Here is a 57,671-nt window from a genome sequence, read left to right as displayed (position 1 = left end):
GTTGGTTCTTCATAAAATCGCTGGTATAGCTTCAACTCCGGCAACCAACGTAATTCTTTCAGTTTTTATTGGTCTGCATACCGTTGCTCTTTACGCAAATTATTTACTAATCACCAACGCTTTACAGCGCCTGATTTCCAGAGTATTTGATGCCACTGTTGCGTCTATAGGTAATCTGGGGGTTGAAGAGACTCAAGAAAAGCAGCTGCGGGTTTTCAATCTAACTTTTTATGTTAATGCCTGTTTAGCAGCATTGGTATCGATTCCTCTATTAGCTATTTTCACCAACGCTATGCATATCTTTTTCGGGGAACAATATGTTTTTCCAGTATCAATCGAGCTAGCGATTGTCTGCCTCTTTTATTTGAAAGCCATACGTACCGCTGCATTAACTTTTACTAGCGCTTATGGACTATATTGGTTCACTCGCTGGAAAGCGATTATCGAGACTATCGTATTAATCGGTTTAAGTATTATAGCTGCGCAACTATTTGGGATTATTGGGATACTAATTGCGAATTGCTTTACCAGCTTCTTTGTTTCCGGAGCTATTGAAGCTTATATGCTCTATAAACATGGATTTAAAGTGTCATCTCGTGGCTACTTTTTGAAAATTACCGCATACTCAATAGCTACTATAGGTGGCGCATTGCTGGTCTGGTTCCTTTTGTATCCCATTGGCAACACCACTTTAACTTCTCTTTTATTAAGAGGGATAGCTTCCTTTGCTCTCAGTATAATAATGTTTTTTGGTGCCACCTGTTGGACATCGGAGTTTAAAGAGTTTTGGAAAATGCTCAAGGCTATTTATGTAATGCTCAAAAGAAAAGCCTGATAGAGTTTATTTTTCCCAACCCGGGAAAATCATAGCTAATCCCCAGAGCTTTTCCGAGTTAATACCTAGGATATTAATACCGCACGATTCAAGCCAGATGTTACAGTTTGTACTGAAGCCTGTCCATAATCATTCTTTTTCTAACTTTGAGACGTCGTTAAACTTTTTACACAGCCGATTTACCATCTCGCGATGGACACCTTGTGACTAATCTGCTCACTCATACATATTTACGCGCTAAACTAACCGAAGTCCCTCTCCAATGACGCACTATTCTATAAGACGGTTCATAGGGGTTTGGTTTTGCCATTTTGCCAGTTATAGATAACGCCTTCGCTGTGTCCTGTTAGGCGGGCTATGTCTGGGACTTTCCAGCATTGTTGGGTACAGTACGCACGTTTAGGGGACGAGACAAGATACTTTGGGTATATTTTACTTCTTCACCTTGGAGATTTAGTCCTCCAGAACATGCGCGAATCGCTGATTATTCGCCTGGATACGCGTCCTCCTTCGGAGCTCAGATACCATACCTAATAATCATAAATAACCAACCTGTAAGGTTACAGAGAGGACAAGGTAAATGCTGCGACTAGACTTCAATAGCAATAAAATCATCATCCCTAATACGCGATTACTTTTTGAAGAGTCAGTTAATGCCTTGAACGCTGGAGCAAAAAGAGCCGCGGTGCTATCCCTTTGGGTGGCAGTATTCTTCGACATCCTGGAAAGAATCACCTTGATGGCTGATTCAAACAATAACGCCCGTTCTTACATAAAGAGTTACGAAGAAGCAGCAACTAAGATGGGAGATAGTGGCAGCTGGAAAAAGATGTAGCAAATTGAACATGACATTCTTAAAAAAGCGCTGGAGTTCGAAATTATCGATCCTGATGAGAAAATTGCCCTAACAAGGCTCTATGAAGATCGAAATCGGTGCGCTCATCCTCATCCCAAAGGTAGCTTGAATACGCAATTCACCCCTTCACGCCCTGAGGTTTACGCTCACCTAGATTTTGCATATGTTCAATTATTCACTCGCCACCCACTAGAAAAATCAAAGAAAATGACCGCAATACTCTCAAATGAGATTTGCTCTTTGACTTGGCCACAAAAGAAAAGCGTAAAGGAATACCTTAAAACGCAATATTTTAATCGCCTTACAGAAACTGGACGAACAAGACTAACACAGCTTTTCATTAAGAGTACTCTAACTCCCCCAGATATTTCATCGATACCAGACGTTCAGGTTCAGGAAGACACTATCTTTTTCCGTTTTAGAGATGCGAGCAGGATGATTAAAGAAATTGATTATTCTCTTTTCTTCTCTGTGTTAAAGGACGCCACTGACCGGGCGGAGGACAACGGAAAAGTAAACAGCGACTATCTCTGCCGTCTCATTAGCTTAGCTGGCGATTATCCAGAAATGTGGGAGAATCTCTCAGATAGCATCCATGCGAAAATTTACTCACTCATGCACGGTACGTCAGATTCAGAGTTATCTGGACGACTCGCAGAAATGGATTTTTTCGATGGCCATCCTATTGACTCCGGAAATGAACAAATTGACACAAAATACCTTGAACTCCTAAATAGTCTCCGTGGGGAATACCTTTCAACTGCAATAAGACGTGCTTACAACAAAGCAAAATTTAAGACTGCAATATTCAATAATCTTCGTTTTGTAGACAGCTGGCTAGAGGCGACCAAAGCAGCTGCCTTATTAACGAATGTTGCTTATTCACTAACCGTTAAAGACATTGAAGAGCTCACTGAAATTATCTGTTACCACAGTGGTAACACTTACAATTACAACCAAATTGTCAATGCTGAAGGTGTAGATCAAGCTCTGGAAGAATCATTCTTATCTACTGAAACTCGAGATATAGAAATCCTTAAAGCATGGCAGAGCCTTAGTCAGAAGGTGAGAGAGGTTACTCATCCCACCTACTTCCAAGGTAAAGAGCCACCTTACGGTGAATTACAAAAGCAAATTGAGGAAGCTTTAAATTCGATTAACTAACAATGAGGAAGCGGATTGTTGTTTCATAGTTAATAGTTGAGGAGAAATAATCATGTTGTCTAAGTTGAGTTACCGGGTTCTTACCGGTGTTATCACTATCCCGGTAATGTTAGGGCTTGCTGGCTGTAATGGTCAGGATGTTAAGAAGTCTGAGCCGGTAAAACCTGCCGTATCTAGTAGCCAGACCGCTAATAGCGACCCAAAGGATACCAGCAAGACTGGGGACGCTGGCAATACCAGCAACACCAGTAATGCTAGCGATACCAGTAATGCTGGTGATACTAGCAAGGCTGGAAAGGCTGCTGATGGTGGTAAGTCCTCTAATAGTTCCAGCTCGCAAAGCGTGAAAGGCAATACCACGAGTACTGGTAAGGGAAGCGTTAAGAGCGCCACCAATCACAAGCCGGTTAAACAACAAACCAGCAAAACCGGGAAAACCAGTAAGAGTGGTAAGACCAGCTCGACCAGCTCTAAACCAAAACCCAAACCCGGCAAGACCAGTACCGGCAAGACCAACAACGGATACAAGCTCCAACCCGGGGAAGTATGGATTGATAAAAACAATATGGATAAGGACGGCTCCATTACAATAGGTGGAGATTCTGAGGGGAATGTTTGGTAAACAGCCGTTAGCCGTTAGCCCTTAGCTAGCCAGGACGCTTTTGCATCCTGGCTAGCTTTTTTATGTATTGACGGGTATTATCGCGGTGTGTGTCCTGGTTTTGGGTGTTACTTTGGGATTTTTTGGCAGTTTCCGCATTCTTTGATTAGTAGGTTGTAGGCTTCGTGTATTACTTGTTGGGGTTCGATTTCGATTATTTCGCAGATCTTGATGAGTACGCTCATGGGGAGTCTGCTTTTGCCGTTTAGCCAGTTATAGATGGCTGCTTCGGTGTGTCCTGTTAGGCGAGCTATTTCTGGGACTTTCCAGCATTGTTGGGTAATTTTTCCTTTGAGGGCACGCCCGACTCTTTCACAGAATTCGTCCTCGCTTCTTAATCCGCGAGCGCTTTCTGAGCGTTTTCTAGTTCGGTTTGTAACTTGGCGATTTCAGCGGTCACGTCCTGTTCTGGTTCAGTTTCCTGCTCGCTTTCGGCAGGGGTTTCTTCGTCAGAATCAGCTTCACCCTCTGAGGACGGGTTAGCGTCTTCGGAGGGGGTTTCCTCTTTACTGTCCTCGTCAGTTTTAGAGGTTTCCTGCTCGCCCGGTTCAGCTTGGTGTTCTTCGCTGTTTTCCGAGGGCGCGGTGTCTTTTTCTTCCTCGCTCGGTTGCAGGTCCTGTACTTCGGTTTCAGGATCTGCATTTTCATCTTCACCCTGCGCGCGGCGCTTGGGTTTACCCGGTTTATTGGGTTTGCGGGGTTTTGGTTTACAGCGGTTCTTAAACATGTTTTCTCCTTACTTTTGGGTATAAGAAAACCCGCATAACCTTTGGTCATGCGGGTTAGCTGTTGGCTATATTTTTAGGGTTGTAAGATTTCCAAGTCGATATATTTTTGATATCGTCGCGAGATTTCTTCCGGGATAGACCCAAATCTTCCCATAGTTGCAATCGCTCCTTCAAGGACTCCTATGGGGTCTCCTTGCAGATCTATTCTTATGTTCTGGATTTCTTCATAAGCTACAGGGTCGAGATCTCGCCAGCTTTGGATAATGTCTTCCATATCTTTTTCCTCTTCGGGAGTTGGTTCTACATAAACCGAACCATCAGACATGACTTCACGCCGATTCTCCATCTCGTACGCCCTCCTCCATGAGGTAAAAAATCTTCATCCTTACGAGTCATCTTTCATCCCGCCTATTCGTCAGCGACAATCAGCTTGCTCAGATTCATAGGGTCTATTTGGTCTTTATCCATAAAGCCCCGGTAATACTCGATAATGCTTCTTGAAACCGGAATTTTATTATTACTTGCCCTTACAAGGCTGGTATAAAAGACAGTTGTAGGTTCCGGAGGTAAACTCTCCAGTTTCGCTTTAACAATCCTGCCGAAAGGTGTATCTAACTCGGACTGGTGAATAAGGAAGTCCCAGATTTCATCTAGTTCTTCCTCACTGGGTAGAAAATCTTCATCATGGTAATCCATAACGGTCATCCTAGCGCCGCCCCTTGCGTTCACCACCAGGCATACGAGTTAGCTTTTGGGCTATATTTTTAGACTTCTAAGATTTCCAGGTCTATGTAGTGCTGGCATCTATCTCGTATTTCTTGCGGAACCTCGATATTATGCCAATAACAATAACCTAAGAGCGCTTCTAGGACAGTGGTTGGTTCTCCGTGCACTTCCATCCGGATGCTATCGACATCCTTTGCAAAATCGGGGGCTAACTCTTTCCAGCGGACAGCAATGTCTTCCATGTCTTTTTCCTCTTCGGGAGTTGGTTCTACATAAACCGAACCATCAGACATGACTTCACGCCGATTCTCCATCCCAGTCACCTCCTTGCAGCTTCCAACTGTTATCTATCCATTCATAATACCCTTTTCCATCAACTGGATACATAGAACGGTATTTCCATTCCCCATTTTCCATTCGAGTCCATAGCGTTTCTATCTCAATCCCGCTCTTTTGTAATCGTATTCTTGCACTCGAATGAACGTCCGAACTATAGGGTTTCCCATGCGCTAGAACCTGCCACGCGGTTCTTTCTATTGCCTCTATAGTCGGTGGCTCAGAACCGAAGAAATTAGGAGGAAAGATGGTATCCCTAATTCCTTCCCTACCTTTAGTATTGATACGGGAAGAATAAGAATGTAACCGTTGCACATGATTCAATCTTCTACGGCTAGGAATCTGTAGTTCAGAGCGAGAACCTACAAACGCGCCAAAATCTTCTGAGCCCCTATCATGCAAAATACCGTGTAAACGCTGCTTACCTTCCCAGCTAGCTACGTATTCTCTATCGTGCCCAGAGTTAAAAATCTCGTTTAACTGCTGTTTTCCATTATCGCTCTTTAGGAACTTTTGTATCAACTGGCGCTGTATCTCGCCATCCTGGGGGCGCAGCTTTCCATCACGTTTCTTCCAGGTGACATCTCTCCACATTTTCTCTAACTGGCGGTACTGCTCAACGCCCTCCCAGTTACGATGATCAAACACAGGAACTACCCTGCAATCACAGTGATCATGGTAGCTATTCCAAGGACCCTTGTTATCTCCCGCGTTCTCGGCTGAGCGGTAAACAGGACCGCGCGAAGCACACATGACGCAAAACCAGCAAGACCTAGCCCCACTAAGCACCCGCGCCCAAGCACGCGGTCTACCAGATTGAAGGCGCTTTTTGGTTTCCTTATCGTAATCAAAGCGTCGTTCCTGTTTTATCCGCTCATCATCCACCAAATCATCAATATCAGCGACCCGTTCCTTAAGCCGCTCGAACTCCTTAAGCAGCCGGGGATCATCAACCGGTAAACCAGTTTGGTCAGCTGCTTCCCTGCGCTCAGCAAGAATACTTTCCTGCATACGAGCAGCAGCCCTATCAAGCGGGGAATCCCCACCCGCGAGCCGGGCAGTCGTAGTAGAACCGGTTTCTTGGTCTAGTTTCCGGGATAGTTCTGCTTGCTCTTCGCTATCGGTTGCGCATCTGCGCACGGTTTGGCGGGCTGCGTTATGGACATGCCGCGAAAGAATATTCCCTAAGATACGGCTAATGTCATAGCGGTTGGCGCTGATTTGTTTGCGGGGTTCGCCAGTTTCCGGATTGGTGCTTTCGGTTATCCGCAATGCTCGTCTAATAGGGTCGAGAACTGCTTTCTCAGGATATAGGGCAAGACCGGGAGTGTAGTCGAGATTCACCCCGTGCTGTATGCCCTCGGAGCGCACATAGGAGATGGCTACCTGGTAGGCAAGACGGCGGAAAGCCCGCACGATAGGCGGAAGCCGGTCAGCTAAAATCCGTTGGGTAATCTCAACGTCACCATCTGCTTGCTGTATGGCTTTACTGGTTTCCCAGCTAATAGCTTTTTTCGCTAAGGCTAAAATCGCGTTCAGCAGTGCTTCATAAGGATTCACGGCACCGCCTTATAGATATAAATCGTCTGGCTCTAGCTGTCCTACTTGTTCTCTGGCTCGCTGCTCGGGAGAGAGTGGTAATAGTTCCCGCGCGGTAGGTGCTGACACCAATCCCTGGGCGTAGGCTTGCAGCACCGTTTGATTCTTCGCTGCCTGGGAGGGAGTAGCTGAATCACGCCAAATGGTTTCCAAGGTCTCAAGTCCGCTAACTGGACTCCCGCCAAGCCCTAAAACAATGCGTGCCCACTGCTCCCACACGTCACCAAACAGCGCCTGTTTACGCTCAGCTTTAGCCACCAGACGTTCCTTAGCGGCGCGCATAGCCTCAGCAGAAGAGGGATTATCTGTGGTAATCCCCAACATTGAGGGCGGGATTCCAGCCACCGCTGACACATTTTGCGCATACATCTTGATAGCCGAAATAATCGGGTTTAAATCCGCGCCCGGGAGCTGCCCCACTTTTCCGTCTGCGGGCCCGTGAATATAGCGACCTAAATACTGTTCAAGTTCTGAAACCTGGCTACCATCAGGGCGGGTAACCTTCTGCGAGTTACCACCCAAAATGTAGCGTTGCGGCATCGACAATAGTTCTTGCGCAACCTGCAGGTTAGTGAAAGAGCGAGAAGCCGCGTCAGCAAAGGGGATAACATCATCCATTTCGCTACGCCCAACCTCATCAGAAGGACGCACCCGGTTTATTAGGGTTAATACCTGAATGGGCATTAGCCCTATTAACCCGCAAATTTGGCGCGCGGGAAAATCAAAACCACCACAAGCGAGCAAGATTTCTTGACACGTGCGAGTGTGTCAAGTAAACTTGCATTATGAGGTTTAAGGCAAGCGCTTTCAAACATGGATACACGCAAGCCGAAATCACCCACGCTATACGCAACGCCTGGCGCATCCTCGACCTTGACGAGGGAGTAACCCTGTTTTTGGGTCCTGCCCCCGATGGACACATAATCGAGGTTCTTACCAACCGAGACGGAGACTGTTTTCACGCCATGACCGCTAGAACCAAATTCTTTCAGTAAGGAGCACCCATGATTACCGACACTAAACTCACTGACGAAGAATACGCCGCCAAGTTCACTCAAACCGACCCAGAAGAAACCATGAAATCTGCCAAGGGAATCTGGGACGCTGATGCCTTCCGTGATATCCAGGTCGCCAGAGACCGTAAAGAACAAGCCGAAACAGAACTCACCCAAGCAGTAGCTAAAGCCCGACAAGCCGGAATGACCTGGCAAGCAATCGGCGGACTGCTTGGAATGAGCAGACAGGGAGCTCAATCCTATTACCGGTCGAGAATCGCATAACACACTCATCACGCTACCTCGACGGCTCTTGAAACGGCATCGACCCGCGCGAGGTAGCGCAAATGCCGAATATAGCGCTACTCTTCCTCGCTAAGCATGAGCTCAGTCAAATGAGCCTGAGCTTGCAGCAACGTGTCACAAGCCGCACAGCACGCCTTATGATCCAGCACCGCCTGCCATATACCCGCCTCAGCCTCATCCGCGAGCGCTCCGGGGTCGGAGGGTTTGGGAGCCGGGCAGGGAGCGACTGCTTTGGGTGTTGGGAATGTTGCGCGCCTGGATTTTGGTCGTGGTAAGAGCAGGGTTGCCAGTGAGGATTTGGAAGAATTAGAGCCCTTTGCGTGAGGGAACTGGGTTGAGAGATTTATGTTTGGCGATAAGGAAAGTGACCACCGCGTGTCTGCCCGGAAGAAGCCGGTTGAGGTTTTAGGGCGTAGCGTTGCTGCAGTGCTGCGGGAAAAGGTTAAGGTTGCGGGGTTTTCTTATCGGGGTATCGCTGAAGCTGCGGGGATGTCTTTGAATCGAGTAGGAATTATCTTTCGCGATGAGGGACCAGCGATTAACGCTGATGAGCTTGCGCGGATAGCGGGCGCGCTCTCGCTTTGCCCCTCGCAAGTGATTACAGAGGCTCAGGCGCGGGTAGCCGGGGCTGCTTCGTCCGCGAGCGGGGCGGGGTAGGATGGTTCGGGTATCTAAGCGTCAGAATCGATTAAAAGTTTCAGGGAGGGCAGGAGCCCATGGTGAACGGGCATATGTCCTGGTGAAATAAGTCCCTATTTTCTGGGCAGAAGAACTGTTTGAAAGGTTGGTTTGTTTTCCAGCTTGGTTCCAGTGTCCTTCCGAAAACTATTATGGTTACATGTTCGGCGCCCTGCAGGGTTAGAGCTTGCGCTGTTGACATGGCGCTAGAGCCAGTAACCCAAGGATCGTCAACAACTACGATGTGTTTCCCTTTAACATTTTCCTGTATTTTTATTAATTCAGGGTGTATCTCTCCGCGCATTTTTGTTTCAAGAGAGGTAGCCTTTCCCTCGTATTTAACTTTGAGATGTGGGAGAGCATCGAAAACTCTATCAGCTAGGATGTGCAAGTAGGTATTGTCTCTTCGTCTTGAGGATGGGACTACTGCGACACTGTCCACGTATCCCCATTTACGGTAAAGGCACGCTAGATGTGACTGGGCAAAAGCCGCTAGCGTTAGAAGCCTCTTGTATGCTTGCGTATAGTACGATGCTTTGGGCTGATTTTTATAGGTTAATAGGTCTTGATAGTACTGTGAGCCTTTTACAGCCCACGCTAACGTATTAAATGACTTGTTCCCCAGTAAATCCTTGTATTTTCTGCACTGCCAGCAATACCTATATCCATTTTCTATCGGCGTGGTACAAAAACTACAAAACCTATACTCACTTAATTCAGGTATAGCGCCTGGAGTTATCTGAGCGAGCATTTCCTGACGAGGGTTGCATACTAATTTCCTAATCAACATATAACTAGAGGCGTTATAACCAGGGGTGTTCTGAAACATGATTCACCTAGGAGGCCAAAAGCTGGTGCTCGAAAAGCTGCCTGTTAATCAAGTTAGCTCCTATAGCGTCTTTAAGCAGTGGAATTACTTCTTCGACTGCATTTGCTACCCTCACCCCATTGTTTGGAGCTTCCCGAGCCAAGTGCCTACCCCATGAGGTATTACGCGCAACTTGGGCAGATAAGACCACAGCGTGACCCTGTTTAAGCGCGGTTCTTACCTGATGTCGAGTACCGGAGTTTTCCGAGGCCTGTACAACAATGGTACCGACCGAATAAGCAGACATCACTTCATTACGCATGGGAAAACTAAATCTGGTAGGAGTAGCTCCTGGAACGAACTGCGATAACAGCATACCATCAGTTTCAATGCGTTTTTGTAGCCCCGCATTCTTCCTCGGATAGCAAATGTCAACGCCAGTACCTAGCACTGCAACCGTGCGACCTCCTGCATCTAGCGCAGCCCAGTGCGCAGCAGCATCTACACCGCTAGCTAATCCAGAAGCAATCGTAAAGCCCGCTTTAACTCCATCGCGAGATATAAAGGCAGCACTTTTAAGCGCCCATCTTGCAGCATCTCTAGAACCAACGATTGCGATTGCCTGGTCAAAACCTCCAGGCGGCAAAGATCCGCGAGTGAAAACCACCGGAGGATAGTTGTAGACTTCAAAAAGCTGAGCAGGATAAGTAGGGGATTTAAAAGTATGTACCTGAGTTATCCCATCAGATTGCCAGCCCCTAACCCTCTTGGCAGCCTCTTCTAGCTTTGAGAAGTAATCAGGAGTTTTCTCTTTTAGGCAAGACAACGGAGTAGCCCCATTCGCATGCATCATTTTTCTCAGATGAGCAGGAGAGGAATCTAGACTAAGTAAAGCTAGAACTGCTAACTCTTCATCAGTTACATTTTGCAAGTCCATTTTTCGCCCCCTTATCTACTCGTATCTCTTTCTGTAAATATACATGTTCATCAGAACAGGAGGAAGGAAAACATAATTCTTGTTTTACCCATTATCTCTGTTGCAATCTAAGGCAGCTACTTTAATCTCAGAATCCATGAGAGCCGTTAACGCCCGGTCACGCTCCATAGTCGCGTGCTGATAACGCAGAGCAACCTCCACATCCACATGCCCGCCGCGCTCTAACAGTTCCGCGAGCGGGAGGGGCGGGAAGTGTTCCAGTCGTCTATGGTTTTGGGTAGCCAGCCGTGAGTAGCGTTAGTGGTGGTTCCAACGATTACATCCGGGGGTGGGAGCATATTCTTTGCGCGGTATGAGTACAGGGTTCTGCGTTTTATCCCGATTCTTTCTGCCACATATAGCGCGGATAGGTACCGTTTTGGTTGCTTAGTCACGGGCTTTGTCCTGCCTATACCCTGCGACTGCAAGGGCTAGCCATGCTGCTATGAATAGCCAGGTGTACCAGCGCAGCCCGGTTACCCGTGTTGCTAGAGCGATTATCAGCAAAGAAAGCGCCGATACGGTCATATTTCGGGTCACCATAATATTCCTTTCCAGGGGTAAGTCATGAGATGCTAGGTGGTGAGGGGTTCAAGATAGTTCGATTACTTTGAACCCCTCACCTTTATTTTGTCAGTCCTTGCGGTGCTTACCGCGTTTTCGTGGTTTGCGCTGCTGCCATAGCTGCACCCCTTGCAGGGTTAGGCTTGCAAGCATTAAGGCTGACATTACCCAATCAGCTAGTCCCATAGGCATCACCCCTTTTTTTTAGTTATCAATCAACGTGTTCTCCCTGAACACCCTTTAACTACAACATGATATCCATCTACTAGCAACACCTTATTTTTCCTATTTTCCCCATTGAATTACTTGACTTAACCTAACTACTTATGTTATTATGGTGTTGTTGGCAATGAAAGCCAACAATATTTGAAAAATAAATAGAGGTGATGCCAATGGACGAAATAAGAGAATGGGGAATATTCGCCATGACAGCAGTCATAGTGATTATCGACCTTCTCAAAAATTGGCCAAAAAAGGGAAACGGTAAACATGAAAACCTTAAAGGCAGCGGGGGTTCAAAATAATCGAAGTATCTTGAACCCCCGCAACACCTCTAAACTACCTTACAAACAAGAAGGTGACTAGATATGAAAAAAGCAATAAGCTCACTAATCCCCCTAGCCGCTATCTTCCTAGCCCTGCTCGCTTTCTCTAGCGATATGCCCTTTTGGATGGCGTGCACCTGCTGGGCTCTATGGGGAACAGCACTAGGGGCAAGCATTATCGGTACTGCATGGAGAGGACGTGGAACCAAGTGACCAAACACTACCTGTCCAGAATGCAGTTCGCCGCCCGTATCGGAGTAAAACCCGCCTCCCTATCCCGCTACAAACTACCCACCCCAGATGTGATAGTTGGCCCCGACACTCGCCCCGTGCAAGGCTGGAGCACCGAAACAATCGACAAATGGAACGCAGCCAGACCAGGACGTGGAAGCCGAACCGACCTAAAGCCCTGGATAGAGTCTTAGCGCTCTTGTGGTTTTTGATTTGAACCGAAAACCGCAGCGATAGCTACTAAATCGACCACGCCCAGCACCCCGGCAATCCAATAGGCTTGCGCCCACACAGCAAAAGCCACCACAGCTAGAGTGGCAACCGTTGCCGCTAACCCCATAGTTTGCCCTCGGTGCGCATATTTCGCAGGAATCTCATAGCGAGCATGAGTTTGAAACTCCTCTAGCTCACGGGATGCCCGCATGTTTTCTACATGCTGCTCATAAATCTCTGGTAGCTGGTCACGCAGTTTGGACAAAGTTTCTAAATCGGTCTCCCGAACCGGTACATGCAGATGAATCTCTTGCAGAACAGCATTTACCGTTTGCTGAATGATCTGCTGGCGTTCTGACTCATGTTCGCCGCCCGGTTCCACATCGACAGGGGAGATGCCACCTGGGGAGCTGGGAGAAGATTTTGAAGCCCCGCGTAAGTGTGTTTGCCGCTCAGGTCGAACACCGAGAGAATCCCCAGACGTGTCGCTTCTCTTTTCACCCGGGAATCTTGCCGAACGCAGGTTTTCTCCGTCATTGTCTGCCACTTCCTCTCCTTGCCTCGAAATGTCGCGCCCCGCGGCGCCTTGTCTGCTAATTCCTAGCATACCCACCAATCAGCGAAGGCGAAACCCAAACGATTCTAAATCTCGATACGCGAATCCATGCGGGCAGTTAGCGCCCGGTCACGCTCCATGGTCGCGTGCTGATAATGCAGAGCAACCTCCACATCCACATGCCCGCCGCGCTCTAGCAATTCCGCGAGCGTTGCGCCCTGCTGGGCAAAAATCGTAAGCCCGGTATGGCGCAGGTCGTGGAACACAAACCAACCCATGCCTAGCTGTTCGCGAGCGCGCTCAAATGCGCCGCGAATCGTGTTGTGATGTACCGGCGTAGCCGGGTCGGTGGTTCTGGGGAACACGGGAGACGTAGGGTCTTTTGCCACCCAGGTAGACAGGTGTTGTTTGACTACTGGCACGAGGGCAGGCGGAATGGATATCTCACGGCGTCCAGCCTTGGTTTTCAGGTCTGTGTAAGCCCCGCCCATTTTCGAGTTAGTCTGCCTAACGATGCGCACCGTTGCCAGAGGCGGGTTATTTAGGTTAGTGAAATCGGCTCGTTGTAAGCCGCAGACTTCCCCCATGCGCATAGAGCACCAAGCGCCTAGTAGGACTGCTAGGCGTAGATGGTCAGGCATAGCCGCGGCCAAGCCTTTAACTTCCTCGGGGGTTGCTACTTGGCGGCGCTCTGGGTCTTTTACGGGGTCGAATACTGGCCAGGTAACCCGGTTCAACTGGGAGGCGTCCATGTATCCGCGTTTTGCTGCCCATCGCAGTACCGCGCGGGTTACGTTCAAGGCGTTAGCTGCCGCGCCCGGTTTTAGATCTTTAGATGCTTGCTGGCAATAGGTTTCGATATCGCTGCAGGAAAGCTCCCCTAGATTCTTGTCTCCTAGTTTTTCCAGGGGGTAGCGCAGCTTCGAGGAATAGGTGTAGAGGGTAGAGCCTTTACGTCCAGCGGTCTTTAGACGCTGTAAATGCTCTTGGGTGGCGTAAGCGAAAGTAACCACCTCTTGACGTTCCTCTGGGGAGGGGAACTCCCCAGAGCGGATATCGCGGCGCCGCTCCCCCAGCCAAGCGTTCGCCTCCATCTTGGAGCGGAAAGAACGCGAAACTCTTTTCCCCGTATCCGGATTAATAAATGACGCTAGATACGAACGCGCACCCGATTTCAGCTCCCGAGTCTTCACCGACCCAAAGCCACGCCGCTTTGCCAAGATCATCACCACCAAAACGAGTCCCACTCGAGTCCCACTTAAGTACCACTAGATTCTACCCGTTTTAGTCCTTTTTTGTCTTTCCTTGTCCGTCCGCGCCTTTCGGTTTCCACTCTGTCAGCGGGCTATCAGTGCAGGTTAGGGAGGTTAAAATAAGAAAAAGCCCCGACCAACGCGGGGTTGGTCGGGGCTACCCGTGGAGCTAAGGGGATTCGAACCCCTGACCTTCTCATTGCGAACGAGACGCGCTACCAACTGCGCCATAGCCCCTAGGTACTCTCAAAAGCCTAAGCGCGAAATACCTCAATTTGCAAACCCGGGGGCTGTGGGATTGTGCTCAACAAACGGAACAGCTTCTTGAACCGGGAAAACCCGCAGCAACAACCAACGCCCGAAACGATTAGGTAAACCCAGCATCCAGAGGACATTTCCTCCTAAATACCTATTTCAAACACCTGCGCACCAGGGCAGTAACCATGAATCCCTCAACACCGAAACCTATGACACGATACCTGGAGCCCAAAGAAATCAGGTAACGTCCTAATGACTCGGACGATACCCCCCAGATAGAGGACGAAGTACCCCTTTTTCTGCGATAGGACGTGCTACTATCACGCCAGATAGGTGAAGTTTTACTCCCTGAAAAGAGGAATTCGCAATGGAATGGGCAACGAAGCGCTTCCGACAGCTAGATTCAGCTAAGTCGCAACGGATTATTGCCGCAGCTGTCAGCGAATTCGCAGAAAAAGGCTACGAAGCGGCGAACACCAACCGAATCGCTAACGCCGCAGACATCTCGGTCGGTTCCCTATTTCAGTATTTCAAAACTAAAGAAGATTTATTTCGATACGTAATTCACCTAGGTGCAGGGATTATAGAAACCGACATCGGCAAGATTCTAGAGAAAGAAATCAGCGGACGCGACAAGATTAAAGAACTAATGCTGCTAACTATCCACGCCTGCCAAAACTACCCGGAATACCAGCAGCTATACCACGAGATTACCGCTACCGGGAATCGAGAATTAATCAGAGATATTGCCCGCGAACTCGAGACCTATGCTTCACAAGGACTAATTGAATTAATTAGGCAAGGTCAAGAACGCGGGGAAATCCGCACGGATTTACCCGCGGAAGTTCTAGCTTTCACCCTAGATAGCACCATGGTGATGATGCAGTATTCACTGACTGTCGCCTATTTTAAGGATCGCGCTAGGCTCTACCAGCTTGTAGAACCTAACGACTTCGCCGAACAGATGACGGAAATTATTTGGTCGTCCTTAAAACAGCAGTATTCATGAAGTAGCTATGCTTCAGCAGAGCTGGATTGAAAACTCAAGCCGGATAGCACAGTGACGCTTGCTGGCAAAAAGATGCTCGAGGGACAGCCTTGTATCCATTACTGTCAGCATCGGATACGAAACAGGATATGTAGCTGCGTTTACTTCTTTTTACATCCAAAACCCGCAAGAGGTTTCTGAAATAATCGTGATACTTCTCTTTTGCCACTTCAGCAAGGCTCACCGGGGTCCCCCGAGTACTTTTTGCCGGCCAGCCCGGATTTGCGTCCTAGATTGACTGGCACTTGAGTCCGTTATCCGGTCACCCGACTTACATCGCGCGCCCCACCTTGGTCGGCACTGAGGGCGCAGGCGGCATAGAGTTTCAGGGCGTCCGAAACTGTGCGTTTGCGACTGCGCGGAGTATAGGGGTGAGGACGCTGCTCCATTTTTTTGCGGCGGCGCGCCAGTTCTGCTTCCGGCACCTCTAGAGTCAAGGATTCGGTATTGACATCGATAGTGATTTCATCTCCGTCCTCGATAAGGGCAATTAAACCCCCATCAGCGGCCTCGGGAGAAATATGCCCCACCGAGATCCCGGAAGTACCCCCCGAAAAACGCCCATCGGTGATTAGGGCGCACTTTTTCCCTAGACCCCTCCCTTTTAAGAACGAGGTCGGATAGAGCATTTCCTGCATCCCCGGTCCACCCGCCGGCCCTTCGTAGCGAATCACTACTACATGACCAGGCTTAACGCTGTGGTCTAGGATTTTTTCGATGGCTTCTTCTTGAGATTCCATCACAATCGCTTTACCGCGGAAATGGTATAGGTCGCTATCGATTCCGGCGGCTTTAATGATGGCGCCTTTTTCTGCCAGATTTCCCCGCAAAACCGTCAGTCCCCCATTGGCGGAATAGGCGTGGGCGGTATCGCGGATACAACCATTGACTGCATCGGCATCCAGGTCTTTCCACTGGTTAGCAGTAGAGAACGGCTCGGTGGTGCGCACTCCCCCAGGCGCCGCCTTAAACAAATCTTCCGCCTGCTCGGTAGCGCAGCCACCACGCACATCCCAATCGGCTAGCCATTTTTCTAGCGAGGGCGCGTGAATCGAGGTAACCTCGCGGTTTAATAATCCGGCGCGGTCAAGCTCTCCTAGCAGTGCTGGTATCCCCCCGGCGCGATGCACGTCCTCCATATGGTAATCATTGTGGTTGGGTGCAGCTTTACACAGACAAGGGACGCTGCGCCCCAGACTCGAGATGTCTTCCAGGTCAAAGCGCACCCCGGCTTCGCGGGCAACCGCCAACAGGTGCAACACCGTATTAGAAGAACCTCCCATTGCCATATCTAGGCTCATAGCGTTAAGGAAAGCCTCGCGAGAGGCAATTTGCCGAGGCAAAACCGCATCCTCTTCCTGACCATAGTAACGCTCACATAGCTGGACGATTAGCTTGCCAGCCTGGGTAAATAGGTCGCGGCGCGCAACATGGGTCGCCAGGGTAGACCCATTGCCGGGCAGCGCCAGTCCCAAAGCCTCCGTCAGGCAGTTCATCGAGTTAGCGGTAAACATTCCCGAACAAGAACCACAGGTGGGGCAGACCGCTTTTTCAATCTCGATCAGCTGTTGATCCGAAATCTCCTGGTCAGCAGTAGCGTTCATTACGGTAATCAGGTTGCCGTGCCCGTTTTGGGACGGCCCCACAATCATATTGGGGTCGATTCCGCGCCCGGCCTCCATGGGGCCACCCGAGACAAACACGGTGGGAATGTTCAGCCGCATGGCGGCAATCAGCATTCCTGGAGTGATTTTGTCGCAGTTGGAGATACAAACCAGAGCGTCTGCACAATGGGCATTCACCATATATTCCACGCTGTCCGCGATGATTTCCCGACTGGGCAAAGAGTAGAGCATCCCCTGGTGTCCCATGGCTATCCCGTCATCAATGGCGATGGTGTTGAACTCTTTCGCCACCCCGCCGGCATCTTTAATTGCCTGCGCTACCAGTGGGGATACCTGGTTTAGGTGTACGTGACCCGGCACAAATTGGGTGAAGGAGTTGGCAATGGCGATAATCGGTTTCCCAAAATCACTGTCACTCATGCCGGTGGCTCGCCACAGCGAGCGGGCGCCTGCCATATTGCGGCCGGCAGTGGAAGTTCTTGAACGAAGTGGATATGCCATTTTTCTCCTAAAAATATTGTCTACTGATGGCGGGGTGATGCGCTTACGAGGACGAGGGCGAGCACTAGAATCCCGGCTCGCGCCTCCCTAAACACGAGCTCCGAAATCTGCTCGCCCGCGTCCTCAGCGCCGCTAGTCACAAAGGTGATAAGTCCAGCCGTAAGGGTCGGGGGCTTCCCCGTTTTGAATAGCTACCAGGCGTTGATGAATACTGGCGGTGACCGGTCCGCAAGGCACTTCCACCTCGAAATCATCGGATCCGAGCCTCCCAATCGGGGTTACTACCGCCGCAGTTCCACAGGCGAATACTTCACTCACCTCACCGGAGCGAATATCTTCTACCAGCGATTTTAGGGAAATATCGCGTTCGAAAACCGGAGTGCCGCTATCGCGCAGCAGGCGGCAGATAGCCGAGCGAGTCCCGCCCTCCAGGATTACGCCAGTAAGGCGCGGGGTGTGTACTGAACCGTCCGCCCGCACCACGAACACGTTCATACCGCCCAGTTCTTCCAGGTTTTCTCCTCGCTTGGTGTCCAAGAAACAGACCTGTTCATAACCCTTTTCGGCCGCCATATTTTGGGGCAACAGGGAAGCCGCATAGTTACCTCCGCATTTAGCTTCCCCAGTCCCGCCTGGACCTGCCCGATGATAGTGGCGGTCTACCCAGATGGAGACCCCTTTGGTTTCCCCACCCGAGAAATATGCCCCCGATGGAGAACCAATCACCAGATATTTAACTTCCCTGGCAGAATGTACCCCCAGGTAGGGCTCGGTTCCAATCATAAAGGGGCGCAGATAGAGGGAGGTGCCTGGCGCAGTCGGCACCCAGCGTTTATCGGCGCGCACCAAATCAACGATAGAAGCCACGAAATCCTCTTCCGGGATTTCCGGTAGTGCCAGGCGCCGCGCGGAGGCATTCAAGCGGGCAGCATTATAGCGAGGTCGAAAAGCCCAGATAGAGCCGTCTTTATGGCGGTAGGCCTTTAGCCCTTCAAAGACTTCTTGACCGTAATGAAACACTACGGCTCCCGGCGACAGGCTCAAGTTTTCAAAGGCTTGCACGCGGTGTCCGCTCCACCCTTCACCTACTTTCCAGTCGGCAACCGCCATGTGATCCCCGAAATGAGAACCGAAAGTCAAGGACTCCATAATCTCGCGGTATTCTTTGTCGCTGGCTGGATTCTGGTTAGGCCGCAAAGTAAAGCGCCCCGCCAATTCATCCGCGCTCGGCAGCGGTACCTGCGATGCTGCCTCTAACCCGGTTAATGTATGGGTTAAACCGTTCTCGCTCATCATCGTGTTCTTTCCGGCTCCGGGGAGCCTATTTTTGTTCTCAAACTCTGTTTCTCGGTCACTAGGAGACCATGTATTTACTTTTCTCGCCATAAGTAGCGATTATCCGTTTCCGTTAGAGGCGGGCAGCAATCTCATCCCCAATCTGACTGGTACTGCGCGCCAGTGGTTCACCGTTTTCAGCCGCAAGGGCGCGCTCCTCCATATCGGCAGCTATCGCGGCGCGGATATCTTCCGCCGGTTGCCCTGCGCCCTCGTTTTCTAACAGCATCGCTACTGAAGCAATCGTAGCCGTGGGGTCAGCGATTCCCTTTCCGGCAATATCAGGCGCCGAGCCATGTACCGGCTCAAACATAGAGGGGAAGGTGCGATCCGGGTTGATATTTCCCGAGGCCGCCAGACCAATCCCCCCGGTAATCGCACCTGCCTCGTCGGTTAATATATCGCCGAACAGGTTGTCGGTGACGATTACGTCGAAACGTCCCGGATCTTGCACTAGGTAAATAGTGGCAGCATCGACATGAGCATAATCCCAGGTAACCTCGGGGTATTCTTGAGATACCTGCTCTGCCGTTCGCCGCCACAAATGCCCAGCATGAACCAGCACATTATGTTTATGCACTAAAGTCACGTGCTGGCGGCGTTTGACAGCCTGGGCAAATGCAAAGCGCACCACCCGTTCGACTCCAAAAGCGGTATTAACGGAAACTTCAGTGGCGATTTCCTGCTCAGTTCCCACCCTGATTGCCCCGCCGTTACCGCAGTACAAACCTTCGGTGCCCTCTCGAACTACCACGAAGTCAATCTCGCCGGGATTCGCCAGCGGAGTAGGAACGCCTCGGTAGTAGTGGGCGGGACGCAAATTCACATAGTGATCCAGGCTGAAACGTAGCTTGAGTAGCAAGCCGCGTTCTAGCACTCCCGAGGGAACCGCGGGATCTCCTACTGCCCCCAGCAAAATCGCGTCGTGCCGTTTAATACTTTCCAGCTCTGCCTCGGGCAGAATCTCTCCGGTTTCCAGGTAGCGGGCAGCCCCCAGGTTGAACTCGGTTTTTTGGATGCTAATCCCGCTACCAGCCAAGGCAGCGTCCATAACTTTTAGCCCCTCGGCCACGACCTCTTTACCAATCCCGTCCCCGGGAATAACCGCGAGCTTAATGGTATTACCCATACCTGTTACTGTCCTTTCCCTGCGCTACCTGGGCAGAATAAACAAACTACTCGACTACGATTGCAGTAACCTCACCGCTAGAAATCAATCTTGGAAGCGGTAACGCTGACTTGTGAAAAGATGTGAGAGGGGGCTTGAGCCGAGCGAAGCAAGGCTCACCGGGGTCCCCCGAACACTTTTCACAAGTCAGCACTACAACCCGAAGCATTGCCAGGTCTAGCGCCCTTAGCGCTGCGCCTGCCCTTCCTGGTAGTCATCATCACTTTGATTCCACGAGAACATGGCACGCAGTTCACGCCCTACTTTCTCAATCGGGTGGGCTTCTTCAGTGGCACGCATCTGTTTAAACTCCTGAGCTCCGTTGTCCTGATCATTGATGAAACGCTGCGCGAAAGAACCATCGCGAATATCGGACAAAATGTCGCGCATAGCCTGGCGGGTCTGCTCGGTAATTACTCGCGGGCCGGACACGTAGTCGCCGTATTCGGCGGTGTCTGAACACGACCAGCGTTGCTTGGTGATTCCGCCCTCGTTAATCAAATCCACGATTTGTTTCATTTCGTGGCAAACCTCAAAATAGGCAATCTCCGGTTGATAACCGGCCTCGGTCAATGTCTCAAAACCGGCTTGGATCAGGTGCGATACCCCGCCACAGAGCACTGCCTGTTCCCCGAACAAATCGGTTTCGGTTTCCTCGGTAAAGGAGGTTTTCAGCACCCCTGCCCGAGTCGCCCCCAGAGCTTTCGCATAGGCCTTGGTTACCTGCCAGGCGTTACCGGATTCGTCCTGCTCCACCGCGATAACCGCCGGGGTTCCGTAACCGGCTTCATAGGAGGCACGTACCTTGTGACCAGGACCTTTCGGCGCCACCATACACACGTCGTGACCAGCACCGGGTTGAATATAACCGAAACGGATATTGAAACCGTGGGCGAAGAAAATCGCGGCATCCGGTTTCAGATTTGGGGCAATCTGCTCGGCATAAACCGTCCGCTGCACCTGATCAGGCGCAAGCACCATTACGATGTCGCCCTCAGCGGTTGCCTGCTCAATCGATTTGACCTCTAGCCCCTGCTCTTTAGCTTTTGCCACCGAGGACGAGCCTTCCCGCAGCCCTACGACTACCTCTACCCCGCTATCGCGCAGGTTGAGGGCGTGGGCGTGACCTTGCGAGCCGTAACCGATAATGGCAACTTTCTTACCCGCAAGTGCGGCCATATCCGCGTCAGTGTCGTAAAAAATTTCAGCCATTGTTACTTCTCCTTTAGTTGATCTGTGATTGAACGCGGGCCACGGCCAATGGCGACCGCCCCCGATTGCACGATTTCGTTGATACCGTAAGGCGCTAAGGTATCCATCAGTGCCTCCAGTTTTGATTGCACCCCGGCTGCCTGGATAACCAGCGATTTCCGGTTTACATCTACTACGCTGGCTCTAAACAAATCCACGATTTGCAGGATTTGCGCTCGGTTATCATCATTGGCTTGCACTTTAAACAGTACAAACTTACGGGTAACCGAGTCCTGGGGGTGTAGCTCCACCACTTTTAGCACGTTTATCAGTTTGTTTAACTGTTTAGTTACCTGCTCAAAAGGTAAATCTTCCGCATCTACCTGCACAGTTATCCGAGAAATCGAGGGTTCTTCGGTTTCTCCGACCGCTAGGGAATGAATGTTGAAAGCCCGCCGAGTGAACAGGGCAGCTACCCTAGCGAGGACGCCGGGTTTATTCTCTACCAGGATGGAAAGGGTATGGCGATTGTCCATCACGATCAGTCCTCACTTTCCCAGACCGGTCCTTGCCCGCCTGCATAGATAACATTGCTATTTGATTCGCCCGCCGGCACCATCGGCCAGACCTGGGAATCGGTAGAGACTCGAAAATCAATTACCACCGGACGGTCATTGGTTTCCATCGCCTGGGCGATTACCTGGTCCACTTCTTCTTTAGTCCGAGCCCGCAACCCTAGCGCTCCATAGGCTTCTGCCAGTTTCACGAAGTCGGGAATATCCTTTCCGCCCTCTCCGTCTTGCAGCAAGGTGCCTGAAAAACGCGAGTCAAAGAACAGTTCTTGCCACTGATGCACCATTCCCAGAACCGAATTGTTAATAATCGCCACTTTAATCGGCAGATTCTCTAAGGTAGCGACCGCGAGCTCCTGGTTGGTCATTTGGAAACACCCGTCCCCGTCAATCGCCCAGACTTGCGCATCCGGGTTGGCAACTTTCGCCCCGAGCGCCTCGGGAATTGCTACCCCCATAGTGCCTAAGCCAGCAGAGGTGAGGAAGCCGCGCGGGTTTTCGTGCGGCAAAAACTGCTGTGACCACATCTGATGCTGTCCCACGCCGGTACAGTAAATCGCATCCTTACCCACCATTTCCCCGATACGTTTAATCACATATTGGGCGGGGAGGAGACCGTCATCTGGTTCATCATAGGCAAGCGGGTAACGCTCGCAGATGTAATCCAAATGGTGCTTCCAACCAGAAATGTCCCGCGGGTTACGCTGCATTTCCTCTTTAACCTTCGGCAGTAATCCCTGTAGGGTCTGCCGTAAATCTCCCACGATCGGTATGTCCGCTACCCGGTTCTTCGAGATTTCGGCGGGGTCAATATCGGCGTGAATCACTTTGGCGTCCGGGGCAAAAGCATCTAAGCGACCAGTTACCCGGTCATCGAAACGAGTCCCTAGCGCCACCATCACGTCCGCGCGCTGCAAGGCGGTCACCGCCGGAACCGAACCATGCATCCCCGGCATTCCCAGGCAATGGGGATCCGAGGACGGGAACGCCCCTTGCGCGGTCAGGGTAAGCACTACCGGGAAATCGGTAACTTCCACCAGTTCCTTTAGCTCTGCCGTCGCTTCGGCCGCCAGCGCTCCCCCGCCTACATAGAGGACTGGCCGTTCTGCCTTCGCCATCAGCTTCGCAGCGGCTTTTATTTGCTTAGCGTGTGGTTTGCTCGGCACCTTATATCCGGGTAAATCCACGGTTACCGGCCAAGAAAAATCAAGTTCGCCGACTTGGGCATTTTTGGCGATATCTACCAGCACCGGGCCTTTACGGCCAGTAGAGGCCAAATGGAAAGCCTTCACCAAAGTAACCGGAATCTCTTCCGGCTCAGTTACCAAAAAATTGTGTTTGGTAATCGGCATCGACACTCCCACCACGTCAGATTCTTGGAACGCGTCAGTACCGATCGCACTGGCAGCAACCTGCCCCGAGATTGCCACCAGCGGCACCGAATCCATATGAGCATCCGCCAAAGCGGTCATTAGGTTGGTGGCTCCCGGTCCAGAAGTTACGATAGCTACTCCGGTTTTCCCGCTCGAGAGTGCGTAACCTTCCGCCGCGTGTCCCGCAGCTTGTTCGTGACGCACGATGATCTGGTTGATTTGCGAGTCATAGAGCGCATCGAAAACCGGCATGATTGCCCCGCCGGGTAAACCAAATACATCGGTCACTCCCAGGCGTTCTAGGGTAGCGACTACTGCCCGAGATCCACTCATCCTTTCTCCAGGAGGCACTCCGCCGGGTTTTTGCTCTTTGCTACTCATCCTTGCTCCCCGTTCCTGTATGTTTCCCTGTTTTCTTTAAATAAAAAAGCCCTAGGTGCTTTTACCTAGGGCTTTGCATCTGAAACGTTTTTAGACGCGACTAGCCCCGCCCGGTACTACCAGTAGTACTAGGCTGACTAGGTTCGTAATTCGTTTCGCCATAACAGTTCAAACGCTACGCGACCCATAGCCAGCGGGCGGAAGCGTCTCAGGTTTTGATACGAACCGCGTGGGCTTGGCTTGCTACACGCTATTAACCCATAGTGTTTATCTCCGCTCCCACCACTTGCCTCTATAGGAGACCCCGCTCTCCCTCTGCTTTAACGCGAAATCGTGATTAACTCCTCTCTGATTGCCAACTTAGGACGGACTTTCGACTAACGCGGCGCGATTTGGGTATGAAATCATAGAAAAAGCTACGTATTTCATTAAGGAGGTATCGTGCAGACAGTTTTCCAATATCTGGCAGAACAACCTGTACTTGTACTTTTCGGATTAATCGGCATTGGAATGTATCTCGGTCATTTCCGTTTCAAGGGAATCGGACTGGGGGCAGCGGCCGTCCTCTTCCTAGCTATCGGGATTTCCGCTTGGGGTACTGCCGAGGGCGTGGATATGGTTTCCAAATTCCCGCACGAGTTCGGAAAACTTGGTTTGGCACTATTCGCTTTTGCTATCGGGATTAACTCGGGTAATTCTTTCTTTGCTTCTCTTAAGAAATCTTTAGGGATTATGGCCGCCACTTTCGCGGTTTTAGCTGGCGGGGGCGTCGTGGCCTGCCTGCTAGGCAAAATCGCGGGGATGGACGCGGCCACTATCGGCGGTACTTTTGCGGGCGCAATTACTAACACCCCGGCACTAGCTGCTGCCGGCGCAGCCTCGGGCGATGAACAGTCGGCAACCGTTGCCTATTCCATTGCCTACTTATTTGGTGTTTTCGGAATGCTAATCGTGGCTACCTTAGCTCTCAACTATGGCAAGAATGATAAGGACCGTCCCGCATCTTTGGTTTCTCGCACTGTGCGAGTTGAACGGGATGACCTCCCCTCGGTACGCGACATTCGTGCCCATGTTGGCGAAAACGTGCGTTTTTCTCGGCTTCGGGAAACCGAGGACGGACCAATCGTACGCCCTACCCCCGACACTAAACTCGGTAAAGGCTGCCTGGTGACCGTGGTTGGTCCGCAAAACTTGGTGGTCGAAGTGGTTTCTGAACTGGGACACGATTCCTCGATTTCCCTTGCGGCTGACCGGCGGGATTGGGACTATCGCCGGATAACTATTTCCGATCCGAAGCTGGCTGGACGCACTTTAGGGGAACTTGGTTTGGAAGAACGTTACCAAGCGACCGTGTCGCGGGTACGGCGTGGCGATACCGATATGTTAGGACGCGCTGACCTGGTACTTCAGATGGGCGACCGGGTTCGGGTAGTGGCACCTACCAAGAACCTTAAAGAGCTATCGAAGTATTTTGGGGATTCCACTACCGGCTTGACCTCTATTAACCCGGTGGCTTTGGGTATCGGTATGGTTTTGGGACTGCTAATCGGCGAGTTCCCCATCCTTACTCCTAGTGGCGAGTATTTCACGATTGGTTCCGCGGCTGGAACGCTGTTAGTAGGACTTATTTTTGGTCGGGTGGGACGCATCGGCCCCTTCCCCACCGCTTTGCCTTATACCGCCAGTCAGGTGCTTGCCGAGTTTGGTCTGTTGGTGTTCTTGACACAAGCTGGCTATAACGCTGGCGGTCAGATTATGAAAGCCTTTACTTCCGGGGCTTGGCTAGGGATTTTACTGGTCGGTATCGCAGTTACTTTGACGGTCGGGTTTGGACTGTATTTCGTGATGCGCTACGCCTTCAAGATGGGCGGAACTCGCCTATCTGGTCTATTGGCTGGGGCACAAACTCAACCTGCCGTCCTCGCCTACGCCAATAACCGTACTAACTTTGATCCGCGAGTGGCGCTTGGTTATTCCCTGGTTTACCCCTTGGCGATGGTGGGTAAAATCCTAATCGCCCAAATCATCGGTGGTCTGTAAGCCTGCCCATACTTTAGTTTTACAATGCGTCAGCCTTAAGTGGGCTGGCGCATTGTAATAATTATCGCCCCTGATTTACCTCTTTCGTCCTGGATAGCTGTGAAGTTTAGGGGAGATAATTGCCTTATGCAGCAAGAATTTTCCCATAATAACATCGGTGCTGACAGACACGCTTCGTCCTCAGATGACGTTTTAGGCGAGTCCAAAGCGGATACTCTTAATCCCCACGGTAGCGAGCATGACGAGCTTCGCGCCCTACGTGACCGTCTGGCTGCCCAATCGGGGGTAGTAACCCGCTTGGGACGCACCTTGCTAGCGGCTGGAGCTAGTGCCTATCTGGTGAAGTTCTCTATGGCTCGCCTGGCTAACGCGGTGGGAATCGAAGCTCAGCATTCGCAAGTTACTTTTTCAGAAATAGTCACTTCTGTTTATGCTCACGGTACTTTCCGCACCGAGTCTCATGAACAACGCGCGTTCGGGGCTAACGCCGCTCGGCTTGACGATTTGCGGGGATTTGTTCGTTCTTTGAAACCGGGAATGCTGGTAGAGGACGCCGAGAAAGCTCTTGATGAGATTTGCGCGCGCAAACCACCCTATTCCGGAGTAGTAAACTGCCTGGCAGCTGGAATAGCGTGTGCCGGTTTCTGTTTTTTGAATCGGGGCGGAGTGGTTGAATGTAGCGTGGTTGCTATAGCGGCACTTTGCGGACAGTTTTTAAGACGCATGATGCTGAAACGGAAAGCTAACCATTTCGGGGTTTGGATGCTGTGTGGTTTGATGGCTTCTTTCATCTATATGGGGATTAGCCAGGCTCTACTGTTGTCTGGACTGCTCGAAGTGGCTCACCCGCAAGGAATTATTTCCGCGGTTCTTTTCCTAGTTCCCGGGTTTCCGCTGGTAACAGCGATTCTTGATTTGGTGCGGATGGATTTCTTAGCGGGAATGTCCCGGATGACCTATGTGATGATGCTAGTTATCTCGGCCGGGATTTCGGTATGGATGATTGCTACCATATTTAACTGGCATATTGATCCTCCTAGCAGTTTCCCGGTTGATGGCCCTGCCCTTTATTTATTGCAATTTGTTTGTTCGCTGATTGCTTCTTTCGGGTTCGCAGTGCTGTTTTCTATTCGCCCGCAAGTTGCCATATGTGCAGCTTTAGTTGCCGGTGGCGTCAATGTGGGGCGTCTTTTCTTTGTGAGTGAGGGGATGCTTCCTCAAGCTGCGGTGGGCCTGGCAGCTTTAACCATTGGGATTGTGGCACATTTTATTTCCCTCGCCAGCGGATTCAGGTTTTCCCGCACTTCGCTGACAGTACCGGCAGTGGTGATTATGATTCCCGGCGTACCCCTGTATGCAGCGATTACTCACCTATCTAATGGAGAGATAACTCAAGCGACCGAGGCATTAACTCAAGTGTTTTTCGTTATTCTTTCTATCGGGGTAGGTCTGGCGATTTCCCGGATGCTTACCGATCCGGGCTGGCGGATTGACCGGGACACCGCGCAGCCTAGGTTACTGGAGCAAACTGGCTGGAACAGCGGTAAGCAGCGTTTCCAAATGCGTTAATTACCTGGAAGTAATGGGGGGGCTCTGACTATTGTCAGAGCCCCCCCATAAGTTTTTGGGAACGTGTCCCGTTTTGGAATCTAAGCACTTTATTCAATTGAATAAAGCAGGTTCCCAAGTATATTCCCTTACTGCCAGGGACAGCGGCATCTTTGCCTATTAGCTCTCCCGGGGAGTCGCCGTGGCATCTAGGCGAATAACCCCATAGGTCCAGCCACGACGGTGATAGACCGCGCAAGGTTGCATGGTTTCGGAATCAATAAACACGAAGAAGGGATGTCCCACCAGTTCCATTTGGTACAGAGCCTCGCTCACAGTCATTACCGATGCTTCGTGCAGCTTTTGCCGAACCACAACTGGGGAATCACCTAACTGACTTTCATCGGGAACCCCAATTTTTCTCTCTCGCGGAACATCGGGAGAAAACTCGCCGTCATCAGGGGTAACCGCCTTGGCGGCGTCCCTGAGATTAAGTTCTTCAATCTTGATTGAGTCCTCTTGATGCTGCGCTTCCCGGCGACGACGATGATCCTTAGCCCGATCACGGGCACGGCGCAACCGTTCATATAGTTTGCCACAAGCAATATCTACTGAGGCGTAACGGTCAGAAGAACTGGCCTCAGCGCGGATAATCGGCCCTTTACCGAAAACTGTCAGTTCCACCTTTTCAGAAGTATCTGCTTGTCGCTGATTAGGTTCATGAGTAAGCTCCACATTAACCCGCTGTACCCGCGGATAAAACTGTTCAACCTTAGCGACTTTTTCCTCGGCATATTGGCGGAAATTCGGGTGGATTTCGGCGTTACGTGCTTCAACGATAATTTCCATTTGTGTCCTCCAGGGCACGGTATGGGGATCAAAGATCCCAGGTGAATGCGTACCGGCTCGTTCCGGTCGCGGTGATTGTAGCTACCACCCCCTTTCGCCCATCATTGGGCTTTTCAAGTACCAAAATTTTACCGCACAATGCCAAACCATTAAGCCCTTTTGAGGTTTCTTTCGGCTACGCCAAGGGAGAACACCCCTACCACCTGTGTCTGCGCCTCATTTATTACCCTTACCGCTTCCCGGATAGTAGCACCGGTAGTGATAACGTCATCAACTAGCAACACCCGTTTACTGAAATCCAACTCCCCCGGCGCAGCTAAACGCATGCTTCCAGCTCGTCCTCGTAACCGCTCCTGATAGCTGCGACCTGCCTGTTTCTTACTCCCCGCTTTAAGCTCCAACAACCCCGCTAGACGCACTTTACCCCCACAAGCGTTCAACCCGGCTGCCAATCCTGCCGCTAACCTACCGGCGGTCGAACGGATGGGAGAAGAACCAAAATGTGAGGTAGAGGGCGCGGGGCAAATCAGAGTGGGCTGCGAAACGCTTAACGCAATCGACCTCGCCGCCACTGCCCCAATAAAGAAAGGAAGCTGCTGGTAATAAAACCCTCGTGAATGTTTCATCGCTAGGATTACCCCACGTGCTTGCTGACGATAAAGACTGAGCGTAAAGACTTGCCCGGCATCCTTACCTAAAGCGGTAGCGGCATCAACGGCAGTGGGGGCACGCAAGAATATCCCTCGACACCGGTCACAAAGTAAGGTGTCAAGACGCCCACAACCGGGGCAAGTCTCAGGGAACAACAGGGTCGAGAACGCGCGGAAATGCTTTGCGATTTTCCCACTAAATGGCGCTGAGCCTTGAGAAAAGACGGGAAACACAGTAAAACCCATAGAGAAATCTTGCCAACAGAACTTTTCTCCCACTCCCTATGGAATAAGCAACTGGGGAAAACTGCCGTTTATCCGCCCTGGGGACAGCGCTGTTAGGCAAGCTAACGCTGGCTTAAACCAGAAAATACCGGTAGCTAATGTCGCTAGCTATAAAACTATCCGCTTCCCGCAAAAGCAGGATAAGAAACCCCGTTTCCCACCACTCGCCAAGACTGTTCAATATGAACCATCCGAACCGTGCGATCCGTAACCACCTGCACATTCCCATCAGGAGGATTAGGGACTAAATAGCGAGCATTAAGCGCCGGTTCAAACGAATCATCATAAGAATTAATCGCCGCTATATGAACTTTAGGGGAACTACCGCCCTGCAAAATCGCGACCTGACCGGAATCAATCCAGGCCACGGAAAGCACATCCCGTAAAACAGCAGTTTTATTTGGGGTAGCAACCACCTGAGTAGGGGTACCATCCTCACTGCGAACAACCGTAATATGTTGCCCTTGGAAACTGTATCCAATCTGCCAAACTACCAATCCCCGCACCCCTGGTGAGCTGAGTGCAAAAAACGGGATTTTCCATTCACCTTCTGACGGAACCTTTACCGTAACCACCCGGGAATGTGCATTTACTGCCACTAAATCCCCAGGTTTGGAACTGTCACCTGTCCATACCCACCCCCAGGGATCAATCTGCGGATTCCGCAAATTCTTACCCCGGTAAAGTACCACGGGAGCTTTACCTCGTTGCAGACGAACCAGCTCGTTACCGCCGCGAATAGCCACCTGAAAATCGCTGGTGGAAGGGGTTGGCCAAGTAACTATCCCAGATAAATCTGCCGCCGAATTGAATACCCCATTTTGAGAATCGGACTCCTCGATAACTTCACCGTTGCGGATACCTAACATTTTCCGTTTCGGCGTCGATACCGGCTGTTCACTAGGGTCAGACAGCACGGCGTCGTTCTGCGTGACAATTACTTCTTCGATTCCCGCTACATCAAGCAAAGTTAATCGCAGCTGCTGATATAGCTGAGAAATATCCGCTTCAGAGCGCAATCGAACAGTCTCCGGTAGCTCCACCTGCGCTTTTTTGCCCTGCAAAGTTACAAGATTGGAAGGAACTTTTTCTAAAATTTCTGGCAAATGCAGCGCACCTTTTAGGTCTGCGGTCGGTCCGGAAAAAAGTGCCTCTAACAGGTGTTGCGGGCTGTTCTTGCGAGGAACCCATCTAGGATCCGGGATTAGAAAACGCCGGTCACTCGACCAGTAGTAGACATTTCGTTTACCATAAGCGTTTTTGAAAGCCGAGCTAGTGAGCACCACCCCATCAGGTAAGGCGTTAATCCGCCATTGGTCATTTTCTTTAACCAGTTGATATTTGAAGGTTTCTTCAGCGTGGTAATCTTTCTCGATTCCGGCTTTACTTAAACGCAATATCGGCTGCCCAGTACCGGTAGCAGTATTATCTGTGCTGTTAAACTCTACTTTCAGCTCATTTTTTGGTTTCAGTACCGTCACCTGTGCCTGCGGTTTCCAGCTGCGACGTTGGGCAGCGCTTAGGAATTGCCGGGCGATTCCATAGTCGTCATAGGTACCGGCAGCGCAGGCCTGTTGGAAATCTGCTAATAATTTTTCAGGCGTGGATCCATCTACCGGCCCGCTCGCTAACTGTGCCAGAGGGTTACGTGCATCCCGGTTTACTTCTCCTTCCCGCACCGGTCCTGAATCCGGCAGGGAGGCACAAGCTGCCATAGTTAAAGTCAGGCAAGTAGCGACAGCAGTTACCAGAATCTGTTTTCCTCGCTGTCTTTTAATTACCCTGGAGGACGGAACTATTTTTCCCGAGGACGTGCAGGGATTTACTGCCCTAGGTTTCGCTACCCAGGCTCTCGGCTGCCGCCATAGAAAAGATAACCATTTCATCAGACGGCTCCCTCTGATTCGCTATCTATTTTCCGGTCTTCTTCGGCCTGTAGATTCTCGATTCTTTGTTGAATGCTAATCACGCTGTCATCTGGCGATATTCGCGGTGATAGCTGAGTGGAAGCATCGTCACTAACCTTTAAAGGAAGGTAATCGAGCCCTTGCTTTAAGCTGTCATCTTCGTTAGAAATACCAGTTTCCAGGGGGTTCACATCAGTTTGCAGGTGATGCAGCTCCAAGGAGGTGTCGTCTAACTCCTCGGACAAAATAATGTCCTCCGGGTGTTCTTTAGCCCAGCGTCCACGCGCGGCAATCAAATCTTGGTTTTCCACCTGTTGAGGCAGGTCAGTAATCTCTTGCCCCGCATGACGCGGTAGTAGCAAGGTGAAAGCGGAGCCTTCCAGCGGGCACGACAAAACCGTGAGCAACCCGGAATGTAACGCTGCGTCCTCGGCAGATATGGCGAGCCCCAGACCGGTACCGCCAGTGGTACGTTTGCGGGAAGGATCCGCCCGATAAAAACGGTCAAAAACGTGTTGAGCCACCTCGTCGCTCATCCCCGGTCCATGATCGCGCACTTGGAAAGCCACCGCAGTATGACAGCCAGAAACCGTAACTTCCACCGGTTTACCTTCCGCGAATTCAATCGCGTTTACCAGGAGGTTTTGAGCTATACGCGTTACCCGGGTTTGGTCTAGCTGCGCAATGGTGTCGCCGAAAGACTTTAGCTCGACCTTTACCCCCATTTTTTCAGCTAATGACCGATTAGATTCTAAAACCTCGGACACTAGGTTAGTTAGGTTAGTGTCGGATAACGATAGTTGCGCTACTGAAGCGTCAATCCGGGAAATCTCGATTAAATCTGCCAACATTTTGTCGAACCGATCAACTTGGCGATGCAAAATCGTCACCGAACGGGCATTGGTGGGGGAAAGCTCGTCTCGCTCATCATAAAGCAAATCGGTAGCCATACGGATGGTGGCTAGCGGGGTGCGCAGCTCATGAGAAACATCGGATACAAACCGCTGCTGCAAAGTAGATAGCTCTTCGTAATCTTTAATTTGTTCGCGAAGATAAGAGGACATATCGTTGAGGGCTTGCGAAAGCTGAGCGAGTTCGTCCTTGCCCCACACCGGCAATTGGATATTAAGGTTTCCGGCTGAAACTTTCCTAGCTGCTTTCGCCGCTCGGCGTGCAGGAGTCAAAATCGAATAAGATACCGCGGCTATCAGCACTGTTATCAGCGCTAAGAGTACGACCGTTCCAAAAATGAGCACCTGGTTTACAGTATGAACAGTTTGCTGTTCATAGGCTAGAGAATAGACTATGTAGACTTCATAGGAACCTACTAGTGGCAGCAATACTCGCGACCCGACCACAATCCCGGGAGTTTTTTCTTCTTGCGAGTTCTTTAAAGACACCGACTGCCAGTGAATTCCACCTTTTTGCTCTACCGCCCTACGTAAATTTTTGGTAATGAGGGCGCGCTGTTCCGGGTCAATAATCTCGTTGATAGCTAAGGGACGGGTTTCATTCGGGTCTTTCAACAGCATTGCCCCTACCCCGCCCGCACCGGCAGAAGCATCTCGTTGATCCGAAATTAGGGTGTAGGCAGCATCTTGTACCCCATTAACCGAATCAACCACCGTAGAGTCAAAAGCGGATTGCAAACTTTGAGCCCGAAGCGAGGCATCCTGCAAAACAATATTGAGTCGTTTTTGGAAGATTCCATTAGAGACATGAGTAGTGACCGAAACAATCAAAATCACCATCATTACGGCGGTAGCTAGCGTCATTAACGCAGTTAATCGCGCAGATACAGAGGAAAGGAAAAACCGTACTATCGGCACATTAGACAAGCCGGTTTGTATTCTCTCTAGGCTTTGCCGCCATTTTTTTTGTCGCACCAGCTCCCAAAAATTGCTGGAAGTGGGGGCAGCTACCTCCGCTGGGGATTGCGCACTCATTTATGCAGAGTTGCCTCCGGCGCGGTATCCCACCCCTCGCACCGTACGTACAATCTTGGGATGTTCGGGATCTTCCTCTATCTTGGCACGAAGCCGCTGCACATGGACATTAACCAAGCGAGTATCAGTGTTCGGATGCCGGTATCCCCAGATTTCCTCTAGGAGTTCTTCTCGGCTAAAGGCTTTCCAAGGCGAACGCGCTAAAGTGAGCAGCAAATCAAACTCTAGAGGAGTTAAATCAATCCGCTCTGAACCCCGGAAAACTTCGTGCGCCACCACGTTGATACGCAAATCCCCCATATCAACGTCCTCTTCTTGCCCCTCACTACTGCGCCCACGCAAGCGAGCTTTTATCCGCGCAACCAGTTCTTTGGGCTTAAAAGGCTTGGGGATATAGTCATCGGCTCCTGCTTCCAGACCAGCCACTACATCGGCAGTATCTGACTTTGCGGTCAGCATAATGATTGGCAAATCGGATACGGTGCGAATCTGCCGACAAATTTCCACCCCATCTTTGCCAGGCAACATTACATCCAGAAGCACTAAATCCGGTTGGCTCTCTTGAAAAACATTAAAAGCCTGTTCACCGTGGTGACAGAAAACTGATATATAACCCTCAGTGGACATCACAATGCCCACCATTTCCGCGAGCGCTTCGTCATCGTCTACTACCAAAATTTTCACGGTCATAGTTTCTATTCTGCCACGCCGAAGGGGCTTTTTAGCGACCTGTCCGCGCGAAGGCGCATTTATATTAAATCAGTTGCGCGATTACTGTAGCTTTCTGGTGGTAAATCTTGCGCAACCAGATATTCTACTTTCGCTAGAAAACTCCGCTACTGCACACTTTTATCCGGTAATCCCCCAGGTAATAGCCGTAAATGTCCTCGGCGTTGTTCCGTGACTGGTCGGTGCTGGGGGGTTAGTCCCTGTTTTGCGTAGGCATCATATTCGTTTCCGGGGTGTCCACTGCCCCCACTGGTAGCTTCGGGACTGAGATGCCCATCCCAGTTCTTATTTACCCGCGCGGTAGAAAGATGGCGACGCTTCGATGCCTCTCGCACTACATTTGCCAGGGCTTCTAAGTCGTCATCACTGGGTTCAGCGGGGGTGAATTCGCTAGCTAACCGCACTACCTGCCAGCCTCTAGGGGCAGTTAAAGTTTTTGCGTGTTGGGCACACAAATCGTAGGCGTGTGGTTCCGCTTGGGTTGCTAAGGGGCCGAGGACGGCGGTGGAATCTTTATATACGTAGGTTAAAGTTGCGGCCGCTATCTGGCTGCAACCGGTTTTGGAACACGTTCTACTTACCCGCACAATTGCACGTTAGCGGCGCGGGATATAAAAACCAAGCCAAACTCGCGGTAAGGTGCGTTCTCGTGAGGGGTGTGACACGAAGCCGCCGCGACCGTCACGGACGGGGTTTACGCGGAGTTACTTTCTTACCGATGCTTCCAGCGTGGAGAACTCGGCGGGAAAAGTTTGATCAGCTGGTTATTGATTTAGCGACTTTAGCTGCCCGCCATCATAGCGAGGTTTCGCAAATAGAATTCGGGGTGGAGGACGTGCCTCCTTCGGATCCGGCAGAATGGGAATCATCTCGGGCGGTTTTAGGCAGGATGTTTCCGGCTGATAAAAGTGGGCGACTTCCTACCCGGATAGTGGTGTACCGCTTACCTATTCAGTGGCGCTGTTCCAGCTCGGCCGAGATGGAACAGGCGGTAAAAGCAGTGTTAGCAACCCATTTGAGTGTGGAGATTGGGTGTGCACCCGAGGAGGTTTTCCCCGCATCCTGGTAATCCCTAAACTCGCCCTTACTCATAAATAAAACTAATCCAGAAAACCGGTTCTACGGTATCTATATCTACTGGCAGACCTGTTAAAACTTGACGGTCAGGGATTTATTTTCACCGAAATAGCCCCAGCTTCTGAGGCAGATTTCTCCACTGCGATAGTGCGGAATGTGCCAGCAATATCTCCTACTAGCTGCCCCACCCTTATTTCGTGTTCGCTTTGCCACTGCCATAGCCCTTCCGACAGTTTCACTATTGCTATTTTCCCTGGCGAAAGGGTTATCTCTTGGCGTTTTTCTCCTGAAACTAAAGTAATTTTTTGAGGATAGGAGCTTTCAAAGGATAGGTTTTCCGATTGTTTAGTTACCAGCACTGCCCCGGAAGTGCTGGGCGGCACCGAGGGGTAAATTGCCAGGGTAGGCTGATTTGCTACCGTTTCTTCCGCAAATACTGCTGCCACCACCGGTTGATTTGATGTAAGTTTTACCGCAGCCACTCCGTCTTTAACTCCCCCCAGCGGAATATCGAAAACTGCTCCGCTGGCAACCTGTAATTTATTCGGCGATGACAGTGGGGTTTCCCCTTTGGTATCCAGCAGGGAGACTTGCAAAGTTGCAACAGCCGAATTGGAGTTAAGTACCCGCAGACTAGCTTTATCAGTGATTTTTGCTGCGGGAATCACAACCTCATTTTCTGGTGATGCTAGACGTGGCGAATGGGAAGCACCCTCTTTTTGAGCACCGGTAGCCAGCGTGGAACTAACCCAAGAGCTAACCCCAGCACCCTCTGCCTCAACCAATACTCCTAGGCGATTAAACTCGCTAGCCTGCCCATCCAATATAAGGGCGGAACTGCCTTTTGCAGGAACATTTTGCGCTATTTTTCCCCCTAAAGAACCTTGTTCGCTCCAGATTTGAATCTGTACAGTTACGGCTCTACCTGCCGGGTTTACCAAGTGCAAGGTGGAGGCGTTGCCGACCATAGTTCCGGGAGTAAGAAAATAGGCACGATTAACCGGAGGAGCACAATAATCTGCGAAAAATCCATTTTCGTTTTGCGTTCCTGAGCCGCTAACGTAACCTATAGCTGCCCCGTTGCGTCCCTGCAGCGGATTTACCTGTATTTGCAGCCCAGTTTTAGCTACTGTTTTAGGGTTTTCTCCTGAAATAGTTTTCCCACTGCTATCAGTAATAGCTCCCTCTCCCGCCAGGGAAGCGGCTTTAACCCAGGCGGTAGCGTTACCGGCGGGCAGTCCGGGACATACTACCTGTCTAATTCCTGCCGGAACAGCCACTTTAACACCGGTATTTTTCGCAGTTGAGAGGGCGGGAAGCTGTCGCCAGGTCACTGCGGGAATCACTAAGGCTGCAAGCACAATCACTACAGCAGAAGCTACGGCCCAAATCGTTTTGGCTACTGGTTTTTTCATTCCCTCTCCCTCCGTTCTCCAAGAGGCAGACAGGCAGCTATCGTCACTAGATAGACCAGCAGCACTGCGGTAATCGCCAAGTTGTGCCCGGAAGAACCATAAGACACTTCGAGGTGACCAGAGATATTAGCCGGGATGGTAAAGACCTGTAGTTCGCCCTCGGTATCCGAAAGAAGCGGTCTACCATCGACGCTGGCTTTCCAGTCGGGGTGAGTTGCTTCTGCCAACAGCAGTTTGCGGGGGCGCGAGGACGCCGAGATGTTTTTCTGGGCTCTCAAGACCCCTGCCGGCACTGTTTCTTGCCCACCTATATCTTCGATTCGTACCCTTGAAGCTAAACGAGGGGGAGAAAACTTACTGGTATCCAGACGCCAGACCTGGTAATCAGACTTGGCGGATACCGGATGAAAATAGGAGGAGGCGGCAAGTTTTGCGTTCAAGCCTTCCGAACCGGCGCGGTTAGTTACCAAGAGCTGCTCGATCGCCAAATCGGCGCATAGCTTTGCCACCTGCTGGTCATTGCCAGCAACTAGCATCGTTAAAACCTGCTGTTCCGGGGCGAGTCGCGTTTTTATATCGGCACGCATCTGCCAGTTGGTTGCTAGCAGCCCCGGTCCTTCCTCTCGGCGCATAGACACCTGATAGGTCTGCTCTTGCCGATCTACTAGGAGCATCCGGGTACGTTTTTCAGAGGTAGACAGAATTGAAAATGCAACTGGCGCACGTTCACCTCCCGGCTTTAACGGAGAGTTAGTGTTAGGAATACTCCAGGTAGTCACGGTTACCAGTGGCAGCACTAAAGCTAGAGCCAACAAACTTCCTAATAGGTAGCGTAGGGTTTTACCAAGTTCAGTTCCGTTTATGCCGGTCACAGCAGCTCCCAGTAATCCCACAAGCAGCAAGGAAAATACCGAAAGCAGCCACGCCCTTTGCCCTGGCGCGACCATTTGCCCAGCCGCCCACGCCCCAATAACCATGCCTGCTAAGACAAATGCCCAGGCTACGCGGGTAGCTATCAGGTCACGTCCGGTAAATAAAGCTGCGGTAGCTGCAAGAACCACGCCCCCTAAAGCAGCTATCCCCGCGATTACAGGTATGCCATAGAGGAGTTGCCCGAGGGAGAATAACTGTTCCCGCATCGAAATCGGGGCCACAGCCGCGGGGGTGATAAATAGATAGGAACCCAAACTGTGAGTTCGTAGCGCCCAAACCAGGGAGGGCAATAAAGTAGCCAGAGACGGTCCTAAGATAACCAAAGCGCCACACAGGAAAGAAAATCGCTTCCGCCAGGACAAATGTCGCTTCAGGGATACGCTAACCACACATAGCAGCATGAACCCGAAGGCAAGTGGCCACATCCAGGGGGCAGCGGCGCAAACAACGCTCAGAGCCAAAGCCGCAACGCCACCTGCTGCCCGAGGGCGGATAGGCGGATAATATACTTCCGTTCCATACACACCGGACAATTGATAGGGACGGCAAAGACCTAAGAAAGATAAGCTGCCCCAAATCCCTAGCGGCAAACATATATGGCTCAATGCTGCCGGAAGGTTCCCGCTTTGCAAAGAAACCAGGAAAGGCAGCGCCCCTGCCCAGCTAAGCGCAAATAGGGCGCGCAGGGGATTAATTCGGGTGAGCGCAGCGGAGGCTAACCAGGCACTCATCACCGCTGCCAGAGGAGAAAGAATCAATAGCCAACGCAAAACCGTGGTAGGGGAAATCCCGAAAAGAGCGAAAGGCGCACTAAACACTAGCAGTGGATAGGCGATAGGATCGGCTGGCCCGCTCATCCCGGTAGAAAAAGTACGCCAATAACTGGTGGCAAGAGCAAAAAAGTCATTCCAGTTACCGGGGAGTACACTCCAGAACCCCCCGTGCATACCGCCCAGATAATCTCGGAATGCAAACAGCGAAATAAACAGGAAAAATACCGCGAGCGACCAGGCTATGATGCGGGCACGTTTGGTAATGCTTTCCAATTGGGATTTCGCGAGCGCCCCCAGTGCATAGATTGCTTTTCCGTGTTCTTGTCTAACTTTGCGGATTAGACGGCGATTTTGTCGCACCTGACTAGGGGGTACTTCCAGGCGCGCCAGTTCGCGCCGGGAAATCTGGGATTGACGGCGTTGAATTCGTCGCGCCGAAACAATCCTGCCTAGCGTCTTTAGGACTTGGTTTGCCGAGTTTATCTCTGCTCTTGCGCGATACCCTTCAGAGCGCAGCAGGTAGCAGAGGGCTAGAATAGTCGATTTTAGAGGCAGAAAGAGTATCCATAGTGGTAGGAGCAGTGAGTTTATGGTGAGGGTGCGGTAAATATAGTTATCTGCGCGGCGAATCGCCCAAGATTTTTCTTTATCGCGGGGAGTCTGCACCGCCAAGGGGGTTATTGGGGGCGGGTCGTATACATAAACCGGTTGGTGTGGAATGGGGGCGTCTGTATCCAAGGACGGCGCTGTTTGGGTAGCAGCTGGCTCCTTAGCTGGGGGAGACTTTTTGGTTGTGTCCCCTGTGGGATTCTCGACCTCTTTATTAAAGATGCGTTCAGTAGAGTTTTGATTCTCTAGATATTCGCGCAGCCCATAAAGTCCGGCTTGAGCATGGTAGATACGTGCGGAAGGAACTAGGCATACGCGATAGCCTGCCATTCGGGCGCGCCGCCCTAACTCTAGCGCTTCCGTGAAAGGACTGAGTAGAGGGCTACTGGCGCGCAAACGATCCCAAAGTTGGGCTTTTATTAGCATTCCGGCACTGCCTACGGTCAGGACATCACTGATTGAATCGTATTGTCCCTGGTCAAGTTCACCTGAATCGAACAGAGAGAGGCGTTTGCCACTGCGGGTAGCGTGGATACCTACCGAGGCAAGAGTATCGGGTTTATCCCAATCGAGCGCTTTAGGGCCGGCAATCCCCAAGGTAGTAGAGTTCTCGAATGCCTGGACAAGTTCCCCCAGACAAGCTGGGTCGGGAGCAGAATCATCGTGAAGGAGCCACAGATAATCTACTGCTGCGAGGTTATCTGCGCGAGCAGCACTCACTGCTTGTCCCAGGTTTTTCGCTTTCACCTGGGTGTATTGTAAGGGCGCGTAGGGACGTAAATCAGCGGGGCTAAGGGCGGTGGCAGGATCAGTATCTACTACCACTATAGAATCTAGTGGATACCGCGAACGCTGTAAGGCATTTAGGGATTGTTGCAGGTAGGGAGTAAGTCCCCGGGTTACCAAAAAAACTTGGACACTGGGGGGCTGATAGTTATCGAAGCTAGCAGAGGCAATAGCCACTGCACTAACCTACATTGCGCCGCAGTCTGCGCCGTTCTCGTTCTGAGAGACCGCCCCAGATTCCGAAGCGTTCATCGTTCTCTAAGGCATAACTTAGGCATTCATCACGAACTTCGCAAAGCTCACAAACCGCTTTAGCTTCCCGAGTAGAGCCACCTTTTTCAGGAAAGAAGGCTTCGGGGTCAGTTTGGGCACATAGTGCTTGTTCCTGCCAGGAGAGGGGACCTTGGTCATCCTGCCCAATTTGCCAGGAGAGCGGATTAGACGAGATGGAACCCTCGCCGAATATGTTCCACATACTGTACTCCTCGCAAAAATAGCTTTCTCTACAAGAGTATAAACTACATGCGTGTCATTCGGGGAAGTCACTTAGAAATAATGATATAGATTTTTAGTTCCCAAAAGCAGACACTTAAGCACCAAACCCCAATCTACCTGCTTTTTAATTGTATTAATTATTGGATAATGATGCACGAAAAAACTCTTACCGGATTTCACCACAGTTTGGCTCAATTAACCCTAGCTAGCTAAGTCAGGTTGATTACGGCACTCCCGCCTGTGCTAGCGTTCCGTTCCCGCGCGCCCTCATCACACCCTCAGAATCAGCAACAAAAACAGCCTGACCTCTGTGGATAGCCTCAGTAGACCCTCCAGCTCCCACTTCCAATTCGCCGGAAACTCCCAACAGAATTCGCGGACCGCGACCGGGAATTGGAATCCATTCCCCGCCAGCAATCTTGGACACTGAAAGTTCAAAATCATCCACCGGAGCATAGTAAATCCCAGTGCCCCGCCCATTCATTTCCGGGGCAATCCGCACCGGGGGCGCGCCATGAAAATCCATACACCGCAAAGCCTCACCTGCATCAATATGCTTAGGGGTAAGTCCGGCGCGCAACACGTTGTCCGAAGAGGACATTATCTCGATACCTAAACCGGAAACGTAGGCATGTACCGCGCCGGTAGGGATAAATAGCGCCTCCCCTGCCTGTAGAGTGACCGGGTTGAGCAGCAAAGATAGCACCGCGCCGGGGTCGCCTGGATAGGTACGCGCGAGGGCGAGAGCCTGGCGGTCTACCCTCAGCGAGGGGGAAGTGCCCCTATCTAAGCGATCTTGACAAGCGGTGATTACTGCTTCGATTTGGAGACGACGTTCCTCATCTAAGGGGGCTAATAGTTTGCGCGCCGCCGCCCGCAAACCGCGATAACCGGGGTGGGCTCGCAGGATTTCTAGCAATTCTCGCGCTAAGGGTGCGTTTAGATTATCTAAGACCTCCATCGCGCGGCGAGGAGCGCGAAAACCGGCGAAAGCCTCAAAAGAGGTAAGCGCAAAAATCATTTCTGGCTTATGGTTACGATCGCGATAGTTCCGCCTTGGACTATTTAAGGGAATACCGGCTTCTTCTTCCGCTTGAAAACCAGCCTCTGCCAGTTCCTTACCGGGATGTACCTGCAAAGATAATGGCTGCTCGGGAGCAATAATTTTCAATAGAAACGGAAGGTGCTCATCAAAGCGCGCCGCCACGTCCTTACCTAAAATTCCGGCAGGGTCAGCGGAAATATGTTCTGAGAGCGGGCGACCTCCCGCCAAAGTCTGCGCTCTATCGTGAGCACCGAACCAAAGTTCCGCTACCTGCTTACCCCCAAAATCAATCCCGGTAAAGTCACTGATAGCACTGGTAGAACCCCAAGCGTAATCCTTAAAAGCCCCGGAAAGCCTCAGCAATGTAGGAACCTTTCCTGACCTAAACCAGTTTGGCCCCAGCCACCAGCGACTGTAGTTTCGCCCAGGCGATAGAAGAATGCAATCGCCCGCCCAGACCGCAGTCAGTAGAAGCGATTACCCGCTCCGGACCAACTGCCGCCACATAGCGCGATAACCTATCGGCTACCAGCTGCGGATGCTCAACCACATTAGTAGAATGGCATACCACCCCGGGGATTAGCACCTTGTCTGCCGGCAACTGGTATTCGTACCAGATGCGCCATTCATGGGCATGGCGCGGAGAGGAAGCCTCGAAACTGTAGCCCCTCGCATCTACCCGCAGCACGTCCTCCACAATATCGGCAAAGGGAATATCGGTAGTGTGCGGCCCGTGCCAAGAACCCCAACACACGTGGAAACGAGTAAGTTCGGTAGGAATATCCTTTAATGCCCAGTTCAGAGCCTCTATGCGAACCCCGATAAACTTTTTATAGTCCTCAAGGGAAGGCTCTGGGTTAATCTGATCCCAGGATTCCGCGATAGAGGGATCATCGATCTGTACCGTCAGTCCCGCATCAGTGATGATTTTATATTCTTGCCGCATCGCATCTGCACATGCCCAGACCACTTCCTCATCGCTGCGGTAATACTGATTTTTAATTCGAGCACATGAGCCGGGCGAAAGGGCAGCCATAAAACCAGAGGAAGCATCTACGCCATTAGCTTGTAGCCCTTTAAGCAGCAGATTTACATCCCGGCGGGCAGCGTCAGCACCAGTATAGGTGAGCGGAGCGGTAATCACCGGATTGCCAACCGAATTACGCTTACCCAGCACCCCCGAATCTGGATCCTCATAGGCTTCGCGGAAAAGGTTACGGTCACGCCTATCGGTAAAAGTAGTCAGCCGAATTTTTCCCGGCTCGGAACGGATTACCGAAGAATCTGCCCAGCGATCCTCGTTCGTTTGAGTAAGTCCCCCCAGGCGGGAAAATGAATAGTTCCACCAAGCTCCATAATCAACCGCACCTGAGGTTTGATGTCCGTATTCGCCCTCATTAACGATATCTATCCCAATTTCGCGTTGCTTGGTAACTACTTCGGCGCTAGCGCGTTCGAGGATTTCTTGGAACTGTTGCTCGGTTATTTGCCCGGCTGCCAGCTGGGTATTGGCTGCAAGTAGCTCCGGGGTGCGGGGCAGTGAACCCACATGGGTAGTTTTCACCGACATTATTATTCCCCTTTCCTGGGTTACTTGAATAAATACTTAAGAGGACGCGCCAGGACTTACGACGTGAGCGGTAACCTAAATTCGCTTTACCAGCGGGAAAGTGATGGTTTCGCGGATTCCCAAACCGGTAATCGCCATCAGCAGACGGTCAAGACCCATTCCCATGCCCCCAGCTGGCGGCATTCCCGCTTCGATTGCCTGCAAGAACTCTTCATCTACTTGCATAGCCTCTGGGTCTCCGTTAGCGGCATCTAGGGATTGTGCTTCAAAACGTTCTCGCTGAATTACCGGATCGTTGAGTTCCGAGTAGCCGGTAGCCAGCTCGAATCCGCGCACATACAAATCCCATTTTTGCACCTGTCCGGGTTTTTCGGGATGGGATTTAACCAGTGGGGAGGTGTCTTCCGGGAAGTCCGCTACGAAAGTGGGGGCATACAGGTCATCGCCTACTTCTTCTTCCCACAGCAGTTCCACGATTTTGCCAGGGGAATAGAATTTTTCGACTTCAATCTCGCGCTCCTTAGCCAGTTTCACCAATTCTTCCCGAGGAGTGCGCGGAGAGATTTCTTGTTCCAATGCCTCTGAAAGGGAACCATAAAGGTCAATCCATTCCCACTGTCCTCCCAGGTCATAGGATTCCCCGTTTGGCAAAGTGGCGACGGTAGTTCCCAGGGCGGCCTGGGCTGCGTTTTGCACCAGCTGGCGGGTAAGTTCGGCAATCTGACGATAGTTCCCATATGCCTGGTAGGCCTCTAGCATGGTGAACTCAGGAGAATGCGAGGAATCTGCGCCCTCGTTACGGAAATTGCGGTTGATTTCAAAAACCCTATCAATCCCACCCACTAGGCAACGCTTTAAGAACAATTCCGGAGCGATTCGCAGGTAGAGGTCAGTGTCATAGGCATTCATGTGAGTGATAAAAGGACGCGCAGCTGCCCCTCCGTGCAGGGTCTGCAACATCGGGGTTTCCACCTCGATAAAGTCCCGCCCGGATAAAGTTGCGCGCAGCGAAGCCACCACCTGCGCGCGAGTACGCACCATTTCCCGGGCTGCTTCGCGGGTAATCATATCCAATTCGCGGTGACGTACTCGCTGGTCTTCAGAAAGAGAAACCTCTTGTCCGTCCTCGGTTTTGAAAGTTTTCGGCAGCGGACGCAAAGACTTGGCCGTGAGTTGCCAGGCGGATTGTCCGTCCTCTCCGGGCTGCGCCATTACCGACAGTTCCCCGCGTTTAGAAGCAATCACCCGCCCGTAGACAAACAGGTGATCTCCCAGGTCTACATCAGTTTTGTAATCACTAAGGGAATCTTTACCCACCTGGGCGGCAGAAAGCATCGCCTGCAGGCGAGTACCATCGCCTTGCTGCAAGGTCACGAAGCAGAGCTTACCGGTATTGCGGGAAAACACTACCCTCCCGGCAACCCCAACAAAGTCTTCAGTTTCTTCCCCCGCTGCTAGGTTCGGGTATTGTTCGCGCACCTGACTGAGGGTATGGGTGATGGGAACCGAGATGGGATAGGGGTTACGTCCATCATCAATCAAGCGCTGACGTTTTTCAGCGCGGATACGAATCTGTTCAGGTACACTTTGGGTTTTAGTTTCACTCACGTATTCCATGTTAGCTGTGAGCGGCAAATAGGTTCAATCCTGCATCCCCCTGCTGGCAGTTAAGGACGTGAAAGTACCACTAGCTGGTTGTCACAAAGACGCATACCATCTAATTTTGCCGCTGCGATCAGGCAAGCAGTACTAGGACCTTCTCCCGTCCAAGTCTCAAAGGAAATAGGATCGACCAAATCAAGATATTCAATTTCGCCCCCACAAGCGGAGAGCGCCTGGCGACAAGCAGCTAAGACCTCGCTTCCAGAGCCCGAGGCGGCCGCTTGCCGTACCCCAGCAAATAGAGCCTTCGCGAAACAGATAGCCTCCTCCCGCTGCGCATCGGAAATGCCCTGGATTTCCCGAGAAACCACCACCCCATCTAAATCCCTAAAGGTGGGGACAACTTCAATCGTGACCTGAATATCCAAGTCACGTACCACTTGCCGCACACAAGCTAAGAATTGAGCATCACACTGACCGATAAAAACCTTATCGGGGCGAACAATCCCCACCATTTTTACCAGCTGGGTTAAACGCCTGAGCATTTGCTCGCGGTGACTTGCGCCCTCGAAATGATTAAGAACCTGACCGGGATCAAGAAGAGTTTGCGCAGCCCCAAAGGGATAAAAAGCTTCAGTTGAGGGAGCAAAAATAATATCCACCCCCGCATTTGCAGCCACCTGCAAATCAGCGGAGCTAATAATATCGGAAGTGGTTTCAAAAGCCGGTTCCACCGGATCGGTATAGATCGAAACCACCAGGGTGTCTACCCGTGATGCCGCCTCGACAAATGCTGCCTGGTGACCTGGGTGAAAATCGCCGCGGCTACAGACAAGCCCCACAATTCCGCTGTTTTGCGTTGCTCGCCCTAGCGTCCGCCTGTCATGCACTACCAGCGGTTCTTTTATTTCGTTCACGCTATGTTCCCTCAAGTTTTCCTGACATTTACTTCTTTGATTCTACCTGTCAAAGCAGGGGAATAACACTCAGATTCACTAAAATACCGTCCATACAGTTGCCAGATTCCATTCAGCTAACATCCAGTTTTTTCAGGGATTATTACTCCATGACTGCTAAAGATACCGCTCGTTTGCTAGTTGTTGATGACGAACCTAATATTCGCGACCTACTAGCTTCTTCCTTGCGCTATACCGGATTTGAAGTATTCACTGCCGCTGATGGCTCTGAAGCTATAAAGCAAGCAGAATCTACCGACCCGGATTTGATTGTTCTAGATGTAATGTTGCCCGATGTAGATGGCTTCACCGTCACCCGCCGCCTGCGCGAAAATGGCTTCACCACCCCCATTCTTTTCCTGACCGCGAAAGACGATATGAGCGATAAAGTTCAGGGTCTGACCGTAGGCGGGGATGATTATGTAACCAAACCTTTCGGACTAGAGGAAGTAGTCGCCCGGATTAACGCTATTTTGCGACGCACCCGGGGAGTCGCCAGCGAAGATGCGGTTATTAGAGTGGCTGACATTGCCTTAGACGAGGACGCACATGAGGTTCGCCGAGCAGATCAGGTTATTGACCTGTCCCCTACCGAGTTCAAGCTGCTGCGCTATCTGATGATTAACGAGGGACGGGTGGTTTCAAAGACTCAAATCCTTGACCATGTTTGGGAATACGATTGGAATGGCGAGGCCGCCATTGTAGAATCCTATATTTCCTATCTGCGCCGCAAACTGGATGTGCCCGGATCTTGCGGGGACATTATCACTACCCGCCGGGGTATCGGGTATATGATTCGCGCCGGAAAGCACTAATGAATCTCCCGCAGCGTCTAAAAATCAGCCAGAGATACCGCGAACGCAAACGGAAGACCGAAACCGTTCACAAAGAGGCGACTTCAAAAGGCACTTATTGGCAACGCATTCCGCTCACCTGGCGTTTAGTGCTAGTTATTATGGCGCTACTGGCTGGAGGACTGGGCGGAACCGGGGCGGCAATGTTGGGAATATTGCACTCGCATTTAACCGCGCAAATCGATTCTAATCTGAAATCTACTGCCTCCCGGATAAAAACCAACGATTTGGTGGATTTATTAGGAAACGGCAGTTTTCAAGCTAATCAACCTACAAACTATTTCGTTAGGGTTAATTACAAAGGTGAAGTAGCGGAAGCTACCTCCGCTATTACCGGTCAAGACAAAGAGCGTCCTGACCGTAAAGCCCTAGAAGCAATAGAGAAATCACGCAGTATTGAATGGGAAAAACCCTTTACCATAGCCGGCGAGGGTTCCTCTTCCTGGCGAGCGATTATGCTCCCTATGCATGGTGCTTCCGATTTGAAGATAGCGGGAACGCTAATTGTAGCTCTACCTTTGCAAACCGTAACCCAAACTGTTACCGCTACCGGGATTAACGTGCTGGGAACTTCGGTAATCATTATTTTAGTTGGGGGGGTTCTAGCCTACGTACTGGTACAAGTTTCGTTGCGTCCTCTGCGCCAAATGGAGGAAGTTGCCGGAAAAATCGCCTCTGGTGACCTGCATGAACGTATAGATTTGTCGCAAGTACACGCCGGAGAAGTCTTGTCGCTAGCTTCAGCGCTGAACTTCATGCTGTCGAGGATAGAAGAAACTATTGTCACCCAGCAGCGAAACGAGAAGAAAATTCGTCAGTTCGTGTCTGACGCTTCCCATGAGCTCCGCACCCCGCTAGCTGCTTTACGTGGCTACGGAGAGCTTTACAAAATGGGTGGGGTTCCCCCTGAACGGGTTGATGAAGTGATGGGGAGGATTTCTTCGGAAGCCACCAGAATGGGGGTGCTAGTTGAAGATTTACTAAAACTGGCACGTCTAGATGAGGGAAGAAAAATAAAGATGGAGGCAGTGGATTTATATCAGATAGCTGCCGCCGGAGCCTTGGATTTATCAGCCCTATCCCCCAATCGGGCTATCCGTTTACAACACCTAGATGGCGAACCTTTGCTGTTAGACGAGGGTAAAACGGCGTTGGTGTTAGCTGACCCAAATCAGCTAACCCAGGTAATGACCAATCTGATTGGCAATATCGACCGTTACACTTCACCCGAGGTGCCGGTAGAGATTTTAGCGGGAATCAACCAAGGTGAAGCCGTCTTGGAGATCCGCGATCACGGCGAGGGCGTACCCAGCGACGAACTAGAAGAAATCTTTGGACGCTTTTACCGTCGTGATGGGTCGCGTTCTAGAGAAACCGGAGGAACCGGACTGGGGCTATCGATTGTTTCCGCCATCGCGGCTGTGCATGGCGGTGAAGCTAAGGCAGTAGAAACTCCTGGCGGAGGGCTAACCATCAGGGTTTCTTTCCCCGCTATCGCCCCTAAAGGACAGGGAAGGCCGGAACTAAGCCAAAAATCAGGAAAGGTTTTCAAGAAAACATCCGGAAAGAAATCGGAGTAAAAGTTTGCAGAAATATAAACCGCTAACTCTCACCCATTTTTGCAGTTAGCAACCGGGTTCTGTAGAGCGCATTTTTTCTCTTGTAATTTTCGCCGTAGGATAACCACTGCAACATTAAAACATCGGGGGTACGAAGGTTATGCCAGGTGCACCATCTTGGCTACAGACGGGATTCGTCAAAGCTATGCGCGAACTGGGGATTACCGATGACGATTTACTGCGTAAAGAAGCAGATAATCTCCTTGAAATGTGGCAATCATCCGGGCGACAGTTTCACACCAAGTCTCACCTGATTCGTTTATTAACCAGTTTGGATCACTTTACCAACACTTCACAGCAACCAGCACTTTTAACCGTTGCAGCCTGGTATCACGGGGTAATTACCCAGTCGCAAACCCAGCTAAAGAACACCACTGACTACGAGAACTATCCTGCTTCTGCCGATTATGCGGTGCGCCGCCTAGAGCAACTGGGCTTGCCAAAAGAGTTAGCGATTCGGGTTGGAGAACTGATTTTAATGCTTGAGGGGATAACCCCTCCGGTAGATGATTTAGATGCCTGCGTTTTTGTGGACGCCGCTATTTCTTACTTCGGGGCTTCTCCTCAGGATTATCGAGGCTATTGCCAGTTAATGAGAGCAGAGATGGAAACGATGGAGCCTTTGCGCTATGCCCGTTTGCGTCGCTCTTTCGTTTCTAAGTTGCTTGCGCGAGAATCAATTTTTCATTCCCCTTTAGGCAGCGGCAATGAGCATGCAGCTAGACAGAACTTAGAGGGCGAGTATGCGAAGTTATCAGCGCTTATTCCGGGAACACCGGCTGGGAAAGATAAACCGGTTGCTAAACCCAAATCTAAGGAAAAAACGCGGGCAGCTGATACTTCAGAGACGGTGGTAATTAAGGCGGCTGCAAGCCGAACGACGGTTCGCCGCTCGATTTTATCTAAGGATGCGAGACCAGTTTCACCGACTAACCTCGCGCCGAAAATATCGGCTACTGAAAGAAAGTCACTTGAAGGGCGAGCTTTGCAGCTACAAGAGGCAAGCGCTAACAGTGATGGCGAAAATGTTCTTTCCTCGATGGAAAATGTGGCAGATCAGTTTTCCACTATCACAATGCGTAAAACAGAGATAAAAAATAGTGATTACCGGCGCGCGGAAACTGTGGAAGAAGTTGAAGAGGAGGAGAATCCAACTATTTCCACTGATGAAGAGGCAGAAGAAACAATGTATTCTTCAGCGGACGACGAGGATTCACTGACCGAATTCTAGGAGCTGCCTTTCTGTTCTCCCAGGATTGGGGATAAACAGGTATTTTATTTTCCGATTGCTACTCCTATGAACTTCCGCAAACCCCGTTACTAGCTTGTCCCCAGGAACAGATAATGATGCGATTTCCTAAAATTATTATCGCGCAGGTGTTTTTCGGTCTAGTCAGGGTCTAGATTGAGGGCGACAGCCAATCAATCAGCTATTTTAAGGAGAAACCAAGATGGCACAGTTCAATGTAGATTCTGGGCAAGTATCGGCAGCCGGCGCTCAGGCAGCCGCAATTGCGGGACAACTGCGCACCGATGCCGCCGCCATGATGGCTCAGGTACAGTCCCTGCAAGGATCTTGGACCGGACTAGCCGCCAGTTCTTTTGCCGACTGTGCGGCGCGTTGGCGCGCCGCACAGGCTCAGATGGAATCAGCATTAGATTCTATCGGGCAAGCACTTCAAGCAGCATCCGCCAGCTATGAAGATGCTGAAAGTGGCGCAGCCGCTATGTTTGCCGGTTAAGACCTAACCGCGGGTTGATTGAGGTATTAACCTGAAAATGGAGCCGGAAATGGGCATTAGCCCTATTTTCTCGTATGCACCCCAAAATGGATAGAAAAGGTGGGGGCGAACCATTTGGTTCGCCCCCACCTTTTAGCATCAGGTTAGTTTTGCAACCAAGTCGCAAAACCGCCAGAGTATGGTTTAGTACATTCCACCCATACCCGCGGCAGCGGCATCGTCACCACCAGGTGCAGCCGGAGGCTCCGGCTTGTCAGCTACTACCGCTTCGGTGGTCAAGAACATACCGGCAATCGAAGCTGCATTCTGCAAAGCGGAACGAGTAACCTTAACCGGGTCAGCAATATTGCTCTTGAGTAGATCTTCATACTCGCCAGTAGCGGCATTTAGACCCTCGCCAGCTGGCAGGTTCTTAACCTTTTCTGCCACAACTGAGCCTTCCAAACCAGCATTCTCTGCGATTTGACGCATCGGAGAAGAAAGCGCAACCCGAACGATGGAAGCGCCAGTTTCTTCGTCGCCCTCTAGCTTTAAGCTGTCCAAAGCTTTCAGACCGGACTGCAGCAGAGCAACCCCGCCACCAGCTACGATACCTTCTTCAACCGCGGCTTTAGCGTTGCGAACTGCGTCCTCGATCCGGTGCTTACGCTCTTTCATCTCAACTTCAGTGGCGGCACCGGACTTGATAACCGCTACTCCGCCGGCCAGTTTAGCCAAGCGTTCTTGCAGTTTCTCGCGATCGTAATCAGACTCGGTGTTCTCGATTTCTTGGCGAATCTGCTTTACGCGAGCCTCGATATCTTCGCTAGCGCCTGCGCCCTCAACAATAGTGGTTTCATCCTTGGTAACAACCACTTTGCGAGCCTTGCCCAGCATATCTAGCTCGGCGTTTTCCAGGGTTAGTCCCACGGTCTCGGAGATTACCTGACCGCCAGTCAAAATCGCCATATCCTGCAACATGGCCTTGCGACGATCGCCGAAGCCCGGAGCCTTAACCGCAGCAGCCTTGAAAGTACCGCGAATCTTATTCAAAACTAGAGTGGTCAGAGCTTCCCCGTCCACGTCCTCCGCAATAATCAGCAGCGGTTTGCCGGTAGCCATTACCTTTTCCAGCAGCGGCAACAGGTCCTTAATCTGGGAAACTTTCGATTCCACCAGCAGGATGTAGGGATCTTCCAGAACAGCTTCCTGACGATCCGCATCGGTTACAAAGTAACCAGAGATGTAGCCCTTATCGAAACGCATACCCTCGGTGACTTCCAGGTGAGTACCGAATGAGTTGGAATCCTCAACAGTGATAACACCTTCATTGCCTACCTTTTCCATGGCATCAGCAATCAAAGCCCCGATTTCAGGGTCATTAGCCGATATAGAAGCGGTAGCTGCAATCTCGTCACGAGTTTCAACTTCCTTGGCATCGGCGTGTAGTTGATCGACAACCGCCTCAACAGATTTGTCAATGCCACGCTTAAGAGCAATCGGATTCGCCCCCGCAACCACGTTACGCAGACCCTCGCGCACTAGCGCCTGAGCCAATACAGTAGCGGTAGTAGTACCGTCACCAGCTACATCATCGGTCTTCTTAGCGACCTCTTTAACCAGTTCGGCGCCAATCTTTTCGTAAGGATCTTCCAAATCGATTTCTTTAGCTACCGAAACCCCGTCTTTGGTAATCGTGGGTGCTCCCCACTTCTTTTCCAAGACTACGTTACGACCACGCGGTCCCAGCGTTACTTTCACCGTGTCAGCCAGGGTGTTTAGCCCCCGCTCCATTCCCCGGCGAGCTTCCTCATCAAAAGCAATAATCTTGCTCATATGCTTCTATTCCCTCCATCGCGACGCTATTGCGCCACGCGGTTAGATCTTTCGCCCAGCCTTGATGCCCGCGACGGACGAGGACGAGGCTCCGATCCTGTCTCGAAGTCTCGCCCCCTCACCAAGAGCTTGGTTTTATCACTCTCTAGGTTCGAGTGCTAAATATGATTCTGGCACTCTCCTAGGTCAAGTGCAAACTTTAGACACGAAACGGCGCAAAATATCCTGAGAGAGAAAACAGACAGCCTAAGGCAACAGCGACCGCAAAGATAAGGAATATCCCGTTAGTCAATCAAATAGATAGCAATATCGGAATCTCCGATTTGGTAGCCACCTTCTTTAGCATTTTTAACTATAGAAATCCCCGCAAGTTGTGCAGCTTCCTGCGCGGCAGCTTTATATTCGTCACCGTTATAAAGCACCGTAGAACCATCTAAACCGCGAGCCTTAGAATTGGTAGCCACCGGATTGGTAAAACCGCCAGATTGCAGCTTATCAGCGATTTCCTTTGCCCATCCGGAACGTTTGGAAGCGTTAAGTACCCGCACTCGCACTTTTTCTTTATTAGCCGCAGGAGCTGGGGACTGCGAATCATCAGAAGAACCCGGAGAAGCAGTATCCTCAGGCTTGGCGATTTTCGTAGGAGCAGTAGTGGGAGTAGACACAGTTGCACTAGGAGCAGGAGAAGTTGTGGTGGTACTATCACTGATTTTGCCAGTGGTTTTCAAAAGCGCTACCCCACCCCAAGCCAGCGCCGGTCCGAGAACTAACACGATTAAAATCGGCAAAAGGGCATGCCAACGTCTTACAGGACGTCGATGTGCACCCGATGGACCTATCTCGCTCATGGCATCAAATTCGTCTGGCGGAAACTCTTGTTTGCTCACATGCCTAACCTTAGCTGCATCATCACAATCGCCTCGCACCTGCCACGCCGATAAAGTAGATTTGTCCCTCATGGTTTATGTGCGTACACAGGGTAAAGTAGCAGCATGAGTAGCAACCTGGAAAACATTATGCACCCCTCCTGGGCCTCAGCCATGCAGCCAGCAGCCCCTAAAATTACCGAAATGGGTCAAATGCTGCGCAAAGGAGGCAACAATTATCTACCGGCTGGCGCGGATATTTTCCGCGCATTCACTTACCCGCTAGACCAGGTAAAAGTGCTAATCGTAGGGCAAGATCCGTACCCCACTCCTGGAAATGCGATGGGACTTTCGTTTTCGGTAAAACCAGGAGTACCCATTCCTAAATCATTAAATAACATCTTTCGGGAACTGCACGATGATTTAGGATGCGCCTATCCAACATCGGGAGATTTGCGCCCTTGGGCTGAGCGAGGAGTAATGCTGCTAAACAGGGTGCTGACGGTGATTCCTAATCAGGCTGGTTCCCACCAGGGACGCGGCTGGGAAGAGGTAACCGACCAGGCACTTTCGGCTCTGATAAAACGCAATCGTCCTCTGGTAGCCATCCTTTGGGGCAAACAGGCACAATCCTTAGCTCCCGCTCTTGGCGACACCCCCACCATTCAGTCCCCACATCCTTCGCCTCTATCCGCCTCCCGTGGATTCTTTGGTTCTCGACCATTTTCGCGCACCAATTCTTTGCTACAGCAAATGGGAGCTTGCCCTATTGACTGGCAACTTCCCTAACTCCTTATCCAAATCGTTACAATTCGCTGCGAACAAGATAGAGTAGCTCACGTGAGTTCGCACAAGAAGAATCCCGCGGTTTACTGCGGACGTATAGGGCACGCAATTAATCCCCCACGCCCCAGCAAGCTAAAGCGCTTTCTATCGGTGGCGGTTGTACTAGCAGTTTCCTTTGCCGTTACAGCCGCAACTCTCATCTATAGCGACCTCTCCAATCGAACATCTACGATAACCGTCGCTAAAGTCCTTAATCGAAACCCTCCGGATTCTTATAGCGGAAAACCTATTAACCTGCTGGTGATTGGCTCAGATACTAGAGATGGGAAGGAAAACAAAGAACTCGGAGGCGGCAACGACCCCACCGAACGTTCTGACACCACCATGCTTATGCATATTTCAGCTGACAGGTCGCGAGTAGAAGTAGTATCAATCCCCAGAGATCTGCTGGTTAATATCCCTCGATGCAAACTCGCAGACAATTCGCTATCCAAACCTCGAAAAGCTCAATTTAACTGGGCTTATTCCATAGGTTTTCAGGGCGGGAATCGCGCTACCGCAGTGGCTTGCACCTGGAAAACTGTTGAACAATTAACCGGTTTAAAAGTTGATGAATCCATCTTGGTAGACTTCAGCGGCTTCGCTTCCATGATTAACGCGCTTGGAGGGATAAACATCTATATCCCCACCGAGATTAAAGACCCCAACACTGGTTTAGATTTAAAACCTGGATGCAAGCATTTCGATGGAAAACAAGCATTGGAATATGCCAGGGTAAGGCATGGCGTTAAAGGTTCAGATGGTTCTGATTTACATCGAATCCAGCGTCAGCAGCAACTTATGGGAATAATGGCGCGCACGGCTTTGAACAAAAACATTCTCACTTCTTTAAATCAACTTTATGGTTTTCTAGGTAGTGGTTTAGCTTCCCTAACCGTATCGGAAGGCTTATCTTCAACTACCGAGTTGGGGGGATTAGGATGGTCGTTGCAGTCTATTAAGCCAGATAATTTGCGCTTCGTTACCCTACCAACCTATCCTGCTCCTTCAGACCCAAACCGAGTGGTAGTTAAAGAAAACGAAACCCGCCCTATTTGGGAGGCCTTTAAGAAAGACACCTCGCTGCCATCTGGTATCCAAGTTCGCGATGGGAATAACAAGGTCTACACTATTTCAGCAAATGAGACAGCTCCATCTAGCAAAGAACCTTCGAGTACGGCTACCGAATCGGCTTCCACTACTCCTAGCAAAAATCCTAGAAGCTCTAAATCTAGTTCAAGCGGTAAACAGGACAGTAAATCACCTAACATCGGTATTACTCCCGAAGAGTTAGCGCAACTACAACGAAAATGTGAAGCCGGAAATTAATAATTAAATCTGGATACCGATTAGGGAGAGAATACCTTGAGTCAGAATAATCCCCCACAGTCTTTTCCCCCGCCTAAAAGGTCACGCCGCCTCACGCAGCCAGATTCTCCGCCCTCCTATTCCCCGCAACAACGCCGGCCCCGTCCAGGGGTAGCTGGCAATCCCGCTGCCTTAGCGAAAAATGAAACCGGGCAAGATGACCGTTCTTTTCCTCCCTCTTTCAAACCTGTCTCGCGTCCCGCTATTTCTAAGCGTCTTAGAAATTCTGATTCCCAAAATGCTGCGCCCGCGTTCCCACCAGCGACAAAATTACCTACCCAAAATGCTTCGACCTCACGTTTTGCGGGTAGAAACACTCCGGTTCCCACCCGTATAATGAGCCAAAATAGCTTGTCGGAGGTCCCACAAAACCGCTCGGTTCCGGAAAAACGCGGTCAGTTAGAACCGATTCCCAGCCCGAAAAGACGCAAAACCAGGAGCTCTAGAATCGGAGCTAAAAGAATTATCGCAACAGTCGCCGTGTTGCTCCTAGTTTTCGTTATTACCTGGCCTTTTTACCTTTGCTACCTAGTGGATTCCCAGTTAAACCGGGTAGACGCCCTCTCGAATCGTTCTAGTGGCGAGGGCGAAACCTGGTTAATAGCCGGGTCTGATAAACGTTCAAACGGGGCTGATGGCGGCGTTAGTGATGCAACGAAAGGCGCACGTACTGATTCCATTATGCTGGTGCGCAAGGTGAACTCTACCGCCGAGGTAGTGTCTCTCCCCCGCGACAGCGCAGTTACTATTCCGGGACACGGTCTAAATAAATTGAATGCCTCCTACGCTTTTGGTGGTCCAAAATTGCTGGTAAGGACGGTGGAAGAGCTGAGCGGAGTAAAAATTGACCACTATCTTGAGGTCACTATGGGAGCGGTTACTCAGCTGGTAGATGCTGTGGGCGGCGTAGAGCTATGCCTTGATTATGACGTTGATGATCATGATTCTGGTCTAAAGTGGAAAAGCGGTTGCCATCAAGCAGATGGCGCTACCTCACTTGCGTTTTCCCGGATGCGACATCAAGACCCCAAGGGCGATATTGGCAGGGCAGAACGGCAACGGCAAGTGCTTTCTAAACTGTCAAGTTCTCTCGTTACTACTTCTACTTTTGTCAATCCCTTTAAGCAGCGAGACCTGGCTAATGTGGGTGCTCAGAACCTGACTACCGATAATGATTCCGGTTTGTGGGCATTGGGGAAGCTAATGCTCACGTATCGCAGTGCAACAAGTAATAACTTGACCGGAGCTCCCCCGATTTCCAAATTGGCCTATTACAAGGGAGGACATGGGGCGATGGTACAGCTCGACCCCAATAAATCCCCATCTTTTTGGAAATCCTTCCAACAGGGTACTTTACAGCCTAATCAATATCACCAGTTCAAATAGCGCTATTGGTTTTTTGCATCTTTAGGTTTCGAATAATACAAGGTAGTTACGATATCCTGAGCGTGATTGCCGAAATGCTTACCAAAAATAGTTACTCCCCCTTGGTTAGGAGAGCTAGGTTTACTAGCTATTTTTATAGATAAAAACGGGGATGAGTGTAAACGCAAATCGTTTAGAGTGCAGGCAGATATTTTCTTACCATTTACTGAGCTGTCTTCGTAATTGATTCTTAGATGGATTAGGGTTCCGTATTGGCTTAAGTTTGATTTCCACCAAGAGGGTGTCAATACCCCGCGGACGTCGGAGAAATTACCAGGCGCGGTCCATGTTCCCACTTCTACATCGTTGATTATAAACAAGATGTCACTTTTCCACTCATTATTAGAGCCAGGGTATTCGCTACATATCTCGATTGAAATATCAAGCATTTCCGGCCGGTGACTTGGCTCTAAAGGGTTTTGTAGACGGTACAATACAAACCCAGATGAAAACCAAAGCAGTTCAGCTCTTATTCGCTCGTTATAGGTGAAGCTACGAGGATCATCAATCACTCCTATGACATCATTTCGACTGGCTAGACCACAGGTTGGTTCAACTTGGAAATCTGAATAGTACCCAACTGGAGTCTTCTGGGTAACCCGTTCGAACGGTAGATATATTTTTGAAGGAAAAACTATTTCAGCGGAATCCACAGTCAAGTAAACTAGCTTTCGTCGCCGATCCCTATTGTTCGTATCATCTTTTACTTGAACCAATCCTGCTTGCCGTAATTGGCTTAGATGTCTAGATAGAGTTGTTTTACTAAGATGCAGACTTTTCGCTAACTCACTGGCAGTTGCCGGCTCCTGAGATAACTTTTTCAGGATGCTCAAGCGTGAATCAGAAGCTAGAGCCCGGTAGACCACCAGAGATTCATCGTCCAAACGAAGTTCCATATCCGACGCTCTCCAGGCTCTATGCGACTGATTATTAACTCTAGAGATTTTAACTGTACAGCTTGTTATTTGCGTTAATCTCGCGTAGTTTCTCCAAATCAAATTTGGGCTTACGGTCATAGGTTAGTAACCCATTTACTTCTTGCTCGACATCTGTTAGCTGGGTGTAGCAAAATCCCTGAACATCCTTGGAGGAATAAAGAGCCGAGATAAGTCTACGATAAGCCGATAGGAAATCTGAGTCGGAAGATACATTGAGGTAACTCCAATCCGAAGCCTGATCAGTGGCAAATCCGATACCACCACATTCCGTGATAAGAATGGGCTCCCCTTTGTAGTCGAATCCATTAGCATACACTGGACGTCCACTGATTAACTGTGAAACCAGCGTTTCTTTCGATTCTAGATTCTCGCGAAAATCCGTAAATTCGGAATCGACTACGCTTCTACCAAATCGATAATTGTGAATTGCGCAGATATCAGTGATGGTCTGATCCCATCCATCATTAGAACTAACTAAACGAGTGTTGTCGAGCGAGTGTAAAAAATGGTACAAACTCTGAGCCCAATGCTGCTGACTCTCGTCAGCATGAATATTCGGCACTCCCCAGCTTTCATTTAACGGAACCCACGCAACGATACACGGATGATTGCGGTCTCGCAGGTACGTTTCTTTCCAAGAATCAAGGATAGCAATTTGTGATTGTGTGGTAAACAGGGGGGTAGAAGAGCATTCTTCCCATACCAGATACCCCAGCTTGTCCGCCCAATAAAGAAACCGAGGATCTTCTAGTTTTTGATGTTTGCGACATCCGTTAAATCCCATCTGTTTGGCGAGAGTAATATCCTGTCGATAGTCTGCGTCGCTAGGCGCAGTCAGTAAACTCTTAGGCCAATATCCCTGGTCAAGGATAAGTTTTTGATAGTAAGGTTTATTGTTCAAATATATGATTCCATTTTCAGAATGAATTTTACGCATTCCAAAATAGCTTTTTATAAAATCTCGTTCACGTTGTGAATCAGAATCTATCAGGGTTAGTTCGACCGAAAACAGATTAGGATATTCCGGACTCCAAATGTACTCCTCAGGACCGTGGAATCCTGTCTTGAAAATATCAGACTGCACAATATCAACGGTTATCTTTAGCCTATTTTCGATACACCTGGTGCGAGTTTCTGTCACCAATAGGTCGCGGTAATAGATTCTTAAATCTATCCAGTTATTTTTATTCTGGTTTTTTAACCCAATAGAAAGCTCGACAGAGCCCTTATCCACATCAGGTTTCATCCCTAGGGATTCGATATGTTGATGTTCTACCACTTCCATCCATACCGTTTGCCAAATCCCACTGCTGCGGGTGTACCAAATTCCCTTAGAACAGGACTCCCAAAACTGCTTTCCCCTTGGTATCTCCTGATTTTCCAGCGGATCATAGACTCGTAGACAGAGACTTTGAGAGGTCTCTTCCTTAAGGAACGGAGTGATATTGACTGAAAATGGGGTTTCACCTCCAGTATGTTCCTTAACTAGTTGTCCGTTAAGAAACACCTTTGCTTGATAGTC

57 protein-coding genes and 1 tRNA gene (2 of these 58 cut by a window edge) are annotated in these 57,671 nt (G+C 50.6%); 21 read left to right on the top strand and 37 right to left on the bottom strand.

The annotated features are described in order from the left end of the window. The 4 genes from PG728_RS05580 to PG728_RS05565 form a co-directional block, all read left to right on the top strand. Positions 1-835, top strand: the 3' portion of a protein-coding gene (locus PG728_RS05580) for an MATE family efflux transporter (RefSeq protein WP_270626246.1). 698 nt of this gene lie to the left of the window's left edge; only the last 835 of its 1,533 coding nucleotides appear in the window; its start codon lies beyond the left edge, outside the window; the stop codon is at positions 833-835. A gap of 580 nt (positions 836-1,415) precedes the next feature. Next, positions 1,416-1,670, top strand: a complete 255-nt coding sequence (locus PG728_RS05575; protein WP_270626245.1) for a hypothetical protein — start codon at positions 1,416-1,418, stop codon at positions 1,668-1,670. A 126-nt stretch (positions 1,671-1,796) separates the two neighbouring features. Then, the gene (locus PG728_RS05570; RefSeq protein WP_270626244.1) at positions 1,797-2,855 is read left to right on the top strand and encodes a hypothetical protein; all 1,059 of its coding nucleotides are present in this window, start codon (positions 1,797-1,799) and stop codon (positions 2,853-2,855) included. A 52-nt stretch (positions 2,856-2,907) separates the two neighbouring features. Further along, on the top strand, positions 2,908-3,477 hold the full coding sequence (locus PG728_RS05565; RefSeq protein WP_270626243.1) for a hypothetical protein: 570 nt from the start codon (positions 2,908-2,910) through the stop codon (positions 3,475-3,477). 107 nt (positions 3,478-3,584) lie between these two features. Here the strand turns inward: PG728_RS05565 and PG728_RS09360 are convergent, their stop codons facing one another. The 7 genes from PG728_RS09360 to PG728_RS05535 all read right to left on the bottom strand — a co-directional run bounded on the left by PG728_RS09360 (position 3,585) and on the right by PG728_RS05535 (position 7,589). After that, the gene (locus tag PG728_RS09360) at positions 3,585-3,770 is read right to left on the bottom strand and encodes a helix-turn-helix domain-containing protein (protein ID WP_408648208.1); all 186 of its coding nucleotides are present in this window, start codon (positions 3,768-3,770) and stop codon (positions 3,585-3,587) included. Positions 3,771-3,850: 80 nt separating this feature from the next. Next, the gene (locus PG728_RS05560; RefSeq protein WP_270626242.1) at positions 3,851-4,243 is read right to left on the bottom strand and encodes a hypothetical protein; all 393 of its coding nucleotides are present in this window, start codon (positions 4,241-4,243) and stop codon (positions 3,851-3,853) included. Positions 4,244-4,317: 74 nt separating this feature from the next. Next, on the bottom strand, positions 4,318-4,590 hold the full coding sequence (locus PG728_RS05555) for a hypothetical protein (RefSeq protein WP_270626241.1): 273 nt from the start codon (positions 4,588-4,590) through the stop codon (positions 4,318-4,320). 62 nt (positions 4,591-4,652) lie between these two features. After that, positions 4,653-4,940, bottom strand: coding sequence for a hypothetical protein (locus PG728_RS05550; RefSeq protein WP_270626240.1), 288 nt, complete (start codon positions 4,938-4,940; stop codon positions 4,653-4,655). Positions 4,941-5,008: 68 nt separating this feature from the next. Next, complete coding sequence (locus PG728_RS05545) at positions 5,009-5,284, bottom strand: hypothetical protein (protein WP_270626239.1); 276 nt, start codon at positions 5,282-5,284, stop codon at positions 5,009-5,011. Beyond that, entirely contained in the window at positions 5,268-6,866 is a 1,599-nt protein-coding gene (locus PG728_RS05540) for a VG15 protein (RefSeq protein WP_270626238.1), read from the bottom strand. The genes PG728_RS05545 and PG728_RS05540 overlap by 17 nt, the downstream gene beginning before the upstream one ends. Before the next feature lie 9 nt (positions 6,867-6,875). Then, positions 6,876-7,589 carry a phage portal protein gene (locus PG728_RS05535; protein ID WP_270626237.1) on the bottom strand — a complete coding sequence of 238 codons (714 nt, stop codon included), beginning with the start codon at positions 7,587-7,589 and terminating at the stop codon, positions 6,876-6,878. A gap of 101 nt (positions 7,590-7,690) precedes the next feature. On the opposite strand from PG728_RS05535, the gene PG728_RS05530 reads away from it, so the two are divergent. The 3 genes from PG728_RS05530 (at position 7,691) to PG728_RS05520 (ending at position 8,863) form a co-directional block, all read left to right on the top strand. Beyond that, positions 7,691-7,900 (top strand): hypothetical protein, encoded by a 210-nt coding sequence (locus PG728_RS05530; protein ID WP_270625451.1) that lies wholly within the window; start codon positions 7,691-7,693, stop codon positions 7,898-7,900. A gap of 9 nt (positions 7,901-7,909) precedes the next feature. Then, complete coding sequence (locus tag PG728_RS05525; protein ID WP_270626236.1) at positions 7,910-8,185, top strand: hypothetical protein; 276 nt, start codon at positions 7,910-7,912, stop codon at positions 8,183-8,185. 396 nt (positions 8,186-8,581) lie between these two features. Continuing rightward, positions 8,582-8,863 carry a hypothetical protein gene (locus tag PG728_RS05520; RefSeq protein WP_270626235.1) on the top strand — a complete coding sequence of 94 codons (282 nt, stop codon included), beginning with the start codon at positions 8,582-8,584 and terminating at the stop codon, positions 8,861-8,863. A 40-nt stretch (positions 8,864-8,903) separates the two neighbouring features. Here the strand turns inward: PG728_RS05520 and PG728_RS05515 are convergent, their stop codons facing one another. The 4 genes from PG728_RS05515 to PG728_RS05500 form a co-directional block, all read right to left on the bottom strand. Beyond that, positions 8,904-9,713, bottom strand: a complete 810-nt coding sequence (locus PG728_RS05515; RefSeq protein ID WP_270626234.1) for a hypothetical protein — start codon at positions 9,711-9,713, stop codon at positions 8,904-8,906. Positions 9,714-9,720: 7 nt separating this feature from the next. Then, complete coding sequence (locus PG728_RS05510) at positions 9,721-10,629, bottom strand: DNA-processing protein DprA (protein WP_270626233.1); 909 nt, start codon at positions 10,627-10,629, stop codon at positions 9,721-9,723. A 221-nt stretch (positions 10,630-10,850) separates the two neighbouring features. Then, complete coding sequence (locus PG728_RS05505; RefSeq protein ID WP_270626232.1) at positions 10,851-11,063, bottom strand: helix-turn-helix transcriptional regulator; 213 nt, start codon at positions 11,061-11,063, stop codon at positions 10,851-10,853. Next, complete coding sequence (locus PG728_RS05500; RefSeq protein ID WP_270626231.1) at positions 11,056-11,211, bottom strand: hypothetical protein; 156 nt, start codon at positions 11,209-11,211, stop codon at positions 11,056-11,058. The genes PG728_RS05505 and PG728_RS05500 overlap by 8 nt, the downstream gene beginning before the upstream one ends. 413 nt (positions 11,212-11,624) lie before the next feature. Here PG728_RS05500 and PG728_RS05495 point away from each other — a divergent pair, with 413 nt between their 5' ends. From PG728_RS05495 to PG728_RS05485, 3 genes are all read left to right on the top strand, one after another. After that, positions 11,625-11,756: a hypothetical protein gene (locus PG728_RS05495; protein WP_270626230.1), complete on the top strand. Its 132-nt coding sequence runs from the start codon at positions 11,625-11,627 to the stop codon at positions 11,754-11,756. Between the two features lie 63 nt (positions 11,757-11,819). Continuing rightward, positions 11,820-11,990 (top strand): hypothetical protein, encoded by a 171-nt coding sequence (locus PG728_RS05490; protein WP_270626229.1) that lies wholly within the window; start codon positions 11,820-11,822, stop codon positions 11,988-11,990. Then, positions 11,987-12,202 carry a transcriptional regulator gene (locus PG728_RS05485; protein ID WP_270626228.1) on the top strand — a complete coding sequence of 72 codons (216 nt, stop codon included), beginning with the start codon at positions 11,987-11,989 and terminating at the stop codon, positions 12,200-12,202. Before PG728_RS05490 ends, PG728_RS05485 begins: the two co-directional genes overlap by 4 nt. On the opposite strand, the gene PG728_RS05480 is transcribed toward PG728_RS05485, so the two are convergent. From PG728_RS05480 to PG728_RS05470, 3 genes are all read right to left on the bottom strand, one after another. Further along, positions 12,199-12,768, bottom strand: a complete 570-nt coding sequence (locus PG728_RS05480) for a hypothetical protein (protein WP_270626227.1) — start codon at positions 12,766-12,768, stop codon at positions 12,199-12,201. The two genes, PG728_RS05485 and PG728_RS05480, sit on opposite strands and share 4 nt — an antisense overlap. 95 nt (positions 12,769-12,863) lie before the next feature. Beyond that, on the bottom strand, positions 12,864-14,024 hold the full coding sequence (locus PG728_RS05475; protein WP_270626226.1) for a tyrosine-type recombinase/integrase: 1,161 nt from the start codon (positions 14,022-14,024) through the stop codon (positions 12,864-12,866). Positions 14,025-14,194: 170 nt separating this feature from the next. Further along, positions 14,195-14,267: transfer RNA gene (locus PG728_RS05470), tRNA-Ala, on the bottom strand. Between the two features lie 388 nt (positions 14,268-14,655). On the opposite strand from PG728_RS05470, the gene PG728_RS05465 reads away from it, so the two are divergent. Beyond that, complete coding sequence (locus PG728_RS05465) at positions 14,656-15,297, top strand: TetR/AcrR family transcriptional regulator (protein WP_270626225.1); 642 nt, start codon at positions 14,656-14,658, stop codon at positions 15,295-15,297. A 293-nt stretch (positions 15,298-15,590) separates the two neighbouring features. On the opposite strand, the gene ilvD is transcribed toward PG728_RS05465, so the two are convergent. The 6 genes from ilvD to PG728_RS05435 all read right to left on the bottom strand — a co-directional run bounded on the left by ilvD (position 15,591) and on the right by PG728_RS05435 (position 23,482). Next, positions 15,591-17,462, bottom strand: a complete 1,872-nt coding sequence (gene ilvD, locus PG728_RS05460) for a dihydroxy-acid dehydratase (RefSeq protein WP_270626224.1) — start codon at positions 17,460-17,462, stop codon at positions 15,591-15,593. 132 nt (positions 17,463-17,594) lie between these two features. Further along, a complete protein-coding gene (locus PG728_RS05455; RefSeq protein WP_270626365.1) occupies positions 17,595-18,755 on the bottom strand; it encodes a branched-chain amino acid aminotransferase in 1,161 nt (386 codons plus the stop codon). A gap of 115 nt (positions 18,756-18,870) precedes the next feature. Then, positions 18,871-19,926 carry a 3-isopropylmalate dehydrogenase gene (locus tag PG728_RS05450; RefSeq protein WP_270626223.1) on the bottom strand — a complete coding sequence of 352 codons (1,056 nt, stop codon included), beginning with the start codon at positions 19,924-19,926 and terminating at the stop codon, positions 18,871-18,873. Positions 19,927-20,151: 225 nt separating this feature from the next. Further along, positions 20,152-21,177 carry a ketol-acid reductoisomerase gene (ilvC, locus tag PG728_RS05445; protein WP_270626222.1) on the bottom strand — a complete coding sequence of 342 codons (1,026 nt, stop codon included), beginning with the start codon at positions 21,175-21,177 and terminating at the stop codon, positions 20,152-20,154. Between the two features lie 2 nt (positions 21,178-21,179). Continuing rightward, on the bottom strand, positions 21,180-21,692 hold the full coding sequence (ilvN, locus tag PG728_RS05440; RefSeq protein ID WP_270626221.1) for an acetolactate synthase small subunit: 513 nt from the start codon (positions 21,690-21,692) through the stop codon (positions 21,180-21,182). A 5-nt stretch (positions 21,693-21,697) separates the two neighbouring features. Beyond that, a complete protein-coding gene (locus PG728_RS05435; protein ID WP_270626220.1) occupies positions 21,698-23,482 on the bottom strand; it encodes an acetolactate synthase large subunit in 1,785 nt (594 codons plus the stop codon). Between the two features lie 441 nt (positions 23,483-23,923). On the opposite strand from PG728_RS05435, the gene PG728_RS05430 reads away from it, so the two are divergent. Then, positions 23,924-25,522, top strand: coding sequence for an aspartate:alanine exchanger family transporter (locus PG728_RS05430; protein ID WP_270626219.1), 1,599 nt, complete (start codon positions 23,924-23,926; stop codon positions 25,520-25,522). A 126-nt stretch (positions 25,523-25,648) separates the two neighbouring features. Next, on the top strand, positions 25,649-27,091 hold the full coding sequence (locus PG728_RS05425; protein ID WP_270626218.1) for a threonine/serine exporter family protein: 1,443 nt from the start codon (positions 25,649-25,651) through the stop codon (positions 27,089-27,091). Positions 27,092-27,250: 159 nt separating this feature from the next. Here the strand turns inward: PG728_RS05425 and hpf are convergent, their stop codons facing one another. From hpf to PG728_RS05395, 6 genes are all read right to left on the bottom strand, one after another. After that, entirely contained in the window at positions 27,251-27,919 is a 669-nt protein-coding gene (gene hpf / locus PG728_RS05420) for a ribosome hibernation-promoting factor, HPF/YfiA family (protein ID WP_072510659.1), read from the bottom strand. Positions 27,920-28,068: 149 nt separating this feature from the next. Then, positions 28,069-28,815: a ComF family protein gene (locus tag PG728_RS05415; protein WP_270626216.1), complete on the bottom strand. Its 747-nt coding sequence runs from the start codon at positions 28,813-28,815 to the stop codon at positions 28,069-28,071. Between the two features lie 155 nt (positions 28,816-28,970). Continuing rightward, positions 28,971-30,740, bottom strand: coding sequence for an LpqB family beta-propeller domain-containing protein (locus tag PG728_RS05410; RefSeq protein WP_270626215.1), 1,770 nt, complete (start codon positions 30,738-30,740; stop codon positions 28,971-28,973). Further along, the gene (gene mtrB, locus PG728_RS05405) at positions 30,740-32,707 is read right to left on the bottom strand and encodes an MtrAB system histidine kinase MtrB (protein ID WP_270626214.1); all 1,968 of its coding nucleotides are present in this window, start codon (positions 32,705-32,707) and stop codon (positions 30,740-30,742) included. Before mtrB ends, PG728_RS05410 begins: the two co-directional genes overlap by 1 nt. Further along, positions 32,708-33,397, bottom strand: coding sequence for an MtrAB system response regulator MtrA (gene mtrA / locus PG728_RS05400; RefSeq protein WP_270626213.1), 690 nt, complete (start codon positions 33,395-33,397; stop codon positions 32,708-32,710). A gap of 146 nt (positions 33,398-33,543) precedes the next feature. After that, entirely contained in the window at positions 33,544-34,023 is a 480-nt protein-coding gene (locus PG728_RS05395; protein WP_270626212.1) for a DUF3499 domain-containing protein, read from the bottom strand. A gap of 71 nt (positions 34,024-34,094) precedes the next feature. Between PG728_RS05395 and PG728_RS05390 the strand changes: the two genes are divergently transcribed. Then, positions 34,095-34,505, top strand: a complete 411-nt coding sequence (locus PG728_RS05390) for a metallopeptidase family protein (protein ID WP_270626211.1) — start codon at positions 34,095-34,097, stop codon at positions 34,503-34,505. A 94-nt stretch (positions 34,506-34,599) separates the two neighbouring features. Here PG728_RS05390 and PG728_RS05385 read toward each other — a convergent pair whose 3' ends face one another. The 7 genes from PG728_RS05385 to PG728_RS05355 all read right to left on the bottom strand — a co-directional run bounded on the left by PG728_RS05385 (position 34,600) and on the right by PG728_RS05355 (position 44,658). Next, entirely contained in the window at positions 34,600-35,928 is a 1,329-nt protein-coding gene (locus PG728_RS05385; protein ID WP_270626210.1) for a DUF5719 family protein, read from the bottom strand. Further along, a complete protein-coding gene (locus tag PG728_RS05380; RefSeq protein WP_270626209.1) occupies positions 35,925-39,206 on the bottom strand; it encodes a glycosyltransferase in 3,282 nt (1,093 codons plus the stop codon). The genes PG728_RS05385 and PG728_RS05380 overlap by 4 nt, the downstream gene beginning before the upstream one ends. Positions 39,207-39,210: 4 nt before the next feature. Continuing rightward, a complete protein-coding gene (locus PG728_RS05375) occupies positions 39,211-39,504 on the bottom strand; it encodes a WhiB family transcriptional regulator (RefSeq protein ID WP_270626208.1) in 294 nt (97 codons plus the stop codon). Positions 39,505-39,747: 243 nt separating this feature from the next. After that, positions 39,748-40,932 carry a mannose-6-phosphate isomerase, class I gene (manA, locus tag PG728_RS05370; RefSeq protein WP_270626207.1) on the bottom strand — a complete coding sequence of 395 codons (1,185 nt, stop codon included), beginning with the start codon at positions 40,930-40,932 and terminating at the stop codon, positions 39,748-39,750. A 19-nt stretch (positions 40,933-40,951) separates the two neighbouring features. Beyond that, on the bottom strand, positions 40,952-42,139 hold the full coding sequence (locus tag PG728_RS05365; RefSeq protein WP_270626206.1) for a cobalamin-independent methionine synthase II family protein: 1,188 nt from the start codon (positions 42,137-42,139) through the stop codon (positions 40,952-40,954). Positions 42,140-42,214: 75 nt separating this feature from the next. After that, a complete protein-coding gene (gene lysS / locus PG728_RS05360; RefSeq protein ID WP_270626205.1) occupies positions 42,215-43,756 on the bottom strand; it encodes a lysine--tRNA ligase in 1,542 nt (513 codons plus the stop codon). 50 nt (positions 43,757-43,806) lie between these two features. Then, positions 43,807-44,658 carry a pantoate--beta-alanine ligase gene (locus PG728_RS05355; protein ID WP_270626204.1) on the bottom strand — a complete coding sequence of 284 codons (852 nt, stop codon included), beginning with the start codon at positions 44,656-44,658 and terminating at the stop codon, positions 43,807-43,809. Positions 44,659-44,807: 149 nt separating this feature from the next. Between PG728_RS05355 and PG728_RS05350 the strand changes: the two genes are divergently transcribed. From PG728_RS05350 to PG728_RS05335, 4 genes are all read left to right on the top strand, one after another. Next, positions 44,808-45,512: a response regulator transcription factor gene (locus tag PG728_RS05350; protein ID WP_072510645.1), complete on the top strand. Its 705-nt coding sequence runs from the start codon at positions 44,808-44,810 to the stop codon at positions 45,510-45,512. Beyond that, a complete protein-coding gene (locus PG728_RS05345; RefSeq protein ID WP_270626203.1) occupies positions 45,512-47,131 on the top strand; it encodes a sensor histidine kinase in 1,620 nt (539 codons plus the stop codon). The genes PG728_RS05350 and PG728_RS05345 overlap by 1 nt, the downstream gene beginning before the upstream one ends. Before the next feature lie 139 nt (positions 47,132-47,270). Beyond that, positions 47,271-48,401, top strand: a complete 1,131-nt coding sequence (locus tag PG728_RS05340; RefSeq protein WP_270626202.1) for an HD domain-containing protein — start codon at positions 47,271-47,273, stop codon at positions 48,399-48,401. 220 nt (positions 48,402-48,621) lie between these two features. Then, positions 48,622-48,912 carry a WXG100 family type VII secretion target gene (locus PG728_RS05335; protein ID WP_072510642.1) on the top strand — a complete coding sequence of 97 codons (291 nt, stop codon included), beginning with the start codon at positions 48,622-48,624 and terminating at the stop codon, positions 48,910-48,912. A gap of 183 nt (positions 48,913-49,095) precedes the next feature. On the opposite strand, the gene groL is transcribed toward PG728_RS05335, so the two are convergent. Together groL and PG728_RS05325 are read right to left on the bottom strand one after the other, a co-directional pair. Next, positions 49,096-50,727, bottom strand: a complete 1,632-nt coding sequence (gene groL, locus PG728_RS05330) for a chaperonin GroEL (protein WP_072510641.1) — start codon at positions 50,725-50,727, stop codon at positions 49,096-49,098. 284 nt (positions 50,728-51,011) lie between these two features. Further along, positions 51,012-51,614, bottom strand: a complete 603-nt coding sequence (locus tag PG728_RS05325) for a LytR C-terminal domain-containing protein (protein ID WP_270626201.1) — start codon at positions 51,612-51,614, stop codon at positions 51,012-51,014. 105 nt (positions 51,615-51,719) lie between these two features. Here PG728_RS05325 and PG728_RS05320 point away from each other — a divergent pair, with 105 nt between their 5' ends. From PG728_RS05320 to PG728_RS05310, 3 genes are read left to right on the top strand one after another with little or no spacing between them, the layout of a single operon-like run. After that, positions 51,720-52,382 carry a uracil-DNA glycosylase gene (locus tag PG728_RS05320; protein ID WP_270626200.1) on the top strand — a complete coding sequence of 221 codons (663 nt, stop codon included), beginning with the start codon at positions 51,720-51,722 and terminating at the stop codon, positions 52,380-52,382. A gap of 51 nt (positions 52,383-52,433) precedes the next feature. Further along, entirely contained in the window at positions 52,434-53,747 is a 1,314-nt protein-coding gene (locus PG728_RS05315; protein WP_270626198.1) for an LCP family protein, read from the top strand. A 36-nt stretch (positions 53,748-53,783) separates the two neighbouring features. Next, positions 53,784-55,172, top strand: coding sequence for an LCP family protein (locus PG728_RS05310; RefSeq protein ID WP_270626197.1), 1,389 nt, complete (start codon positions 53,784-53,786; stop codon positions 55,170-55,172). Between the two features lie 2 nt (positions 55,173-55,174). On the opposite strand, the gene PG728_RS05305 is transcribed toward PG728_RS05310, so the two are convergent. After that, positions 55,175-56,107 carry an ArsR/SmtB family transcription factor gene (locus PG728_RS05305; RefSeq protein ID WP_072510637.1) on the bottom strand — a complete coding sequence of 311 codons (933 nt, stop codon included), beginning with the start codon at positions 56,105-56,107 and terminating at the stop codon, positions 55,175-55,177. Positions 56,108-56,156: 49 nt separating this feature from the next. After that, positions 56,157-57,671, bottom strand: the 3' portion of a protein-coding gene (locus PG728_RS05300; protein ID WP_072510636.1) for a glycoside hydrolase family 2 protein. It continues 291 nt past the right edge of the window; only the last 1,515 of its 1,806 coding nucleotides appear in the window; its start codon lies off the right edge, out of view — the gene reads right to left on this strand; it ends in the stop codon at positions 56,157-56,159.

Origin of the sequence: Varibaculum timonense (assembly GCF_027694345.1) — a bacterium.
In the GTDB taxonomy this organism is placed as follows: domain Bacteria; phylum Actinomycetota; class Actinomycetes; order Actinomycetales; family Actinomycetaceae; genus Varibaculum; species Varibaculum timonense_A.
Note: the sequence above shows the minus strand (reverse complement) of the source record. Positions and strands in the feature narration are given on the sequence as shown.

What these genes read in the sequence shown, in the direction of transcription:
- ilvD (WP_270626224.1), bottom strand. Translation starts at nt 17,462, where the DNA reads ATGGCATATCCACTTCGTTCAAGAACTTCCACTGCCGGCCGCAATATG.
- PG728_RS05320 (WP_270626200.1), top strand. Translation starts at nt 51,720, where the DNA reads ATGAGTAGCAACCTGGAAAACATTATGCACCCCTCCTGGGCCTCAGCC.
- PG728_RS05425 (WP_270626218.1), top strand. Translation starts at nt 25,649, where the DNA reads ATGCAGCAAGAATTTTCCCATAATAACATCGGTGCTGACAGACACGCT.
- PG728_RS05560 (WP_270626242.1), bottom strand. Translation starts at nt 4,243, where the DNA reads ATGTTTAAGAACCGCTGTAAACCAAAACCCCGCAAACCCAATAAACCG.
- PG728_RS05350 (WP_072510645.1), top strand. Translation starts at nt 44,808, where the DNA reads ATGACTGCTAAAGATACCGCTCGTTTGCTAGTTGTTGATGACGAACCT.
- PG728_RS05385 (WP_270626210.1), bottom strand. Translation starts at nt 35,928, where the DNA reads ATGAAAAAACCAGTAGCCAAAACGATTTGGGCCGTAGCTTCTGCTGTA.
- PG728_RS05500 (WP_270626231.1), bottom strand. Translation starts at nt 11,211, where the DNA reads ATGGTGACCCGAAATATGACCGTATCGGCGCTTTCTTTGCTGATAATC.
- PG728_RS05340 (WP_270626202.1), top strand. Translation starts at nt 47,271, where the DNA reads ATGCCAGGTGCACCATCTTGGCTACAGACGGGATTCGTCAAAGCTATG.
- PG728_RS05345 (WP_270626203.1), top strand. Translation starts at nt 45,512, where the DNA reads ATGAATCTCCCGCAGCGTCTAAAAATCAGCCAGAGATACCGCGAACGC.
- PG728_RS05565 (WP_270626243.1), top strand. Translation starts at nt 2,908, where the DNA reads ATGTTGTCTAAGTTGAGTTACCGGGTTCTTACCGGTGTTATCACTATC.
- PG728_RS05375 (WP_270626208.1), bottom strand. Translation starts at nt 39,504, where the DNA reads ATGTGGAACATATTCGGCGAGGGTTCCATCTCGTCTAATCCGCTCTCC.
- PG728_RS05495 (WP_270626230.1), top strand. Translation starts at nt 11,625, where the DNA reads ATGGACGAAATAAGAGAATGGGGAATATTCGCCATGACAGCAGTCATA.
- PG728_RS05435 (WP_270626220.1), bottom strand. Translation starts at nt 23,482, where the DNA reads ATGAGTAGCAAAGAGCAAAAACCCGGCGGAGTGCCTCCTGGAGAAAGG.
- PG728_RS05305 (WP_072510637.1), bottom strand. Translation starts at nt 56,107, where the DNA reads ATGGAACTTCGTTTGGACGATGAATCTCTGGTGGTCTACCGGGCTCTA.
- PG728_RS05365 (WP_270626206.1), bottom strand. Translation starts at nt 42,139, where the DNA reads ATGTCGGTGAAAACTACCCATGTGGGTTCACTGCCCCGCACCCCGGAG.
- PG728_RS05415 (WP_270626216.1), bottom strand. Translation starts at nt 28,815, where the DNA reads ATGGGTTTTACTGTGTTTCCCGTCTTTTCTCAAGGCTCAGCGCCATTT.
- PG728_RS05555 (WP_270626241.1), bottom strand. Translation starts at nt 4,590, where the DNA reads ATGGAGAATCGGCGTGAAGTCATGTCTGATGGTTCGGTTTATGTAGAA.
- hpf (WP_072510659.1), bottom strand. Translation starts at nt 27,919, where the DNA reads ATGGAAATTATCGTTGAAGCACGTAACGCCGAAATCCACCCGAATTTC.
- PG728_RS05545 (WP_270626239.1), bottom strand. Translation starts at nt 5,284, where the DNA reads ATGGAGAATCGGCGTGAAGTCATGTCTGATGGTTCGGTTTATGTAGAA.
- ilvN (WP_270626221.1), bottom strand. Translation starts at nt 21,692, where the DNA reads ATGGACAATCGCCATACCCTTTCCATCCTGGTAGAGAATAAACCCGGC.
- mtrA (WP_270626213.1), bottom strand. Translation starts at nt 33,397, where the DNA reads ATGACCGTGAAAATTTTGGTAGTAGACGATGACGAAGCGCTCGCGGAA.
- groL (WP_072510641.1), bottom strand. Translation starts at nt 50,727, where the DNA reads ATGAGCAAGATTATTGCTTTTGATGAGGAAGCTCGCCGGGGAATGGAG.
- PG728_RS05465 (WP_270626225.1), top strand. Translation starts at nt 14,656, where the DNA reads ATGGAATGGGCAACGAAGCGCTTCCGACAGCTAGATTCAGCTAAGTCG.
- ilvC (WP_270626222.1), bottom strand. Translation starts at nt 21,177, where the DNA reads ATGGCTGAAATTTTTTACGACACTGACGCGGATATGGCCGCACTTGCG.
- PG728_RS05410 (WP_270626215.1), bottom strand. Translation starts at nt 30,740, where the DNA reads ATGAAATGGTTATCTTTTCTATGGCGGCAGCCGAGAGCCTGGGTAGCG.
- PG728_RS05455 (WP_270626365.1), bottom strand. Translation starts at nt 18,755, where the DNA reads ATGAGCGAGAACGGTTTAACCCATACATTAACCGGGTTAGAGGCAGCA.
- PG728_RS05450 (WP_270626223.1), bottom strand. Translation starts at nt 19,926, where the DNA reads ATGGGTAATACCATTAAGCTCGCGGTTATTCCCGGGGACGGGATTGGT.
- PG728_RS05490 (WP_270626229.1), top strand. Translation starts at nt 11,820, where the DNA reads ATGAAAAAAGCAATAAGCTCACTAATCCCCCTAGCCGCTATCTTCCTA.
- PG728_RS05535 (WP_270626237.1), bottom strand. Translation starts at nt 7,589, where the DNA reads ATGCCCATTCAGGTATTAACCCTAATAAACCGGGTGCGTCCTTCTGAT.
- PG728_RS05530 (WP_270625451.1), top strand. Translation starts at nt 7,691, where the DNA reads ATGAGGTTTAAGGCAAGCGCTTTCAAACATGGATACACGCAAGCCGAA.
- PG728_RS05575 (WP_270626245.1), top strand. Translation starts at nt 1,416, where the DNA reads ATGCTGCGACTAGACTTCAATAGCAATAAAATCATCATCCCTAATACG.
- lysS (WP_270626205.1), bottom strand. Translation starts at nt 43,756, where the DNA reads ATGGAATACGTGAGTGAAACTAAAACCCAAAGTGTACCTGAACAGATT.
- PG728_RS05525 (WP_270626236.1), top strand. Translation starts at nt 7,910, where the DNA reads ATGATTACCGACACTAAACTCACTGACGAAGAATACGCCGCCAAGTTC.
- PG728_RS05510 (WP_270626233.1), bottom strand. Translation starts at nt 10,629, where the DNA reads ATGGACTTGCAAAATGTAACTGATGAAGAGTTAGCAGTTCTAGCTTTA.
- mtrB (WP_270626214.1), bottom strand. Translation starts at nt 32,707, where the DNA reads ATGAGTGCGCAATCCCCAGCGGAGGTAGCTGCCCCCACTTCCAGCAAT.
- PG728_RS05550 (WP_270626240.1), bottom strand. Translation starts at nt 4,940, where the DNA reads ATGGATTACCATGATGAAGATTTTCTACCCAGTGAGGAAGAACTAGAT.
- PG728_RS05515 (WP_270626234.1), bottom strand. Translation starts at nt 9,713, where the DNA reads ATGTTTCAGAACACCCCTGGTTATAACGCCTCTAGTTATATGTTGATT.
- PG728_RS05335 (WP_072510642.1), top strand. Translation starts at nt 48,622, where the DNA reads ATGGCACAGTTCAATGTAGATTCTGGGCAAGTATCGGCAGCCGGCGCT.